This window comes from Brevibacillus brevis NBRC 100599 (assembly GCF_000010165.1).
GTDB classification, from domain to species: Bacteria; Bacillota; Bacilli; order Brevibacillales; family Brevibacillaceae; genus Brevibacillus; species Brevibacillus brevis_D.
On sequence record NC_012491.1, the window covers coordinates 5,017,494 to 5,074,510 of the forward strand.

Sequence of the window (57,017 nt, forward strand, 5' to 3'; positions counted from 1 at the left end):
TTGTCTTTGTTGTTGTGCTTGGACATGTGGTTCCCTCCCTTACTCGATGAGTGGCTGCCCATGTAGTATGTCCCCACTAGTGAAATGAAAAAACACCTTGACCTGCTATGCAGGCCAAAGTGCTTGTTTGTTGTTTTTATGCTATTAAAAGAATCGAATTATTTCACGACTAATTTTGCTACCATTTTGCCATGATCCGGTCCACAGATCACGTTGCAAAAGATGGTGTACTCACCAGCGGCATCGATTTTCATCGTTTTGCTGCCATCTTTTTGAAGGTCTACATCCAGCCCTTGGATACCAATACCGTGAAAGCCTTCTGTCGACTTGAAGTTGAGCGTGAACTCTTCGCCAGCTTTTACTTCATAGGTTTCTTGATTGAATTTCCAGTTACTAGCTTCGATATTCACTTGTGTGCCAGTAGTCGCTGCAGCATCCGTGCTAGCAGCTTGCTCCTTGTCTCCGCCGCATGCTGTCATCAACATTGCAGACAATGCAACTGAAGAAATCAATAGACCCCACTTCTTGTTCACTTTTGACCCCTTCTTTCTTCTTTTTCTACACTTCCATCTTACTCGATGAGACCAATCCAAAATCTGACATCCTGTGAACGAACCGTGACGAATTGGGGAACGATTGTTGAACTTGAGCGTTCATGATGGATTGATCATATATACTGTGATCTCCGGAAAACAATTGAGCCGGATTGGTAGCCTGGAAGTTCCGCGACTAATGCCAAATACGCCAACGAATGGATCCTCTTTTTGCCCGATATGAAAATGCTTGTAAGCACCGACAGTACGATTGAACATGCGGACTTGTCCCCCGTGGGTATGTCCGGTCAAGAGAAGGTCAGCTTTCAAACCCTCGTTGTGAATCAACGAGATAATGTTCGGAGAGTGAGCTAAAAAGATCGTCAAGTTCGCCTGCCGGATCTCTTTTTCCGTATGCCGTTCATTGCCGTAAATCGAGTTATCGAAGCCGTATATCCAAATGAAACTGCCGTCTTTTTCTATCACGGCACTCTCGTTTTCCAATACCGTCATCACCTGCTGCCACGCTTCTTTTTGGGAACGGGAAACAGCAGCGGAATAGACCCTTTTCTGAAATCTTCCTGCCTCTCTCTCGTAATTGCCAGGAACAAAGAAGATTCCATCCTTGCTCTTTACTTTTGCTAGCTGATTTAACACACGCGCCAACTGCCCACTGTGCTGTGTCAAATCTCCCGTCACCATCACCAAATCCGGCTCGTGGACATTCACCAGTTTGTGCAGCTCTCCATTCCAAAACCGTATTCGTCCATGAGGATCAGAAAGATGAACCAATGTAAGTGGAGGGACAGAAGGGATCGTCAGCTTCACTGTCGATGTTTTGACATAAGTCGTATGGTAGGCGAGAAAGATTATTCCCACCAGAATACACAAAATAATCGTTGTCATCATTTTCGGAACAATCCTCTCTTTTCTCCGTCTTATGGTTTAGAGGAGTGGATCAGTGATGATTTTTAGGAACGTTCAAGGTAATCTTATCGTTTTCTCGTTCGTGCTTCTTTTCACCTTTTTCATCCAGCCTTTTCCTGCGTCGGCCTGTAGTTGTGCCAGACCTCCTGACCCTTTAACAGCAAAGGATCAATCTGCTGCAGTATTTACAGGCAAGGTGCTCCAGGTAAATGAGCGAATAGACTGGCTTCGCTGGCTTCCCTTTTGGGATAAACCAGAGCGAGGGGGCTTTGATGTTATTTTCGAGGTGCAGTCCACGTGGAAAGGGGTAGATCAGACACAAGTTCAGATCGTCACCAGCGGTCTTGGAGGTTCATGCGGCATTCCTTTTCAACCGGGTCAAGAATATCTTGTCTATGCCTCTTATTGGGAGCTAAATGAGCTGGAAACCAATATCTGTACACGAACAACCATCAAGTCCGATGCCGGAGGGGATCTGCAAGCGCTAGGTCCTGGTGCCATACCGATCCGTTCTACCAATCTAGTATGGACTGATTATGTCTTTACAGGGATCGTGGTCATCATCGCTGTGGGAATCTTGTTCTATCTCTTTTGGTTCCAAACAAAACGGAGACGATAGATTCCCTCGTCTCCGCCTTCTATTTTCATGGCTATCTACTTCAAATTTTCGGTAATCATCAGTAAATCTTTTTTCGTCAAAGCAGGATTCATGGCACCCACTTCAATAAGTCTGTTTTTGTCTTCTTGATAAATCTTTACAAGTTTTTGTTCTGTTCCATCCAATAGCTTCTGGGCCACATACATTCCCTCATATTTTTGGACTTTCACTTTTTCTACAATTGCATCCTCTCCTGCTTCTTCTTCGATCCATTTCACCCCTTCAAAGTTCGTGATGGCGATGTACACGTCCCCGTCTGTCTCTGTGCCTTCACTCCCTTTGTACAACGTAAAGACTCTATTTATTGTCGGCTTAGGAGATACTTTTCGCATGACGATTTGTTTCTTGTCCTTCTCAGCCTCCTTGTGCATTTCAGCGAATAATTCTGGTTGGCTATAATCAAATGGATACTCAACATGTCCTTTTAAGAATTTGTAGCCACCCGCTATCTCTGCCGGTACCTCGTAAAAGCTGCCCACTTCTTTCTGCAACGGTGGTGTGATCAGATGTTCAACAGGAATATATGTGAAGGAAACACGTTTTTTCGGATTGTCCGGTCCAGGTATATAAATCGCTGCACCTTCTCCTGGCTTAAGCGAGTTTCGTGCGTCTTCAAAGGTTTTTATCGTTTCTTCGCTACTTTTTTCTTGTGGTGCAGTAGTCTGCTGCACTTTCACTACTGCTTCCCCTTTTTCATTCTTCAATTCGTACACCTTTATAGCTGCATAAGCGGATGTTCCACCAAACACAAGAATAGCCGCGACAAGTAATCCTAATCTTTTTTTCATCTGTTTTCCCTCCGATATATTTTTTCGTTCCTTGATTTTTTGAAGGACTTGATCCTTGACATCGAAATCATCGGCGGCTGCTAGTAACTGCTGTTTCCAATCATCGGGTTGCTGAGATCGAGTCATGTCTATCACCGCCTTCACTCACGAGCATGTAAGATTTACATTTTTTCAATGCCCGCTCATACTGTTTTCGCAGCGTAGCTGGCTTTATATCAAACAACAAGGCCAGCTCGTCGTAGCTGCGTTCTTCCACCACACGCAAGATTAGGAGATTCCGCTCCTTTACAGATAGCTTTGATATCGCTACATGAAGAGGGTTGTTCAGGTACTCTGTATCTTCAATCTTCTTTTCACCCTCATGGCGACTGACCGTCTGAATCCCCGCACGCAAAAAAGTGACCACGCGATTCAGCTTCGCCCTGTTTAACAGGTTCAGGCAATGATGATACGCGATCTTGTACATCCATGCCGAGAAAGAAACGTTGTGACGATAGCTGTCCAGCTGCTCGAATGCCTTCAAGAAAACCTCCTGGACAGCATCCTCCGCTTCCTGTCGGTGTCCCAGCATGTGATAGCAATACACGAACAACTGCTTTTGCATCGCATCGATGATCAAACCAAATTGCTCGATATCCCCAGCTCTGACCTCCTTTAACACTTGCTCCATTTCGTTATGATCCAAGCCCTCTCACCTCCGATTCGCAGGTATAACAAACAAGGCTGTCATTTTGTGACAGGTTGCCGCAAAAAAATCCATACCGAAGTATGGATTCCTTGTGTTATTTCCACTGAACCTTGTAAAGCTCATTGTTTGTTTTGGCATAGAGGATGTATTGTGCGGGTACGTTTATCTCTACAATCACATCGCTCTTCAAGTCCATGATTTTCTCTGTTTTATCTGAAGCGAGCTGCGTCCGGTATAGAGCTTTGTCGCTGTCCAGATAGAAAATGTTGTCACCTACGACATCAACGATCTTTCCCTTAATTTGCTTGCCATCTTGCAGGTACTTACCCTCTTTGGAAATCAGCACACGCTGAGAGCTGCTATCCACGTAGGCAATCGCGTCCGTATAAACTTCAAAGCTGCCGCCCTTGCTTCCATCTATTTTTGTGTCATCTTTGGTAAGCTTCGTTTTTTCTGACCCATTCAGCTTCATTTTATAAAGTCCTTGATCAAGGCTGTCATGGAAGTAATACCAGCCATTCGAAACCGTTGCATAGTCTACATTTTCAAGGACTTCCTCTTTTTTGTCCGAATTGATTTTCGCTTTATACAGCATCGCTCGGTTGTCGTCAGTATAAGATGTAAAGTACATATCGCTTTCATCCATGACAAAGGACGTAATCTTGTCTCCTGCAAATTTCACAGCTTCAGGTGTACTGCTACCTTCACTTCCAATTATTCCTAACTATAAATTCAAGTCCATATTTTGTAAATTTCTTTTATTTCGCACAACAAAATACCCCTTCAACTCGTGCGCAATCATTCACACAAGTCGATGGGGTCCCGTCTTATTTGTCCTTATTTCTCTTAGTCGTCACATTTCTCCGCTTTTCCTTTTTTACCCAATTATACTATTGCAAGGGCTGGATCGACCGCTCTAATGGCGTTGCAACCAAGCATTTACAACATTATTTAGCTTGGTTCCGTTATATAGATAGTAAAGAATATGAGAATACAGCGTCGAATAAGAAGAATATGTTCGTCGTCTCTTGCCTGTTTAATGAAATAAGACAAATACTAAACTTCAAACAACAGCTTTTTCTTGACTGAACGGGCAGAATCTTGCAGAAAATCTGTTATAATTTTACTGTAAGTTGAAGATCAAAAACATGAAGATCGGTTCATACAACATAAATTCAGGGGGTAATAATGGTTTCGATAATTCAAATGAAACTCGAAGATTCTTACAGAATACATGATATTGACCGTTCAGAAACAATAGATCTGATTTACAAATGCAAGAACGGAGTTCTTGAAGAAATTACAGCAGGACATGAATGCCCAAATTGGAAAGAAGATGATTATTATGAAATAATTTCGCGGTACGAATATGAACTCAAAAACGGTGGGACAGCTTTTGGAGCGTACAACGGGGATAAATTGGTTGGGTTCGGAGTCTTAGCTCATAAGTTTAGGGGTAAAGAGAATAACCAACTTCAGATTGACCTAATGTATGTTACACGGGAATACCGAAGACAAGGAATTGGTAGCCAAATTTTGGACGCATTAAGTAAAGTGGCAATTCAAAAAGGGGCGAAATACCTATATATATCTTCAACTGAAACTAACTCTGCGGTAAAGTTTTATTCAAGTTATGGTTCTACAATTACATCAGAAATAGATGAGGAGTTATTTGAAAAAGAACCTTATGACATTCATATGATAAAGAAGCTTTAGCACGGCAAAAGCAGGATTTTATTGTAGTGAGATATCAAATCGCTCACCAAACGGGAAATTAACCGCCTAGGCTGTGAAGGCGGTTTTACTTTGTCCAAAAATCAACATTAAGGTATGACATAGCGGGCCTTCGGAGGGGTCGCGCGCCGGAGGCATGCAGCGGATGTAATCGCCTCAAATCGGAAGTTATCGGAAGCACATCGTAATTATCGAATAACCACTTCGTGAACTGCTTCCAATGATTGCTGTAGCCCGTCAAAGTACGCTCTCGTAATCCCTCCGCACATTTAGCGGAAACTACTAGATCAAAAGCTTAGTTAAATGTCAGTCGCGGATACTCACTGTCCGCCTGCCGTCTCCCGATTGGTGTACGTTTTGCGCGTTTCTTCAACACAGAAAAAGCCTCCTCAACGGTATTTTTACACAATCCACCGTTAAAAAGGCAGTTATCTACAACCCTAAAACGTAAATTTCGGGGTTGTTATTGTACATTCGAGCGTTTGATAATCCGCAGATATTCGGGTGCAATCCTCAACCCACGGCAGGCTTCCGAAAAATTCCGGTTAGGCTACCGACTAGGCTCCGGTCAGATCACCGGAACTAAAAAACGTTGATAAGACGCCAATTAGTCGTCACATTTCTCCGCTTTTCCTTCAGCCAACGCTGTTTTGAACGAAGATCCACAACCACAAGAAGCGACTGCATTCGGATTCTCGATGGAGAAGCCTCCACCCATCATCGATTCCTTAAAATCGATTTGTGTACCTTTAATGTATGGGTAGCTGTCCTTATCGACAACAATTTTCACACCGTTTTGCTCGAAGGTCTCGTCGCCTTCTTTCATCTCTTCGTCCCAGCCCATCCCGTAGGTAAAGCCGCTGCAACCACCTGTTCTGACACCTACCCGCAAAAACACATCGGGCTTGCCTTCTGCTGCCAGCATTTCTTTTACTTTCAGACTGGCGCTCTCTGTCAATGTAATCATGCTTCTTTCCCTCCTTCACAGGCTCATCATTCCTGCACTTGTTACAACCAGTATATTCAGTTTACTAAGAAACGCTTCTTCCCACAAGCTTCCCCTGCACTTTACGAGCTCATTCTCTCTTTCCAAATAAAAAAGAAGGGTTTCCCCTTCCTATGCAAAATGTGCATTGTTTTCCATTAAATAAAATCTATACGATTTCTTCCGGTTCTCTGCCTTAGACAGACTATGATCGATCTGGTTCAGTTCGTTGTGTAGTTGATCAATTTGTATACTGTATTCTAGGACATCTGGATGATCTAACCCAAACTCTAACCCCATATTTACCATACGCTGTCGAAGGAGTTCGATTTTCTCGAGCAAAACGTCCCGCATTTGAAGCTCCTCCTAATAATAGATCAGGCTTTCTTACTATATTTTACAAGAACAGCTAGAATTTCGCAAACGAAAAATTCCTACTTTCCCCATTTAATGCCGATATTTGTTAGTTTTTTACAATATTTCACACAAAGAAATAACGGCTTTTCATGACCAATCGAGTGGGAAAATGGGGCGAGAAGGAGCCAAGTGTAGAGTTGGAGAACTTATGATATTGTTCGTACTTACCAAGAGGTTTATAATATAGGTGCTCTTGTTGCCCGAGATTCACTTTATTCCTAAGAGCTTTCCACTCCCATGGAACGAATATCGATTGGGTAGGACTGGATTAAAGCTCTTTCATCTAAGAACCATTGACTTTGAAAGGAAGTGTTTGGAATGGCGCTTGAAACGATTGCCATACAAGACAAAGCTCTCGCCGGAATCGCTGAAAAAGTTATGCATGGCGAAAGACTTACCTTGGAAGACGGTGTCACCCTTTTTAATTCCAACGATCTTTTGACGATTGGACAATTGGCTAACGTTGTTAACTATCGCAAGAATCAGGATAACGTTTACTTTTTGCAAAATCTGTACATCAACCCAACCAACGTATGTGAAGCTCATTGCAAATTCTGTGGCTTCCGCCGCGATGAAGGGGATGAAGGTGCCTACACGATGAGCATGGAAGAGTTGCTTCATTATGTAGAAACGCGCTTCCATCCGGGTATCCGTGAATTTCATATCGTTGGCGGACATAACCAGCACAAGCCATTTGAATACTACCTCGACACCCTTCGTACCTTGAGAAAAGCGTACCCGGATGTGACGATTAAATCGTATACAGGTGCAGAGATTGAGTTCTTCTCCCGCATTTCCGGTCTCTCCATCCGCGAGGTTTTGCAAGAGCTGATGAAGGCTGGTCTTCAAAGCCTTACTGGTGGTGGCGCTGAAATTTTGACTGAGCGCTATCGGATGAAAATGAGCCCGGAAAAAGCAAGTACAGACATGTACCTGCAAGTACACCGCACGGCTCATGAGTTGGGCTTGAAAACACATACCACCATGCTGTACGGCTCCATCGAGACATTAGAAGAGCGCGTGATCCACATGCTTCGCCTGCGCGAGCTGCAAGATGACACAAACGGCTTCATGGTATTTATCCCATTGGCTGTTCAACCGATCAAAGCAACAGCAGGCATCAAACGCCGCAACTCTGCCATTGATGATTTGAAAACAATGGCAATCAGCCGTCTGATGCTCGATAACTTCCAGCATATCAAAGCATACTTCATCAACATCGGTACCCAACTCACACAGCTTTCTCTGCAAATGGGAATTTCCGATGCTCACGGAACCTTGATCGAGGAACGCATCAGCCACTCAGCCGGTGCACTTACCCAGCAAGCCCTGACAGTAGATGAGTTGGTTTGGTTGATCAAAGGCGCTGGAAAACGCGCTCTGGAACGCGATACCTTCTACAACGTGATCAAAGAACATTAATCCAAAAAAAAGCTGATGCTCCAGATCACTTGGGCATCAGCTTTACTATTTTGATACGTGCGCGGTTGATCATGCTCCCCAATGAACATCCTAAGAGAACAATCTACAGAGGAAAATCTGCATCCAGCAGCTCTTCTTCCTCCCGTAATTTATTCTTGATTTTCACCAGTAATTCATCGGCTGTTGGAGCTTGTACCAAGCTGCCATTTACGAGCGCGAATGGCTCCATGTAGCATTCACCGCAATACCCGAGACAGCCGTACTCGAGTACGTCCACATCCAGATCCGGATCATTTTCCAATGCATCCACGACGGATTGCGTATAAGAGGAAACATTGCTCGCGCAAAATTCTACTAGTGGTTTCATCTATTGTCACCTACCGATTATTTCGACATCATCACGTACTTTATTGTACCGCGACTTTGATAAAAATCCAGCGGAGAAAACGGGAAAAAGATTCTGCTTGCATTTTTAGTGAAAGAGACTAAAAATAGAGTGGGTGCTGTAAAAAACGGACAGAAGAAAGGACTAGACCTTCTATGAAACGACTTGTGATCCTTGGAGGAGGATACGGGGGTCTTCGTATTATTGAGCGAGTCCTGTCCCCTGATTTACCAGATGACGTGTTTATAACCCTCGTAGACCGTATGCCGTTTCATGGCTTGAAAACAGAGTATTACGCTCTGGCGGCAGGTACTACACCGGAATCTCACCTGCGTGTTACTTTTCCAAACGATCCGCGTCTGACCGTCAAATACGGTGAAATTGCTGGCGTGGAAATGGACGAGCAGGTCGTCAATTTTGCTGACGGGGACACCCTCTCCTACGATTGGCTTGTAATCGGATTGGGTTGTGAGGATCGTTACCATGATATCCCTGGTGCTGATCAATTTACGTGTTCGATTCAAACCATGGGAGCTACTCGCAACACATACATGGCAATCAATAATGTGAACCCATACGGTACGGTTAGCGTTGTGGGCGGTGGTCTTTCCGGGGTGGAAATGGCTGCTGAGCTGCGCGAGAGCCGTCCCGACCTGAATGTGCGCATCATCGACCGCGGTCAAAGCATTTTGAGCCCATTCCCGAAAAAGCTTCAGGAATATGCATCTCAATGGTTCATTGAGCACGATGTACAGCTTGTTTCCATGGCGAATGTCACTGGCATCGAGCAAGGGATCGTGTACAACCACAATCAGCCTGTTGAAAGTGATGTTATCGTATGGACAGCAGGTATTCAAGCGAACAAAATCGTGCGCTCTCTGCCGATCGAAACAGACAACATCGGACGCGCCAAACTCAATCAGTACCATCAAATCCCATCCCATACGAACGTGTATGTAGTAGGTGACTGTGCAAGCACAATCATCGCGCCGAGCGCGCAAACAGCTGAGATCCAAGGCGAACAAATTGCCTTGATGTTGAAAAAAGACATCAAAGGTGAGGAGTATCCAGCTTCATTGCCTGCTCTCAAGCATAAGGGCTTCCTCGGTTCCCTCGGCAAAAAGGAAGGCTTTGCCAGCATGGGAAAAATGTCTCTGGTTGGTCAGATGGCTCGTGTCATCAAGAGCGGTCAGCTATGGATGTACAAAAAGCATATGGGATAGCAAACAAGCCTGTTGACCGGATGGTCTAACAGGTTTTCTTTTTGTATAATCAAAGGATTAGGAGGGTGATTTTTCCAGATGAATGATTATATTCAAACAATGCGCCGTTTGATCGGGCAAGAACGGCTGATAACTGTAGGCTGTGGAGCGATCATCGAGGACGAGCTTGGACGTATTTTGCTGCAAAGGCGCAAAGACCAGAACAACTGGTGTCTACCTGGAGGTCTGATGGAAATCGGGGAAACCTTTATAGAGACACTATTTCGTGAAGTAGAAGAAGAAACCAATCTGATCATTGAGGCGCCAGAGCTGTTTGGAATATACTCCGGCCCTTCGGGTTGCAGAGAATACCCGAACGGCGACAAGGTGTTCAGTGTGCAAATCATCTTTCGAGTAACCTCGTTTCATGGAGAACTCAAACAAGAGGGCCCTGAGAGCTCTGAGCATACGTTCTTTACACGGGACAACCTCCCGCAAACACTTAATCCCGGTCAGGCAGCGTTTATATTGGATTGGGCGGAAGGACTTATGGGACCCATCGTCAAATAATTCAAAAAACGGACCAATGATAATCTCCGAGCGAAACCCACATAATATCGTAGACCGGAATAACCAGCTTGGAGGTTTTTTAGTGGAACCCAACACATATGAGGATATGAAAGATACGCTGGCCGACAATTACATGCCGATGACTTCCTTTCGAAGTGGCGTCGAAGAGACAGTCAGACCAGATGTAGAATGCTACACCATTCAAATTGTGAACATCGCGCTGGTCGGAGATGCAAAATCATGGGTTCTGGTAGATGCGGGTATGCCACAATCGGCGAAACAAATCATCGGGATTGCCCAGGAGCGCTTTGGTGAGGGTGCCAAGCCGAGGGCCATCCTGCTCACTCACGGTCATTTCGATCATGTCGGGGCAGTCATCGAGCTCGTAAAAGCGTGGAGGGTGCCCGTCTATGCCCATTCGCTTGAAATCCCCTATTTGACAGGCCAAACATACTATCCGGAGCCAGATGGAACGGTTGAGGGCGGGCTGCTTGCGATGATATCCCCGTTGTTTCCAAATGAACCAATCGATTTGGGCAGCCATGTTCATCCTTTGCCCGAAGACGGGAGTGTTCCCGAAATGCCTGGATGGCGCTGGATACATACACCTGGACATTCCCCCGGGCACATTTCCTTCTTTCGTGATGAAGACAGAACTCTCCTCGCAGGGGATGCTTTTGTTACGGTAAAACAGGACTCATTGTATCAAGTCTTGACTCAGCAAAAGCAACTGACCGGTCCTCCTGTTTATTTGACAACTGATTGGCAGGCAGCTCGACAATCCGTCGAAAAGCTTGCCAATCTTGCCCCTGCGTATGCAATCACTGGTCACGGTCAACCTATGTATGGCGAGGAATTGGCCGATGGATTGGTCCAATTGGTTGCGGAGTTTGATCGGGTAGCTGTCCCCAAGTATGGGCGATATGTGGACAAGGAGATGTAGACTGGCAAAAAAGCTGACGTCGGGATGGTTGGACGTCAGCTTTTTATGGTTGGTTAGAAGATACCTTTTCCTATTCAACCAACCCGGGCTGGAATCGCTGGGCCAATAATCGCGTTGCTTTCGCAGGATCAATCTCTAACACAAGCAGCTCCTCGACCCCTGAAGCCGCCACACACAGCCGTTCCCCGGTCGGTGAGATCAAAGCCGTCGTCACCTGTTGATTCGGAATCGCGTAGTTCACGCTGGCGAAGTAGATATTGTTTTCCAAGCTTCGGCAAACCATCGCCCCGTTGTAAAAATCGGGATTGCTGACCTCCCCTGTAAACATCGGATGGAAAACAATGCTCGCTCCACGGCGTGCCGCCCACCGTACCGTCTCTGGATATCGCCATCCTTCATGGCAAATGACAATGCCAAACGCCACATCCTCTATCGTAAACATTTGCCGCCCTTCGCCCGGAATATAGTCAAACTGATCCTCATCTGGGTCGATCTGATTTTTTATTTGCAACCCAAGATCTTCTCCCTGTTTCCCCACCACAAAGGCGACTAGACGATAGCCGCGCTCATCCTTCCATTCCATCGGTAAAATGACGGCGAGCTGGCGTTCCTTCGCCAGAGCACGAATCTCTTCCAAAGCTCTCCGTTGTACCTCATGATCGTATGCTTCCACTTCATAGCCAACACCGCGCAGCCCCGGAATCATCGATTCAGGAAAGCAAATCAGATCGCAATTGTTTTGCGCAGCATTTATCATCTGCTCCTTAATGATTGCAAGCCCCTCCGCCGCTGATTGGGGGAACCTCGTCTGAGCCAGGCCTATTTTCATGGAAAATCCCTCTTTCTATAGAAAATTTCTTTTTAACCTCGTGAAAAATTCACATCTATCAGCCTGTTCAGGCAGAGCCGACACCTGTGCATCCCCTAGCTCGAGGATGGTCCATGAGCCATTTTCCAGCTTGGCGATATCCATAGTAAAAAAGCGACTCTTGATTTTTTTCGCTACCTCTAAAAATGGCTGGAGGTCTGGCGGCGTATCATCATATTGTCCTTCCTCCCAGTAATTTGCCATGTACATGGGTTCGCCATCCAAAAAGAAAACGCGATATTCCTGGGATAATGGCATGTTGCTCTGCGAGTGATGGGTCAAAAACTGAAGCTTTACAAATTCTCGAAAGACGACTCCCTCATTCAGCTCATCCTGTTGCAGCTCCAAAAATCGGCTGGTCACTTGCTGTACCTTTTCTTTATCGGAAGCATCGGGAATATAGCACGCCTCATTCCAATCGTGTTTTCGAGATTTCACATAATCTTTGATCATGATCGGAGCCTGTCCAAATCTATTTAATATCCGATACACGTTTTCAAATGACGCGTCTATCTCTTCTTTGTGCAGCCAGACTGACAGCGGGGTAAAATCTTTGATGACCTCATAAGATTCAGGCAGGTAATGACAATGCACGTACTTCTCGGGTGTATTGATTAACTCTATATTTTTGGCTAGCAGGGCGTCGTATAATTTTTGGTACAGGAACGGTTTTAGCATCCATCCCCTGTAGATAGCCAATACTTTTTCAGGAGAGGGTTGGATTTGTTTCACAGCTGCTAACGGGTTGTCCTGGTATATCAGTTGTTCCAAGCTGATCAGATGAATATCCAAGCCGAGTTGTTTTGCGCACGTATACTCATATTCGTAGGTTTCATCGACTTTGTTTTCTTGAAATGGCTGACTGCAAAATAAGACTTTCATCTGCACGATCCTCCTCTCAAAAATTGGCAATACCATCCCATTATACAAGATAATTGTTTGAACGTAAAAAACCGTCAAGACTAATCCTGACGGTTCCCCTATTTTGCTGGCTTATCGCTTTTGGACACGTAACACAGGTACTTTTTTCGGTTCAAAGGTGTCTGCCAGTATCTTCTCTTGAATGACATTCAGCTTGAGCAAACTCGAAATTTTCCCGGTATCGGCCTTCGACATGAGGCGCCAAAGCGAAGGGTCTGGCAAGGCGTTGTAAAGGCGATCATCGTTGTATTCTCGCCGCTCCTGATAAGATATCTGCAGCTTGTATTCGCCTTCCTCTACGCTGCCGGCTTCACTGTAAGCTTCAATTAGTTTACTCCGCAGCTCGTTCAATTCTTCCTCTAGCTGCTTTTGAATTTCCTTTAACTCATAGTAGCGAGCAATCGGTTGGTCCATCCGCTCTTCCTCCTTTGGTTACCCCTGTACCCAAAATCCATATGAGAAAAAGTCGGTTGCTAGAACCATTCGCTGGCAACGAAAAACAGCCTCCTTTTTCATTTTCGTCATAGAAAAGGAGGCTGCGGATCAAGCTCTGCTATTCTTACTTTTCAATCATTGTGTTGATCGCTTCACCCTGGTGTTTTTTCAAGAAAGTAGAGTACTCTACTTCCCATGGATTCCATTTGCCTTCCCCTTGGTAGCCCCAAACGGAGTTGATGCGGGAAACAGTATCTGTGTTGTTCATACCTACAAGTCGTTGCTCCCCTACGAGCTCAAATGTACCGTTCGCATCCATATCGACTGGCGTCAAAGAACCGAATGGATACGAGAATACAGAAACAGCATCTTCTGTTGGCTGTACTTTTCCTGCCTTGTCATACAGCTTGGCAGCTAGGTATACATCTTGGTTGGCACTCACATCAAGCGTCAGCGGCTTATCCAGGTGGGAGCCTTTGCCCTCTACTTTGAAGCCATCTACGAATTTCCCCTCGAAACGGATTCCTTCGTTTTCCTTTTCACCAAAAATCACGGCTGGCTTATTGTTTTCAAAGGTAGCGATAACGTGGCTGTAAACACCGCCGCTTCCGCCAGTCGCTGTTTTCACGAAGGCATCCGCAACATGGTCACCAGTGAAGTCAACGAGGGTCAGCTCGCCCTCATAGCCGCCCAGCTCTTTGATATCCGTTTGGCTATAAGCGCCGGATTTTCCGTCTTTTACTACGATGTTCATATTGGAGGAATAGATGTCATCCTCTTTTTCTTTTTCGCCAATCAGATATACGACGTCATCCTTCTTATCGCCGTTCACGTCAGCCGTTTTTTGATCGATCACATAGGTGTTTTTCGCGAGCTTCAATTCAGCTGCGGCAGAGAACAGCTTTCCTTTTTCAGAATCTGCGTGAGCAACTTGTGTATTCATTGCAGAAAATCCAGCTACGCCTACAACTCCTGCAAGCAGCAAATATGTAACAGGCTTCATCCATTTTTTATTCATCGTTATGGCCTCCACTAAATGGTAAGTTATTGGTTACATTTACTACTATAGGACGAAGCCTACTCTAGTTCGTTACAGAATGTTTACGATTGATATACAAATAGTTAACAGCACGTTACTTGACGTTATCCAGCACACTTTTGATTATGGCTGGCGAGTCTTGACGGATGGTCAGATTGTAATGCTCTCTGACCGCATGATAGACGGCATCTACGTTTTTGCTGCTTTTATTCTTGCGATAGGCAGCTACTTGCTTGGCAAACTTCGGATGGTGGATGAGATCACGGCTCCAGTCCCATACGCGAGGCTTCATCGCATCCTTGCGTGCTTGATCGAGAATCTGAGGGAATCGCGGGATCATCCAATCACGGATGCTTCTCGCTGCATTTTTGTATTCGGCTGTTCCATGAAGTGCGTAGTTTCGATAACTTAAATACGGATCTCCATTCAACTGGATGAACTGTGCCGCGTAGTCGGACAGCATGCTTTCATTCAGCTCCACTTGGTAATACTCCCATCCCGAGTCCGTCTTTTTCCCCGGCATAATAAGCGTGATAAAATAAAACAGGTCACCATACGTACTAGAATCCACGTATGGTTCCGGACCAGGGCTCATACTAAGTATTGTCTGCGGATCAAGGTTCATAGTAAGTAGTGTCTGCGGATCAATATACTTTTCTTTGTTTACTACAAAACCAGGCACCCCTACCTCAACAGCCCAGCGAACGGAAACATTCTCTGAATCCTTCAGGTCAATTCCACCATGATAGGGTCGTGTCTTCCCAAACATGCGATAAAGTACCGTAGCGACGAATTCCTTTGTCGCTATTCCATCGTCAATCTCGTTTGGCATAACGTATCCAGCCTGAACGAGTGGCTGCAAACGAGCGTTCATTTCGATTTGCGCACGGGCTTTGCGCAATTTTACCCTCTCATCCGAAAAGTCCCCTACATTGTCGATCTTTCGGTCCAGGTCTTCCATATTGACGTCTGTGGGATATGCTGGAGGGAGTATTCCGATAAAGTGATAGACATTCCATAGAAAGCCTTTTTTAGAGGTTTGAAATTCATCGATATTAACGTGCATGTCATTTATATAGTCAGTAGAAGAATAAGGACGTAGTCCAAAAGGTATCGGTTGTGGGTTCGCAATCGATATTTCCTGTCTTTTCGAAAACAAGTACTTTTCCGGATTCGGCGGCAGCTCGTATGTAATCATGTAATCAGATTCTGCTTCTGCGATATTTTGAGTGGTAGTAGGGGCCAGTATCCCCGTAAAACACAGCGTACAAATTAGCACACCACCCAGTATTGTTTTTCCATCCATACCAAAAACACCCTTCGCTATCAATATTGTTAGTTAGACGTAAAAATAAGCTGTTCGGTTTCGCACAGATTGAAAAAAGCGACCAGGCTCATGCATCTGGTCGCTTTAAAAAGTGATTGTTGTTCCCTCTATGCGTTTATTCGGCTTCTGCTGTCGAAGCAATCGGCTGCACGCCCATGCTCTCCAGCTTTTCATAGATATCCTTTAATTTCGGATTTCCCTCACCGACAATTTCCCCGGAAATTACGACAAGCGGATACCATAAATCTTCCTCGATAATGCGATTCGCCCAGCTTTTGTCATCGTCTGTCTGCGGCTGTTGAAAGTCGCTATAAACGATGCGGATGCTGTCACTCCCATACTTGCGAGAGAGTGCCGCCTCCAGCCACTCGGCTGTTTCCTTTGCAGATGGCAAATTGACGCAGCTTGCGCACAATTGCTCTGTCCCAAAAACCTTGATATCGACAGTCACTATATCCGCCCTCCCCCGGGTCAGCTAGCTTAGGACAATGCTTGGTCGAGGTCCTCGATCAAGTCCTGAACATCTTCAATACCAACAGAGATGCGCACCAGGCCATCTGTAATACCCAGCTCAGCACGGCGCTCTGCCGGGATAGAAGCATGTGTCATGCGTGCAGGTACGCTGATCAAGCTCTCCACTGCACCCAGCGATTCTGCCAGCGTGTAGTATTTTACCTTTGCCAACACTTCGTCAGCACGCTCTGCGCTACCTACGTCGAAGGAAATCATGCCACCGAAGCCACGCGCTTGCTTTTGAATCAGCTCATGACCGGAATGGCTGGACAGACCAGGATAAATGACGCGTTTGATGTCGCTGCGCTCAGACAGCCATTTTGCGAGCGTACGAGCATTGTGTTCATGCTCTTCCATCCGAATTCCCAGCGTCTTCATACCGCGCAGCAAGAGCCAAGAATCTTGTGGTCCAAGCACACCGCCAATTGCATTTTGCACAAAATGGAGGTCTTCGCCCACTTGCGCATCTTTTGCTACAACCAGACCAGCTACTACGTCGCTGTGTCCGCCCAAATATTTTGTTGCGCTATGGAACACGATGTCAGCACCGAGATCCAGCGGATTTTGCCAGTATGGCGTCATGAACGTGTTGTCTACTACGAGCAGCACGCCTTTTGCTTTCGCGATTCCTGCCAACGCGCTGATGTCGCTTACTTTCAGTAGCGGGTTTGTCGGTGTTTCCATAATGATTGCTTTGGTTTCCGGGCGAATTGCCGCCTCTACTGCTGCCAGATCACTCGTATCTACGTAGGTTGCTTCCAGACCCATACGGGAGAATACACGTGTAACGACGCGGTAAGTACCACCGTATACATCGTCCCCTACTACGAGATGATCGCCTTTGTTGAACATCGAGAGGATGGTAGACAGTGCCGCCATCCCAGAACCAAATGCAAAGCCGCGTGCGCCGCCTTCGATTTCTGCGATGTATGTTTCCAATGCGTGACGGGTCGGATTCCCCGTACGGGAATATTCGAAGCCTTTGTGAACGCCAATGGCTTCCTGTTTATACGTACTTACCTGGTAAATTGGAACGGATACGGCTCCTGTATGTGGATCTCCATCGATTCCGCCGTGGATCAGACGAGTTTTGATGCGCATCTTAAATTCCCCCCTGGTAAATTTTCTTGCTTAGATAACGTTCGCTGCCATCGGCAAACAGTGTGACGATATTTGTCCCTGGAGCTGCTTCTCTTGCTTCGCGCAGTGCCGCTGCCATAGCTGCACCTGAAGAACTACCTACGAGCAAGCCTTCCTTGGCAGCCAGCTGCTTGACCAGATCGAAGGCTTCCACATCGAGAATCGTGTGAATGGCATTGAAGTAGCTCGTATCCATGAATGGAGGCAAAAACTCCATGCCGATCCCTTCTGTTTTATGCGGGCCGGATTCTCCCCCATTCAAGATGGAACCTTCTGGCTCGACAATAACCGTTTTTACGTTTGGATTTTGTTCCTTCAAGTAGCGAGCTGCACCCATAAAAGTACCGCCAGAACCAGCACCTGCCACAAATACGTTTACTTGTCCGTCCATTTGACTCCAAATTTCTGGACCTGTTGTTTTGTAGTGTGCGTCTGGATTCGCCGGGTTAGCAAATTGCTGTGGAACAAAAGCACCTGGAATGGATTCTGCGAGTTCTTTTGCCTTTGCGATTGCACCCTTAATCCCTAGCTCTGTCGGTGTATTGACGACTTCTGCTCCAAGGGCACGCATCAGCTCTTGCTTTTCCTCGGAAAACTTCGCTGGTACGCAGAAGATGACTTTATAACCTGTTCCTACAGCGGCCAGCGCTACACCAATTCCTGTATTACCTGCTGTCGGTTCAATAATGGTACCACCTGGGGCCAATTGGCCGTTTTCCTCAGCGGCACGAATCAACTCTATGCCGAGTCTGTCTTTTACGCTGCCTCCTGGGTTAAAATACTCCAGCTTGGCGAACAAGCGGACACCCTCTGGAAGCTCAAATTGAGTAATTTCGACGATCGGCGTATTACCAATCAGTTCCTTCACATTGCGAAATACGTTCACGAAGATCTGACTCCTTATATTGAAGTACTTGCTTCTTTCTTTTTCATTATAACATGCAAAGATTACAAAAAGTCCATGCTACTAAACTTCGGTATGCCAGCTGAACTTTAAAGTGTCAACAGTGCATGTAAGCCATGGATTTCTCACCATGGTATGATTATAATAAAGGAGAGGTTGGAAAGGAGTGAATGTAACATGGATATCATGGATCAAGTACAAGAAGTTCTCGATAAACTGCGTCCTTACCTGCAACGTGACGGCGGAGACGTACAACTCGTTGATGTAGAAGATGGCATCGTGAAGCTGCGCCTGATGGGTGCTTGCGGTAGCTGCCCTTCCTCTACCATCACCCTGAAAGCAGGAATCGAGCGTGCACTGGTGGAAGAAATCCCAGGCATCAAAGAAGTTCAACAAGTATTCTAATCCAGTCACATCGACATGAAAGCAGCTACAGCAAATGCGTAGCTGCTTTTTTCATTTCCCCTTATTCATCCCTTTTTCCAAAAAGGCAATCATGCGCTTCCCGTACTCCTCAGGAACTAACGCATAGCTGCGGACGTGACCCGCTCGCGGTACGATCCAAATCTCGGAATCTTCGTCTTGGGTCAGCTCGAAAAGTCGTTCGCTGTTAACCAGTGGGATCGTCGTATCGCCTGTCCCGTGTATAAAAAGAATCGGCTTATTCGCTTGCTGGACTGCCTGATACGGATTGACGTCTCGCGGGTTGGCTCCTAGTAAAACAGGACACAAGGTAAGGATGAGCCAGTTGAATGGAAATCGGGGCAGGCCCGTCCACTGCGGCAAGTTCTCAGCCAAGTACTCACGCAAGGAATAGAACGGTGAATCTGCTACAATCGCTGTGACGCGTTCATCCACTCCGCCAACCATCAAAGAGGTTGCCGCCCCCATGGAAAATCCGACGAGACCAAGTCTGTGCTCCGGCTTCTTCGCTGCTGCAAAATCGATGGCCCCAAGGAGGTCTTGCTGTTCTCGAAGACCAATCGTAGTCAGTGCTTTGCTGGACTCCCCTGCATTGCGAAAATCGAACATCAATACATCAAACCCAGCCTGAACCAATCTTGCAGCCAGAGACAACGCTGGCAGATGTGGCTCTAATCTGTTTTGACTATACCCGTGAGCAAAGATCAGCGTACTTCCATTCGAAGCCTGCCCATTTTTTTGTGCCGACACGTACCATCCAGCCAACGAAATCTTTGTTTCTCTGCTCGAAAAAACAACGGGCTCCACCTGTTCGATTCCAAAATCTCGGGGTTCCATGTGAATCGGTTTTCTTACAGGATGCGTCAAGCGCCAGGTTACGTGAAACGAAACGGCTACTGCTGCAATTAAGAGCAGCACGAGGAGTCCTGTAATCAAAACAAAGAACGTGTTCATACGGCAGTCAGTGGTCCCCTTCCACTTAGCACCGCTACGATATTGGCAGCAGCCAGCCTCGCCATCTCCGCCCTTGTTTGTACAGTTGCACTACCGATATGTGGCAATGCGACTACATTCGGCAGTTGCAAGAGCGGGTTATCCATCGGGACTGGCTCGACCGCAAAAACGTCCAGTCCGGCTGCCCAAATTTTTTTATCTACCAACGCCTGATACAGTGCGGACTCATCGACTGTCCCACCACGAGAAACATTGATGAAAACAGCGGTTTCTTTCATGAGCGAAAACTGTTTTTCCCCCATTAACATGCGTGTGTCCTCTGTCAACGGTGTAAGCAGAACGACGTAATCGGACGCTTGCAGAAGCTCCGCCAAATCAGCATACTGTGCTCCTGTCTCTTGCTCAGCCTGCGGTTTGCGCTTCCGGTTGTGATACAGGATTCGCATGCCAAATCCTTTGGCGCGTCTCGCCACAGCTTCCCCAATTCGCCCCATCCCGATAATCCCTATAGTCGAACCATATACATTTTGCCCAGCCATGAGGGTCGGACTCCACGCTGTCCATTCTCCCTGTAATAAAAATCGGTTGGCTTCCGTCAATCGGCGGCCTGTCGCCATCAATAAAGCGAAAGCCAAATCGGCAGTAGACTCTGTCAGGACATCTGGCGTGTTGGTTACGATGACCTCGTGTCGTCTGCACGCTTCCAAATCGATATTGTCGTAACCGACCGCCATGTTCGCCACGATACGGAGTCGTTTTGTACTCGTCAAAAATTCTTCGTCCACTCGTTCTGTCAGCATAGTCAAGACGGCATCTACATGTTTAATCTTTTCCAGCAATAATTCACGCGGGATCGGCGCATTTTTTGTCCATTGCTCGACCTCGGCTACTTTTTCAAGCATCGCGATCACTTCAGGATTGAGTTTCCTCGTAACGAAAACTTGTTGCTTGATCATCTTTTTTCCTCCACAACCAATCAATTTGTGGAATGGATACGTCATAACGCTCAGCAATGAATAGCGGGTACTTTCGAAGTCCGTCTTCCATTTTGGTTAGCTCGTCTTCCAACTGCGTTTGCCATGCTTGAATGTTGACTTCTTGGCGCTCCTCTACCGGCAACTCCATATAAGTCTCCACGAGCTTCAAAAACCTGCCTGGGTAGAGCATGAGCGCATAAATCACGGCATATTCAGCTGGCAGCAGAGCAGAGACGCTGTTGTAGCCGTCGAGAAAGCTGGACACAGCCTCTTCATTCCAGCTATTTCGCTTTGTCTCGGCTTTGATCCACTGCCCCACATCTCGCGTACGCATATCAAGAACCCAGTTCCATTCGCCTGCCATTAGACGTACATCCTTCTCTTTCCATAGCATATACCCTTGATCAAAATTTTGGTAGGCTACTTTCCCGAGACTAGCAGTTTCCTTCACGACTTTATCGTAACCAGCATCCAACAAATATTGAACGGACAATTCCCCGAGCTGAGTAATATACGTGAAGCAGGTCAATAAATATTCATCCATTGGCGCGAGCTCTACATTTTCCTCATCCATTGCATCCCGGTACTCATTAAAATTCCGCAGCTTTTTTTGCCACGTGCTGGGCCAGTTGCCAAGAGAGCTGTAGGGGATAAACATCTTGTCAGATGAAAAATCACTCGTGGCCAGATGGAACTGTGCGAGCGACTGCCCACCGGCATAATAGGGATTTTCAGGAACCGCCTCTCGCACGCCTCTGTATAAATAGTAAAGCTGCTCATCATCAACGATGTGAGCCTGCCCGCTTGTTGTGTTCACCAGCTTTAACAAGCGAATGTTTTGCTGTTGACTCAAATGCTGTTTTACTTTCTCAATAAATTTGCTTTTGTATTTATATCCGGCTGGCGCCTCGAACATGTAGTAAAGGCCTCGATCGGTTTCCAGTACCTTGCTTGCCCCCGTCGTACGATATCCCTGGAGTTCAAAACCGTACTTCTCCTGAAGAAGCTCTTTTTCTTCCATACAGTTGTTCACCCTCCTTGCATACTGCTCTTCTGGCATTGTATGTCGGTAGATTGGGATAGGTGCCTATCTGTATGCAGATACTAGATGCATTCATGCCGAAAAGGAGGAGCGACAAGCATGAGTGAGCATCCACTAAATAGTGAGAGTTGTCTAGATTTCGTTCTTGAGCTGTTGGAAAAACGAGGAGTCAGCATGAACGACATTGCTGAAATTGTCATGTTCCTACAGTCAAAATATATCCCGGACATCACCTTGGAAATGTGTCTCGACAGTGTGTCGTCCGTCTTGAAAAAACGCGAGGTCCAAAACGCGTTGCTGACCGGGATTCAGCTCGATATCCTCGCTGAACAAAAGCAGCTGCTTCCCCCGCTCCAGGCGATTATTGAAACAGACGAGCCGCTATACGGCATAGACGAGGTACTCGCCCTCGCCATCGTCAACCTGTACGGAAGCATCGGATTCACCAACTTCGGTTATGTAGACAAGCTGAAGCACGGCAAACTCGCCGATCTCAACGACAAGCGTAATGGTGTCCATACTTTTTTGGACGATCTTGTTGGTGCGGTCGCAGCCGCCGCCTCCAGCCGCATTGCCCACCGCCAGAAGCAGCAGGAAGAATGCCCTGAATCATAGTGAGATTCGCTGCTGCCATTCCGGCAAATCCTCCGCAATATGGGTAGGAGCAGCATGATGCTGTTCTGCTTCTTCGCGCGTGGAATAGCCTGTCAAAACAAGCAAGCTGTCCAAGCCGCTGTTGGCACCTGCCTCAATGTCCGTATATAGATTGTCCCCGACGATCAGCGTGTCAGCCGCAGCAGTACCAAGCTGATCCAGTGCGTACTGGACGATAATGGACTCTGGTTTGCCAATCACGATTGGTTTGGTCGCGGAGGCAACGGAGACGGCTGCCACCAGTGAACCATTGCCAGGGAACAGACCGGCATCTGTCGGCAGGGCAGCATCTGCATTTGTAGCGAGAAAAGTTGCTCCTGCACGGATAGCGCGTGCGGCGATCGCCAGCTTTTCATACGTAAAAGCACGATCAATCCCGACGATGACATAAGCCGGATCTTCTTCGGTGATTACATAGCCTGCATCCGTCAGCTGATCATGCAAGCCCGCCTCTCCAATCACGTAAACGCGTGTTCCCGCTGGTGCATGCTCTTGTAAATAGGTAGCGGTCGCCATGCTCGTGGTATACACGTCCCGAGCCTGTGCTTCTATGCCCATTGCTACCAGCCGTTCTGCGACGTGCTGTGCAGAGGCTGAAGAATTGTTTGTCAGGAACAAATACGGAATTTGATGAGTTTTCAAGTGGGTGATGAATGGTGCTGCGCCCGGAATCGCTTCTTTTCCCCGATAAATCGTCCCATCCAGATCAAGCAAATAGCCTTTATATGGTTTCACGTTGTTCCATCTCCCATCTGTTGTCGTAACCCGATTGAACAGGCTCTCCCCTCTTAGTGTAATCCTTCCTCCTTCCTATCGCAAAAAACAGGAAACGGCATCCACCGCTTCCTGCTTTTTGTTTAGGACCCGATCGGCCCTCTTATTCACAATGTCGTTATTTCTTGAATTTGACCATGATTGGCGTGCCGGCTTCCAGGTTCATTTCCCCTTTATGACGGACATACACGTTCTGGTATCCTGGAAATGTCGGTGGATCTTCGGGATCATAATCCTTCCAGTTTTTTTGCTTGCCAACTGCGTACTCCATGTATTCCGTCGCGTTCACAAGCACATTATTCTCATCATCCGCCTGTACATCCGGCGGCAACTGCTCGATTTTTCCATAACGGATGCTGAGTTGCTTAATTACTTTGTCGTGTTGGTAGTCATACGCTTGGATGACGACATCATTACCGTACACCTGCAAGCGCAGTCCTTGCTTGAAAGCTCCTCCATCCGGCGTGACTTTTTCGCCCCCGTCTGGACCTGCTGACATCCATCCCGTTTCAATGCCTGCCGTGTTTACGACGGTAAAGCCGCGTTTGTCTCCGCCTTTGACTTTCTTTTTGCCTGCCCAATCCGGCAGGTTCAGGTCCCAATGGGTGTGGCTCGAAAAGAAAACAACTTGCGGATAGTCTTTCAAGATGTCGAGGAGCTTGTCCACATCCAGGTAGTCGTTCGTGTATGGACTTTGTCTGGAGCCCGAGATACTGTCCGGAAGCACATGGTGGGAGAATACAAAAATGGGCTTATTCTTGTCCTTCTTGCTATAACGCTTCAGATTATCTTTCAGCCAATCCAGTTGCTCGTCGCTCATGTAAACTTCATCCCACAATTTAGGATCGTGGTATTTCATGTATTTTTCTGTGCCGAGGAAAAGGAAGGGATATCCATCAATTTCCTTTTGGTGATAGACTTTGTCTTCTCCACTGAATTGGTAAAAGTTATCGAACAGTTCTTCTTCCGTTGTGCCGTTTGGCCATGAACTTTGTGCAAGCGTTTGGGGATTCTTCCACTTCGGCACATAAAACTCATGATTGCCGATACTGGACCACACGTTTTCGGGATGAGGATTTTTATCGAGCACATCTTGCACGGCTTGATATTCAAAATCGTAACCGCGAGGAGTAATATCACCGTTAATGATCAGCGCTTTGGATTTTGGATTTTCCTCATTGATGTCTTGCAAAACGTGACTAAAATCTCGAAGGTCTCCCTGGATATCACTGATCACGTCAAATGTCATCGTCATCTTTTTCTCAGGAATTTTGTCTTTTGCATGAGCAAAATCAACGACTGGCAGGATTCCACCCAACAAGATGGCAGAAGCAGCTATACTTGATACCATTTTTTTCATTACGGATCTCTCCTCATCTGTTTTCGTCACGACGCCCATCCGTTCTACCAATACTTTCCTGATATCATTCCACCTTTCCGTTGCTTTTCTGTGTGTTTAGTTGCCCTTTTACACCATAAATAGTAAATGTCCAACATAAAGAAAACGTTAAACCAACATTAAGATTGCGAGAATGGAGAAAAAAAGGTACTTAATACCTGCCTGATTATAGAAAAAAGGCACAGGACGTTAACCGAATCCTGTGCCTGCATCGTTCTTACGTTCTTATATAGAAAAGCCGGTTGTAAACAAAAGAAAAAATCCACCCGATTCGAGTGGACTGTCGTTATAGCTATTTTATTTCGCTTCCTTGATGTGAAACACGCATTTGTCTCCGCCTTTTGCCATGCACGTGGTTTGCTCCACATTGGCATTCAAAACCCGACGGAACAAGGAAAGCTCACAGCTACACGCTTGGTTGAATTCACGGGCTACTTGTGAGATTGGGCAATTGAACTCCTGAATCCGGTAGCCGTCTCCGTTTTCGTCCTTTTCCCATTCCACCATATAGCCTTTATCGTTTTGCAGCTCGGCCAACTTGGCTACACGATTTTCCAGGTCGCCTTGCATGTAGGAGCGATAAGTCTCCTCCAAGCGATTCTCGCGGCGTCTAAATAGCATTTCTATTTTGGACAAACCGTCGATTTCCTTTATGTCTTGTAAAAAATCTAATGTCAAATGAGAATAATTGCGCGGGAACAGTTCGTCTGCTTCCTGCGACAATGAATAAACATTCGTTGGGCGTCCCATCGCTTGGCGAACAAGCGTAGACTTGATCAAATTATCTCTCTCCAGGGTGTTCAAATGACGACGTACCGCCATTTCAGTAATCCCCAGCTCGACGGCCATGTCGCTGACAGGGAGTGAACCTTTGACCTTGAGCATGTGCAGGATTTGATCACGAGTGGACGTTCCTTCGTTTGTCATACGTATCACCGTCCTTTCTACCTATTGTAGTGGATGAAGACGTTTTAGTAAACAAACGAAAGTCTTTTGTATAAAATATCCGCTACATTAAAAAAGTTCTTTTTTCAAGAAGGCTCTTACCTGTGGCTCAAACTGACGAATAGCACTGGTCGCTTCTTCTACCAGACTGTACATCTCATTGATCGGCACACTTGTATAATCATTGACCAGATGCTTGCGGAAATCAGTTACACGTGTCAGGATCAAAGCCTGTTCATCCGTGATGACTTGCTCATCCCGCAAAATTTCCACGATGTCGCTGTAGCTTCCTGGATCTCGCATAATGAATCCGTCGATCAGCGCATTTCCCACATCCACTATTCCTTCGATAGACAAGTGCAGGGCTCGCTCCATCGCAGCAACAGCTACTTTATCTGCCAAAACCTCTTTGGCTCCTCGTTCACTGAGCTTGTCCAACAGATCCAGCATACGAGACATATGTTCCAATACTTGGTCGATTCGTTTTGTATTCACGTCGTACATATATTTCTCCTTACTTTCGCTTTTTTGATTTGCGTTTTGAGTAGTAAACAGTAAACACAAATGTTAGCACCAGGACGAGAAGCACCAATTCCCCTTCCTGCAAATAGGAATTGCTCACCGGTTTCACCTCTTTTCATCCCTCAGTATACCAAATTTGTACGACCTGTCACGAATCGCGTTCGTCTTTTGATCACGTAGTTGTACCGGGGGATTATTCGACATCGAAAGTGGCGTTCACCTTTCAAAGTCCGGTGCTCATGTAGATCCCCTACACTCCGCTCCTCCTTTTCAGGTTCTCGCCACTTTCTCGGTGCTGAAAAGACGAATCAGTGATAACTTTATGTTACAATGATGGGGTGAATTTTTGTCGGCAAGCATAAGGGGAGGAACACACTGTGGAACGCGAATTGGCACTGGAAATTGTGCGGGTAACGGAAATGGCTGCACTCGCCTCTTCTCACTGGATGGGACGCGGGAAAAAGAATGAAGCAGATGAAGCAGCGACCAGCGCCATGCGCGCCATGTTTGACACGATCAACATGAGGGGTACCGTCGTTATTGGCGAAGGTGAACTGGATGAGGCCCCCATGCTCTATATCGGTGAAAAGCTCGGTAACCTGGAAGCAGACGGGCCTGAGGTAGATGTGGCGGTTGATCCGCTAGAAGGAACGACGATTGTCGCGAAGGGTCACAACAATGCCATGTCTGTTATCGCCATCGGGGACCGTGGCACCCTGTTGCATGCACCAGACATGTACATGATGAAAATGGCCGTCGGCAAACGTGCTGCCGGACAAATCAACCTTTACGATCCCGTGGATAAAATGATAGAGGTTGTAGCAAAAGCAAACAACAAGCGCGTACAAGATGTGACGGTCATTATTCAGGAACGTGACCGCCATCAGGCGATAATTGACGCCATTCGTGAAAAAGGTGCGCGCGTGAAGCTTTTTGGAGATGGCGATGTGGGTGCAGCGATTGCTGCCTGTCTGCCGCATACAGGGATTGACCTGTTCTTGGGGATCGGTGGTGCGCCAGAGGGCGTAATCAGTGCCGCAGCGATCAAGTGCCTGGGTGGCGACATGCAAGCCCAGCTCAAGCCACAAAACGACAGTGAACGCGAGCGTTGCATCAAAATGGGGCTCGATAATCCGGAGCAGCTCTTGACGCTAAACGATCTGGTCAAAGGGGACGACGCCATTTTTGCGGCAACAGGCGTTTCTGATGGAGAGCTGTTGCAAGGTGTACGCTACCTCGGCGATGATATGGTGGAAACTCATTCGATCGTCATGCGTGCCAAAACCAAAACCATTCGCTTTGTCCGTGCTGTACACAATACCGAACACAAACCAAATCTTTTATGGAAGTAGAGGGACACTTACATGGCAAATGATTTGTTCTACTTGTACGACGAAGCCGAGGATACTCGTACGCGCTTTGTTAGCTTCACGGGCGAAGCTACGCGTTTTGACCTCGCGATTACAACGACCAACCGTTTTTATGGGAAGGCAATTGTCATCAACATTCAAAATGGACGCTCCGCTATTATTGGACATGATGATCTGGAAGAAGAAGGCTATCTGGAATTCGCGTTCAACTTGAATGAGAGTGAAGCCGAAGAATTGAAAGCATTTTTGGAAGCAGCCATTTAATTCACCAAAGGAAGAGCCATTGCGGGCTCTTCCTTTTTTATTGATTACCTCCGCCCATTTCCTGCTGGACAATGCTCCTTACAGGCGTATGCCTCGTATACTGCTACTGCACAGATGCACAGACAGATAACGAGAGGAGTGCGAATCGCATCATGCAATCTTATCCATACGACCAAAGCTCTTATGACCAAAGTTCTTATGACCAAAACCAATACGATCAAGTCCAATATGATCAAAACGAATACGATCAAAACCAATTTGCTCCTGCACAATATGACCAGCCACCTTATTACTCATCAGGCCAAGATTTCCAATACATCCCAGAAGATCAGGCTCACCCAGTCTTTTTCCGTAGAAGACGCGGTCCTGAGGTCGTTGTCGTCCCACAGCCATATCCTTGGTGGGGATGCAATACTTGCTGGCCTGGTTATTGGCCTACATGGGGCTGGCCTGGTTGGGGTCCCGGTGGTTTTGGTGGACCCGGTGGCTTCGGTGGACCTGGTGGTTTCGGTGGACCCGGCGGTTTCGGTGGACCCGGTGGTTTCGGTGGACCCGGTGGTTTCGGTGGACCCGGTGGTTTCGGTGGACCCGGTGGTTTTTGAACCCCTAATGGTTTTGGCTAAGGTTATTCGATCGCAAAACGAAAAGAACCCTGACATCCAGGGCTCTTTTTTATGCTTCGGTTATTCTGATTCATTTTTAGGACTCACGCTTTGGTGTATTTGGTCCTGTTGGGACTTTATCGCGTTCGCGATTGGGTTTGAATTGATTGGGACGGCGCTCTCGTGAGTTGGAATCCTTGCCATTTTTATCAGGGCGATCCTTTTGGAACTTTGGCTTCTCCCCACGTTCGTTTCTCCCTGCCCCATTGCGATCGGCGCCAGCATTGTTCTGGCGATCCTGTTTATTTTGACGCGGGTGATAACGTCTACGTTCTTTTCGTTCTACATAAGGCGAAGAGCCACCCTCTTCACGAGGAATGTCCTGACGAATATCAATGATGGCATCAAAACCAGCTTCGTCTTGCCCGCTTTGGTCATCACTGTTGCCAACGTTTGCTTTTACCTTGCGCAAAACGAAGTACGGACAACCAAAATTGCAGAACTCATGCAGGTACTCATCCAAAGCGGCGATCCGCTGCTCGAACGGTACTTTGCGATTAGCGTCAATATAAAACCCACGAAGACGAAGCTGACCATAGCCCCAGTCCCCTACAATATAATCGTACTTGTCGAGGATGTCGCTATAGCGCTCCTTGAACGCCTCAAGGTTCCAGCCGTCTCGATTTACTTCCATGACTTCATAAGTACCGGCTTGCGTGCGAATCAAACTCGCTTCCTCCTTACGCATGTATACTACGTCCATCTTATCATATTTCACGCAGCATGAGCTAAATTTCCCACGATAACTGACCTGTGCCTTTGGACATTCTATCGTGTAGGGGGTGTTACCATTGAAAAAGACATGGTTGTATCCTGCAATTGCAGGTATTGTGCTGTTGGCTTCTGGTTGTGCAAATAATGCTGCGCCTAATTACACGCATCCGAACAAGACGATGTCGAACCAGTCTGCTCCGCACGTCCGAAATTTTGATGGAATGCACGTCCGTAACTACGATGGCATGCGCTCGACGAACATTGACGGGTATCATCATACCCGTAATTACACTGGTGCTGGCACCACTAGTCTCGACGGGCTCCACGTCCGCAACTACGACGGCACTCGTGATGGACTTCATGTTCGCAATGGCATGGGACTGACCAACAATGCTGGGAATAACTATGGTGCATATCCAAATGGTACTTACCCACATGTAAACAACTACAACGCCTACACGAGTGGAATGAGACCGTACAATGCCTTTACGGATCATAAAGCTGGTATGGGTACATCGGGTGTTTACAATGCGCCAACTGGTACAAACCATTCCATTTACCAGCAGCATGGTACAAACCGCGGTGGAGCAGGTGTCATGCAAACTGGAATGCCACACATGGGCTATGTGCAGACTGATCGTCAGCATATGAAAACTGCCAGTGTAACAAACGTCTATGTAGACCGTGAAGCATTGGCAAAAGCTGTAGGGAATGTCACTGCTAGCTGCCCTGGCGTACAGCGTTCTACCGTCTTGGTAACGGACAAAGAAGTTTTTGTAGGCTTGCATACACAAGGAGCAGATGCGCGCACAGCGAAAAAACAGGCAAGAATGAACGCCGAATCGGTTTCACCACGCTATTACAAAGTGTATGTCACCGATAATCCGAATGACATTCAAGAAATCGCTCGTGTAGCAAGTCGCTCCAGCAATGTGAGTACAGCGCGTACAGAAGATGCGAGAAGCATTGACACGCTCGTCAAGCGTATGGGTGGAACATCCCATAACGTGAAGACAACAACCAGCCGCTAAACGCCTCTCCCCCAAGTAGTGAAAAACCCCCTCAACGCTCTTATGGGCGGTTGAGGGGGTTACTTATTATTGCGCTTTCGGCATGGATTCTTTTGCAATCGTTTCTTTCGCGGCACTCGCCTGCTCGTGGGCGTGATACGAACTGCGCACCAATGGCCCTGATTCCACGTGGCTAAAACCACGGTTCATTCCTTCATCCTTCAAGCGAGCAAATTCATCTGGATGGTAAAACTTTTCTACCTTCAAATGCTTCTTGGTCGGTTGCAAATATTGACCAATCGTCATGATGTTGACGTCGACAGAACGCAGGTCATCCATCGTTTCGATGATTTCCTCCATCGTCTCGCCTACACCAATCATCAGACTGGACTTCGTCGGAATGCTCGGCTGGAATTCCTTCGCCTTTTTCAACAGTTCCAGCGTCCGATCGTATTTGGCTCTTGCCCGTACGCGATCTGACATCCGGCGAACCGCCTCAATGTTGTGGTTGAGGACGTCAGGCTTTGCGTCCATGACCACTTTTAACGCATCCCAGTTCCCCATAAAATCGGGAATCAATACTTCTACGGAAGCAAACGGCAGTCGACGACGAATCGCACGAATCGTATCGGCAAAAATCTGTGCGCCTCCATCTGCCAAATCATCACGAGCAACGGAAGTAACAACGACATGCTTCAAACGCATTTGTTCAGCTGCTTCTGCTACACGTTCCGGTTCAGCTGTATCCAGCTCCGTCGGTAATCCCGTTTTTACTGCACAAAACCGACAGGCACGGGTACATATATCACCCAAAATCATGAAAGTTGCTGTACCGCTTGCCCAGCATTCATGAATGTTGGGGCATTTTGCTTCTTCACAAACGGTATGTAACGTCTTCGTGCGCATGGTTTGCTTAAGCTCTTTAAAGCTGGCTAGTTCTGATCCTGAAACAAGGTTGATCTTGAGCCACTCCGGCTTGCGTTGCGTCATAGGGCTCACTCCTCATGTGACATCATGGTACAAGACAATAACAATTTCCATTATAGAGGTTGGATTTCGGAGGGGCAACCTCTTTCCTGCCCCGGAAACAATTACCCGATTCGGTGAACGGCATGGCGCTCCTCTTGGCGAAGCAATGGCGCAAGCATGCGCAGCTCTCGCTCATGACAGGTGAAGAGAAACACTTGATGTTCTTGTGCCAGCATGGTGACATAGTCAAGCGTTCGACGAAGGCGTTCTTCATCATAATGGACAAAATGATCATCGAAAAAGAGAGGCAATGGCTCCGCCTGCTTGGCATGATGCATCAAGGCTAAACGCTGGGCAAGGTAAAGCTGATCGATAGTCCCAGTGGAGCATTGGTCCTGCTCGAGTACCATTTGTTTAGTCGGCGCAAGCAAACGAACGGCAAATCCGTCACGGGGATCGAGTCTAACATCTCGATACGCTCCCCCTGTAATATGCTCGATGATCTCCGAAGCCTGCTGATTGACAGCGGGTGTGCTATCTCGTCGCCATTCCCCTACTGCCTCCTGCAGCATTTCCCGAGCCAGCTGAAGGGCATCTCGCTTATTTTGCAGCTGACGAAGTGCTACCTGGGCTTCCTCAAGCTCATCCGTTGCGCGAGATAATGACAGGCTCTCGTGAACCACCATCTCCCCACTTCCTCTTGCCATTTGTTCCCGCAGCTCCTGCAGTCTCTCCTCAATCCCTGCCATCTCGATGCGTAATTTGCCTTGCTCGGTTTCAAGCGCGTTTTTTTCCTGATCCAGCAAGTTGCGAAGTGCCTCACCCCAGCTAGCAGACAAATCAGCTTCCTGCTTCGTTTTCGCCATTTCCGATAGAAGCTGCTCAGATTGTTGCTTGTTTGTGCTTTTCAGTAGCCCTTCCCGTCTTTCCAAAAATGTATCCCAATTACTCGCCCCCCATCTCTGAACGAGTGTGGTGACCTCAGCATCGATGGAAGCGATCTCTTCTTGTACCTTTTGACTATCCTGTACCGCATCTTGATCTGCTGTCTGTTTGACTCCGCCCGTACTCCCGCCTACTCGCAGCAAGAAAACCCCAAAGCCAAACAGCAACAAAGCGACGGTCGCAGAAATCCCACCCAGAATGGGATGTCCACTTACAAAGCCGATTAACCCGAGAACAGACAATATCCCTGCGCCGCCCCACATTAGGGCAGCTCCCCGTCTCCTTTTTGCCTGATTGTCTTGTCGGGTGCTGCGTGATGCTGATCTTCGCGGACTTGAAGAAAGGGCGGATACAGCCAATGTCGCCAAACGAATATGTAGTGCTTCTCGTTGTTTGAGCAATTGTGCGCCTTTTTCATAATCGTGCTGCAAGGGGATAAGCTGGTCATCCATCTGTTGTACGGCTACCGTCGGCATGTTTACCTGAGTGAGACCTCGTCTTGCCTCTTGATGAATGGCCAATTCACCCTCTGAATGAGCTGTTTGCTCCCACCACTCCCAGTCTTGTTGACTGACAGGAGCATGGCTTCGTTGCCAGCGTTCCTGCAACACTTTTGCTTGTCCAATCGAACGCTCCAGATGCTGCTGCAATCGGCTTCGCCGCAGTTCTAATTGCTGACATTCTTCTTTCGCTTCCGCTATTTGCAGTGTCAGTTGGCTGATTGTTCGCCAAGCTACCTTTGCGTTTTCTTTCTCCTGCTCTTTTTGCGCCACCTTCGTAGCGGCTTTTCCCAAAAGTGTATTTTCGGCCCGTTCTTTTTTACCGATGAGGGCAACCTCTCGATCCAGCTCCGCCAAAATTTGTTGGACAGCCGGATTGGCTTCTTCCGCAGTCGTAAAAGTCGGAATCAAATGCTCAGCCGCTTGAAGCGGTTCCCTTCTGATCCACGTCAAATCCGTAAATAGACTGCGTGTAAGGCCCGTATGCTTTTCGATAAAATTCCGTTCCTTGCGCCTGTCTTCCAAATAAAGCTCAGTCAGCTCCGTCCATTCGGGGTCCAAAAAGAGGCGTGCCTCCTCCCGTTCCTTCGTCAATTGACGGTGCAGACGATAGGTTTTGCCCGCTAATTTGTACGTAATAATCGTTTCATATGAGCCACTCTGCCACGGACGGTACTTTTCATATTCAGGCAAGTATCGCGCCGTTTTGACGTAATCGCGTTTCATTCCATACAAGGCAGCGAAAATGCCTTGTAAGATGGTTGATTTTCCTGACTCATTGGGAGCATAAAACAGATTGATGCCCGGAGCAAAACGAAAGGAAGCATCCTGCCATTTTCCGAAGCTCCCCAGCACTAACTCCTCTATTTTCATCGAATGGTCCCTCCGATCCGCGCCAGAGCCTCTTGTTTGGCTAGCCTGACGATTTCTCGCTCGTCCTCATTTTGCGCACGGGACTCTGCCTCTGCCAGTTTGGAAAGCCATCTCCCCCAAACGCCACCATCTGCGATCAGCTTGTCCTCATCCACATCAGGCCAAGTCTGGTCTGTCAGCTGCAACAAAAAAAATCGGGAAAATCGCTGTTGAAGGACGGACAAGGGAGGTTGAAAATGGGCTGCTCGCTCCCCTATCAGCGTGATGTACATCATATCGGAGTCGTTTTCCTCCATGAGTTGCTGCTCCATTCGATCAATGAGCTGCTCAGTTGTTTCGACTCCATTCGCTTTGATTTCCAGCTTTTGAATTTTGCGTGACTGGACAGGAATCGCCGTCAGCTGCAACCTACCATCATGATCCAGCTCTCCATACAAAACATGTCGTTCTCCCGCTTCTTTGCTCGTCAATCCTTCTGGAGAGCCTGGGTAAGCTGCGAACGGTTGTTTTTTGACAGGATGCATGAATGATTCCGGCTTGTGAATGTGTCCCATCGCAACATAATCCATTCCCGTCTGTACAAGCTGCTGCAAGGTGACAGGCGCATACGGATGATGCTCTCCTTCTCCTGAATTGGAAAGCACACTGGCATGCAGAACCATCAGATGATGGGTATACCCTTCCAATTTTCCTGGAAATGTATCGAGTGGCGACTCGTACACATGTGGCTGCCCGAAGCCCCAGCCGTAAATCACGCACGACTTTTCGGGAAATTCATACACCCCCCACTCGGGTGTAAACCAGTAGACGTTCCCCGACCATTCTAATGTTTGATAAAACGAATCCGCTCGCCACGGATCGTGATTGCCAGGTGCGATCACGACAGGGATTGGTGCGATGCTGGCAAAAAGATCACGTAAAAACAAGGCAGTGGATCGTCTTCCCCCGTGGTATTCCAGCAAATCTCCAGCAATGAGCCAGAAGTCTGCTTCCTTTTCCGGAACGAGGTCACGGATTCTTTTCATCGTTTGACGAAAATCATCCTGACGCAGCTCGTAGCGCTCCCCCAACATTTGAAGCGGCGCATCCAGATGGACATCCGCTGTATGAATAAATGACAGCACGATTATTTCCACTCCTCACATGAAACAGACGAACATATTTTCCCTTTATGATACAGAGGAAAAGGCTGGATGAAAAGCATTGTCAGAACGAAAAAAACTTCCGCCAGCAATGACGGAAGTTTGGGGAACTGGTTGTTTACTTGAGCAAATGGAGGAATTCACGCATGAAGCCTGGCAAGTCTGGCCAAGCATGTCCGGAAACAAGATTACCATCGACATGGAGCGTTTCCGTTTGGTAGATCGCTCCACACGCTTCTACATCGGGTCTGCAAGCCTGGTACGCTGTGATTTCACGACCGGCTAAGTGCTCACGAACAATCGTCAATACTTGAGAGCCATGGCAGATAGCTGCGACTGGCTTGTTCGTCTCGAAGAAGTGCGCGACAATCGGCTTCAAGTGTTCATTGAGCCTGATATGCTCTGGTGCTCGTCCTCCCGGAATAATCAAAGCGTCAAACGCCTCAGGATTAATGTCCGAAAAGGCAACATGGGCGGGAAGCTGATAAGCTGGCTTTTCTGTGTATGTCTCACTGTGTGCTTCGAAATCATGGCAAACGGTGTGCAGGGTTTTCACGCTGGGCGCTGCAATGACCGTTTCATACCCTTCTTCCAAGCAGCGGTAATACGGATAGAAAACCTCCAGTGCCTCTACAGCGTCGCCTGTTACAATCAACACTTTTTTGCTCATCACACAGCCTCCTCATGACGATTTTTAAGGAATACACTCCTCCAGATTTCAATTCTTTGACGATAGGGTGTGCTCCTGCCTCTTTTACCGCAAATTTACAAAACTTTCCTCAATAACAACCAAAAGCCCTTCCAAAAGTATCTTGGATAATTCACTCCAACTGGCAGAAACTACAACAAAAGACTACGAGGCAGGAGGGAGACGGCATGCGAGTTTTCCGCCTAATCATTCAGATCAGCTTGTGCGTGGTTGCAGCTATTTCTCCACTAGAATCCGCCGCCGGAATCGCTCCGTCCGCCAAAGAGCAAGACCCGGTTCTTCAAGAGCGCCTGCAAGTTTTTTTGCGCTTGGAATCGATGTACGGCATTCCGTGGAATTATTTAGCAGCAATTGATCAATACGAGCGTACCATGAAAATACGCCGAAAGAAGCAGGAGCAGGAAAACGTTTCGCGGCTAACAGCTGTGGACATCCCAAGTGATCGTTGGGCAGGAGCGTTCAATCCTGACGCGGAGGATACGAATCCGGTATCTATCCAATTTTTTCAAGGGATTGGGATGGATGGAGATGGCGATGGTGTCGCAGATCGTCACAACGATCTCGATGCACTCACTACTTTCATACATTACCTATCCCAGTACGGCTTCTCCCACGAAGATTGGCAAATCGGTCTCTGGTCGTACTATCAGCGGGATCGTTCCGTGAAGACGATCAGGCAGTTCGCGCAGGTGTATGCAAAGTATCAACACCTGGACCTAGATGAGCGGCATTTTCCTATCCCCGCGAGGTACGATTACAGCTACCGCAGTACATGGGGGGCGCCACGCGGCTGGGGTGGTCGTCGCATCCACGAGGGGACAGATATTTTTGCGAGTCACGGTACCCCTGTCCTCAGCACAGCGTACGGAGTCATCGAAGTAATCGGCTGGAACAGATTTGGCGGATGGCGAATCGGCATGCGTGACATGGGCAATGTGTACCATTACTTTGCACATCTGTCCTCGTTTAAAAAGGGGTTGAAGCCAGGTGACATCGTGGAGCCAGGAGAAGTCCTCGGATATATCGGCAGCTCTGGTTATGGGAAGCCCGGCACTTCTGGCAAATTCCCTCCCCATCTGCATTACGGTATGTACCGGGAGACAGGTGGCGCAGATTGGTCATTTGATCCTTATCCGTATTTACGACGATGGGAACGGCAAAAGAAGCGGCAATGAAGCCGCTTCTTTTTTATGGGCAGCTATTTTCATTGACAGACATCATCCGTAAAAATACAATAAAAACAGAAAAACTGGACAGTTGTCCAAAAAACGAGGTGAGAAAGTGACTACCCAGAAAAAAGCCGAAGTAAAACGGGCATTTTTGATTGAGCAAGCGACTGCTTGTTTGGCTGAAAAAGGGTATGCTGCTGTTTCCCTGCGCGACATTGCCAAGGAATCTGGTGTCTCACTTGGCATTCTGCATTATTACTTTTCAAGCAAAGAAGAGCTTTTGCTCGCTGTAATCTCTAGCTACAAAGGACGTTTTATGGAGGAGCTGGAACGCGAAGTACTCGCAGCTCCATCTGGAAAATGGTCAGCAGCTTTAGGCCGTGTTTTGTGCCGTAGTCTACAAGAAGATCGAAAGCTGCATCGGCTCTGGTATGACTTGCAGGTACAGGCCATGTACGTTCCAGTGTTTGGTGAACAGGTAAAAGTCATTCGATCCCGTCTGCATCAGCTCATCTCTCGTATGCTCGTACGATTGCAGCTCGAAGAACAAACCTCATTGACCATCGACGAAGACTCCGCAATCTCACTCATTTACTCTGCAATCGACGGATTCCTTTTTCAATTTTTACTCGATGAGTTACAGAGTCCGGAAGAAGCGATTGCCTGCTTTGAACAGACCTTTGCCCATTTGATGCATACACTCTTCTCAACTGAATTCTAATCTCCTGAATCGAGGTGATTCATGATGGCAGTCATGTCTATGCTAAATCCCGCCACTGGTGAGCAGCTTGGCTCTTTACAGGAAGCGACTCCAGCACAAGTAGAAGACGCGGTGGCACGTGCGCGCCTTGCCTTTCCAGCTTGGTCTACTACATCGTTGGCCGAGCGTCTGGACTATTTGACTCGGTTGCGGCACTATTTAGTCGATCATGGCGAAGAAATCGCCCGAAAAATTAGTGAGGCTACCGGAAAGGTTACGCTGGAAGCGTACATGACCGAAATTTTCGTCACCGTCGACACGATCCGTTTTTATGAAAAACATGCTTATCAGATGCTGGCCGATCAGCCGGTACCAACCTCTATCGTGCTGTGGCCGAAGAAATCGTATATCCACTACAAGCCAATGGGTGTCGTCGCTGTCATCTCTCCGTGGAATTATCCGTTTCAGCTTGCCATCATTCCTGTATTATCAGCCCTCGTAGCAGGCAATACCGTTATTTTAAAACCTTCCGAGGTGACTGCTTCTACCGGACTGCTCATTGAAGAAGTGTTTTCCGCTGTTTCAATGCCAGATGGAGTCGTGACCGTCCTTCATGGGGGACGCGAAGCTGGACAGGCGCTAGTGGCTGCTCGCCCAGATAAAATATTTTTTACAGGCTCTGTTGCGACAGGTAAAAAAATTATGGCGGCGGCGGCGGAACATTTGATCCCTGTTGAATTGGAGCTGGGTGGCAAAGACCCGATGATCGTGTTCGAAGACGCTCATCTGGAGCGGGCAGCAAATGGTGCGGTGTGGGGGGCTTTTACGAACTCGGGACAGGTGTGTATGTCTGTCGAACGGCTTTTTGTCCATGAAAAGGTATATCCTGATTTTCTCAAGCTGGTCACCGAAAAGACAAAAGCATTGCGCCAAAGCTATCCAGATCAGGCCGAGGTCGGTTCGATGACGTCTTCCCAACAAATCGGCATTGTCCGTGAGCATGTGAACGAAGCACTGGCCGCTGGCGCGACTGCGGTCACCGGAGGGCTTCCTTCCTCTGACAGCATGTATATCGCGCCGACCATTCTCACAAGCGTGACATCTGACATGAAAATCATGCGGGAAGAGACCTTTGGTCCAGTGTTGCCCATCATGACTTTTGCCACCGAAGAGGAGGCTGTTCGCCTGGCTAACAGCTCGCCGTACGGGCTGAATGCTTCCGTATGGTCTGGCGATAAAACAAAAGCGGATCGCGTAGCTCGTCAGCTCGATAGCGGCAATGTGTGCATCAACGACGTCATTATCAGCTACGCCAATCCCCATCTTCCTTTTGGCGGGGTCAAACAGAGTGGCATCGGCCGTTATCGCGGGCCTTCAGGATTGCAAGCCTTTACGCATAGCATTTCTGTCATCCATGATCCGGGCAAACGCAAGCGTGAGTTCAATTGGTATCCGTATACGAAAGATCAGGAGCTCACCTTTATTGGTTTGACGAACCTGTTGTACGGCAAGCTCCAAAATGTAAATCGCCGGACTTTGGGTGCGATCTGGCGTGAATTCAAGCGTCTGTTCTAACCACAGCGAAAATGCTGCTGCTCCTTATTTCAGTGTGCCAAAACCGACAATGTCCACATGAACTTTGATACTGAATTTCGCTTTTTTATAAAGGGCGAGACCCGTTTCGCGTGTCCATTTGCCAACATATTTTTGGCGAATGCTCTCCTGGATCTGCGCCGGGTCAACCCCTTGCTTTTGAAAACGTACCAGCATCTCCATGCTTTCCTTACTGATCCGTTTCTCAAGCTCTTGAACCATGGTCCGAAATTGCCCCCGCTTCTCCAAATCCTTGCTGCCTGAATAGCCCACCAGCATCCCTCTCACCCGAAGATCGATGTGGATGACAGGCTTTTTCATGTTGCCATTGCTTCTTACTTTCGTTTTTGCCCGTACAAAATCGAAGACGACCTTTTCCGTTTGTTTTTTACCTGTCTTCGCTTCGTGCTTGAACTCGAAGCTCATACGGGGCAAGCGCTTTCTACCCAGAAACCCCTGAACCAGCTTTCCCTCTCGCTGTGAGTATATTCCAATCATCTTGTCCACTCGAAAAAGGGCCACCTTGGTGATCTGAATCTCTCCGTCACTGCGGATAAGATAAGGAAGATTGGGGTCCATCGTGTTGCTGGTCATCATAAAAACAAAATCGTGAATGGTCGCAAAAGACGAAAAGGCCGTTTCCATTCGCGGATGGAGCAAGTTGTTCATATACGTGTTGATTTCCGGACTGTGGTTATAGGTTCCTTTGATGACATCTTTCGCTTTTCCTTTTACGATGGCAATGTGTACATTTTCTCCGACAATCGGATTGCGATAGAGATCAAGGATGACTTTTCCGATCCCTACTTTGCGTGCGTATTCTTCCCCGAACAAAATCACGCGCAACTGTGAGAGGGACATAGTCCTCTCCGCTTTTGTCGCGAGATTAAGCATCGCTTCACTCGTCATCGAGGCATATGTAGCGTATACCTGCGTGGATTCTTTATTTTTGGAGGGAACCGGTACGGATACGGTGATATCTATCTTTTTACGATCCACATAATCGAAGCCCATAACCCCAATCATGGCCATGTCTTCCAGTGTCGGCCGTTCAAGTTCGCCCCCACAACCGCAAAGGCTGAGCAAGAGGATAACCGTCGCAATGAACCTGCTCGCCCTCTTCATGATACCCGCTCTCCTCTACCGAACCTCAAGGAATGAATCAATAACAAAAAAATCGGCCATAAGATCAGTCCATAGGCCATATAAACAGAAACCTTGTCATAAATGTAGCGTTGTTTTTCTACAGATAATGGCCCCACAATGAATAGAAACGAAATGATTGTCGGTAAAAGCAGATGCCACAGCTTCATCTTGCCTGCCATTTCTTCCAGACCGGTACGGGCAACCCACAAGTATCCCGTACTCGTGCTGAGAATGAGGAAGACCCAGAGACCAATCCCGAGATTTTCGATCCGCTCCAAAAAAGACAGCTCTACAGCCTTAAACAAATTCAATACGGGATAAATGAGATTGTCCATTTGCCATTCGGAAAAATAAGATACGCTTGTGATCAGAATCAGGACGTATAACAAAACCACGCTCCATACCCCAATCAGCACATGCTTGTGTGCCTTGTTCTTCTCTTGGATATATGGATAGAAAAACAGGACCAATTCATACCCCAGCATGCTCGCGGAAGAATTGTGTATGGTTTCGGCTATACTGCGCCAATCGGTATTAATAAGAGGAAAAATATGTGTGATTCCTCCCTTTTGAAATCCGTACTGCAAAAGAAAAACCATCCAGCCCGTAAAAAAGAAGGTTAGCAGACAAAAACGCGCGATCAATTTGATGCCGCCATTTGTAATGTAGACCATGACCAAAGTCAATCCGATCAAAGGTAATGTGACTGTCTGATTGTTCAGCATGGAGGTTTGCACCAGCCTAACATATCCTTCATTGGCGGTAGATACACTCAGAATGGCGTAGAGGATAATCAGCACATTGAAACAGCGTCCCAGCCATTTTCCCAACAGCTTTTCGTGAATCCGAAAAAGATTATCCTCTGGATAGCGACGACACAAGGCCATCATTGGAATTAACGTTAAGCTGACAATGCTTCCCAACAAAATCGGAGACCACCACAGATTGTAGCCTAGTTTGCTAGCAGAATGAGCCAATCCAAGTAAATTAACACCCACCATCGTATTCATAATCAATCCGATTACCAGGATCGGATTCAGGCTGGCAATTCTCCCTCTATCCATCCCCCCTAGTCCTCCCCAACTGGCCGGACATGCTTTTGCTTTGCCCGGGACATGCGGTTGCGATTGACGATAAACCTCAATGGTGCACGTACGAGACCATTCATCAAATCCGTCCATTGACGCGGAACTCCCGGGGCCATGTACGGCGTACCGAGTGAAGTCAAATTGAGTAAATGCGCGAATAAAAACGCCAGTGTCAGCATCTGGCCGTACATGCCCAATACACCTGCCATCAGGATGAAACCATAGCGAACGAGCCGAATCGCATTACTCATCAAAAAATTGGGTGGCACAAAAGAAAGCAATGCCGATACAGAAACAAGGACGATCAGGATATTACTGGCTAACCCTGCTTGTACAGAGGCTGTCCCGATCACGATACCGCCAACGATACCGATTGTCTGACCGATTTTAGTCGGCATGCGTATCCCCGCTTCCCGCAAGATCTCGATGACGAGCTCAATAATGAGCACCTCGATCACGGGTGGAAAAGGCACCCGACTGCGCGATTCAGACAAAATCGTCAGCAAAGCGGGAGGAAGCATTTCCGGATGGTACGTCAAGACAGAGACGTAGCTGGAGGTGAGCATAATGGTGATAAACAATCCGAAAAAACGAATCATCCGTAGCAAGCTCGCCGTAGACCATCGATTGTAAAAGTCTTCGGGGCTGCTAAACATCTCCAGAAAGGACGTCGGACAGATCGCGGCATCCGGGCTGCCATTCAGCATGATTACGATCCTGCCGTCCAGCAAAGCTGCTGTTGCATTGTCAGGCCGACCCGTCAAGCCAAACTGCGGGAACGGAGAGTACGGCTTGTCCTCCAGCATTTGCTTTAGGACAGGCATCCCGACAAATCTATGGTAAATGACATTGTCGATCCTTTTTTTCACGCGCTCCACATTTTCCGCGTTCGCGATGTTCTCCAAATAAATCACGGCTACCTTGTTGTGCGCCTCGGTGCCGATCGTGTAGCTCGATACTTTCAGATGAGGTGTAGCGAGTCTTCTCCGAAGCAAGGACAAATTGATCTCCAGCATTTCAACAAAGGAGTCTTGCGGTCCAAGGACGGTCGCCTCCGTCTCGGATTTCGTAATGGAACGATGCGCGACCTGAAATGTATTCACATGAAGAATGAGATCCCTTTCCAGAAAAAACAAGATGGTATGACCGCGTAGCAAGTTACTCATCAACGTCTCCATATCGTTAAGAAGACATTCCTGTGAGAAAGGGAGCGCCTCCATCGGATCTCTACCATCGGAACGCTGCAACGGAAGAAAGACATTCTCATAAATCTGGGACACATCCACCAGCGTATCGAGAAAAAAAACGTGTACCTCCTCGTCATTCATCTTCAATGACAAGCTGCTGAGGTCATCCACGTTTTGCATACGTTGTTTTACCATATCCGGTGTAATTTGTTCGCTTCGCCGCGCATGAACCGAACTGCTGCGCTGCTTTGCTTGTATGGCCTCTACTTGCGCTCTCCACCAATCAGTCGGCTTCATGCTAGATCCCCCTTTTTTTCAGGAAAATCTTTCTTACTTTGACCTATCTGTGGTTACTTTATCCAAAAAAAATAGAAAACGGGAGCCGAAGCCCCCGTTGAACTATCTCGCTACTCATATGAAATGATTAGGCGAACTGCTTAGATAAGTTAGCCATTTCGATCGCTGCCGTTGCTGCTTCCCAGCCTTTATTGCCTGCTTTGGTTCCTGCTCGCTCGATGGCTTGCTCGATATTGTCTGTCGTCAAAACACCAAAAATAACGGGTATCCCAGTCGATAGTGATAGAGACGCAACTCCTTTTGCGGTCTCATTGCAGACATAATCGAAGTGTGGAGTGGAGCCACGAATGACAGCTCCCAATGTAACAACCGCATCATAGCGACCGGATTCCGCCATTTTTTTGGCGATCAACGGAATTTCAAACGCTCCCGGTACCCATGCCACGTCTACCTGCTCATCCTCTACGCCGTGACGCTTCAGGGCATCGAGAGCCCCTCCGACCAGCTTGCTTACGATTAATTCGTTAAAGCGTCCTGCCACAATCCCTACACGCAAGCCTGTTCCAACCAAATGTCCTTCGAATGTTCTCATTGTTTATTCCCTCTCCTTATCCGTTCAGATGAAGCAGGTGACCCAGCTTCTCTTGTTTTGTTGATAGGTACTGTTTGTTGTGCAGATGCTCCGGCGTTTGAAGCGGCACCCGTTCTTCCACTGCTAATCCGTAACCGGTAAGCCCGCGGATTTTTCGTGGGTTGTTGGTCAAAAGCCGCATGCGTTGCACGCCTAAATCCCGCAAAATTTGCGCACCGATACCGTAATCCCGCAGATCAGCGGCGAATCCTAGCTTTTCATTGGCCTCAACCGTATCCAAGCCTTCCTCCTGCAGCTTGTAGGCACGCAGCTTATTAATCAAGCCAATGCCTCTGCCCTCCTGGCGCATGTACAATAAAATGCCGCGTCCATTCGCTTCGATCTGTTCCAATGCTGCGTGCAGCTGTGGGCCGCAATCGCAGCGATAAGAGCCGAAAATATCGCCTGTCAAGCACTCCGAATGCACGCGGACGAGAATGGGCTCATCCGGTCCGATCTCTCCCTTGATGAGAGCTACATGCTCTTTGCCATCCAGCTCATTCGTGTAAGCGGCAATCCGAAAATCACCGTAGGCGGTCGGAAGCTGCACTTCAATTTCCTTTTTCACCATGGATTCCGTCCGCATCCGATACGCGATCAAGTCTGCAATGGTAATCAGCTTGAGATCAAAGCGGCGTGCGATCTCTACCAATTGCGGCAGACGTGCCATAGAGCCATCTTCATTCATAATTTCGCAGATCACTCCCGCTGGAATGCCCCCCGCCAAGCGAGCCAAATCAACTGCCGCCTCCGTATGTCCCGCTCTGCGCAATACACCGCCAGCCTTCGCGATTAACGGAAAAATATGTCCCGGTCTGCGGAAATCGTCTGCGTCCTTCTGCTCGTCAAGCATCGCCAGGACCGTCTGAGAGCGCTCATGAGCAGATATCCCTGTATTTGTACTCCCTTCATCGATAGACACGGTAAAAGCCGTTCCTTGCTTGTCTGTATTGGCATTCACCATCGGAGCCAGCTGCAAGCGAGTCGCGTGCTCTTCTGTCACCGGTACGCAAACGAGTCCCCTGCCATGTGTGACCATGAAGTTGATCATTTCAGGCGTAGCCGCTTCGGCCATGCAGACAAAATCTCCTTCATTTTCCCGATCCTCATCGTCTACCACGATGACCGCCTTGCCCTGACGCAAATCTTCCAATGCTTCTTCTATGCTGTGAAACATGCTTTCTCCCTCCTATTCACGCGAAGCCGTTTTCCTGTAAAAAGGCTAGACTGAGCCCGCCAGATTTTTCTGTACTGCCATGGTTTTGATAACCTAACAAACGCTCCACATATTTGCCGATGACATCCGTTTCGAGATTTACCAAGTCCCCAGGGCGTCTGTCTGCAAGACTCGTATTCGCCAGCGTATGCGGAATGATCGAAACGGTAAAACCGCTATCGTTTACCTCCACCACAGTGAGACTGATGCCATCTATGCAAATCGATCCACGGGCAATAACGTACTTCAACAGCTGCGGTTTGGCCTCGATCCGAAATACGACAGCATTCGCATTCACCTCTCGTGAAGCAACCATTCCGGTCCCGTCTACATGTCCGGAGACGATATGCCCGCCGAATCGGTCCCCCAGCCGCATCGCTCTCTCCAAATTCACTCGCTGCCCACTGCGTAATTGGCGCAAGCTCGTCTTATTCATCGTCTCTGGCATCACATCGACGCTAAACTGGCGATTGGTATAAGAAGTAACGGTCAGGCAAATACCATTGACCGAGATGCTGTCACCGAGCTTCACCCCTTCGAGTACCTGCTGTGCGCGGATGACCAGTCGTCTCGCCTGCTCGTTCCCTTGAATCGCTTCCAACACGCCCACTTCTTCGACCAGTCCTGTGAACATGCTCTCTCCTCCTCACTCGCTACATCTGATCCTCCCATTGTGGGTACCCGCTGATCTGTACATCGCTTTTCCCGATCGGCGTGATCGTGACATTTGCCAGCTGTACCGCTTCTCCCATCGTCGAAAAGCCTTGACCTCCGAATGGCGAAGGTGCACTGCTTCCCCCGATCAGCTTTAGCGCGATATGGCTCACGACCTTTTGAATCGCTCTCGCCTGCAAAAAGGAGCCATTGACCTCCTGCCCACCTTCCACAAGCAGCGAGGTAATTCCCAGCTCTCCCAACGTATCCAGCACCTTTTCCACGCGAATTGGCCCTGCCGTTGTGATGACCTTTACTCCTCTTGCCGCAAGTAGCTCCTGCTTCTCCTTTGGAGCTGTATCTGTCGCAAAGATCCATGTCTTCGCATCTGCATTCTGGACGACATGGGCATCCAGCGGCGTCCGTAATTGACTGTCCAAAATCACGCGAACTGGCTGGCTTCCAAAACGCTGCTCTTCCTGGCGCGCCGTTAACAGTGGGTCATCCGCGAGAATCGTCCCTACTCCAACGAGGATCGCATCGTGCTGCCTGCGCAATTCATGCACCTCTGCCCGAGCCTCTGCACCAGTAATCCATCGACTGTGTCCAGTGAACGAAGCGATTTTTCCATCCAATGTACTGGCCGTCTTTACCGTCACAAATGGACGTCTTGTTTGGATGTAATGGAAAAAGACTTCATTGAGCGCCTTCGCTTCCTCTTCTCTCACGCCCACCGCTACTTCCACTCCTGCTGCCCGCAGCATCTCCATTCCTCTTCCCGCCACCAATGGATTCGGATCGAGCGTCGCTACAACGACACGACGTACAGCAGCTGCGATCAATGCCTCTGCACACGGCGGTGTCTTCCCATAGTGACTGCAAGGCTCCAAGGTCACGTACACGGTCGCACCTTGCGCTTTTTCCCCAGCCATCCGCAGTGCGTGCACCTCAGCATGGGGCTCTCCTGCTCGCAGATGCGCTCCCATTCCGACGATGGTTCCATCTTTCACAATCACAGCTCCGACCATGGGATTCGGACTGGTTTGACCTCGTGCCGATCGTGCCAATTCCAGCGCCAGATCCATGTACTTGCTGTCCTGTTCCATACCGCACTCCTTTCTGTTCCATCATTCCAGCCAAACAACACAAAAAGCCCTTGAAACCTCAAAGCGTTTCAGGGCATAGGGAAAGAAGCCTTACCTCATTCATTTTTCCAAAAAACAAATGAAGAAAGCACAAAATCTTCTTCCATCCGGACTGTACCGTCGGCTCTGGACTTTCACCAGATCAGTCGCTGCAAGTGTGGTCAGCGAGTCGCGGGCTCAGACGTACGTACGCCATTACCGCCGGTCAGGAATTTCACCTTGCCCTGAAGATTGTCGCTATGAAGTTTTATGAAAAATAAAAACGCCCATGAATATTATGCTCAGGGCGTTCAGAAAGAAGCCTTGCTTCTACCGTTTTTTGAAAAAAAAACAGCGAAACAGGCCGTTCCAAATACCTTCTCCCATCCGGACTGTACCGTCGGCCTTGGATTTGCACCAAGTCAGTCGCTATCAACTGCTTACGATAGCGAGTCGCGGGCTCAGACGTGCGTTCGTCATTACCGCCGGTCGGGAATTGCACCCTACCCTGAAGGCTGGTATTCAGTTAGGCAAAGTATAGCATATTTTTCGCGATAGTCTGTAATCATTTATGGGAGAAGTGCACTTTACCCTTGCTCGCACATTTCGAGGACCGTCAGTAGTTCTTTTAAATCCCTAATGTATGCCCTTGGCACAACACCATTTCGCTCCATGTCCTGCTCGTTCCCTTGATAGGCAATAAAAGCAACTTGTCCATCGCATGCCGCCTTACCATCGATCCACGAATCCCCGATCATCGTCCAAGCCGAAACAGGCCAATCTGGCTTGCGGCTGCGAATATAGTGAATGCCCGATGGAGATGGCTTCAAGGTCGTCATCTGCTCGCGGGCGACGATTTCGTCAAAGTAAGAGGCGATCCCCGTCTCGTTCAAAGCCTCCTCCGCAGCGGCATAAGCGTTGTTGGTCAGAATATACAGCTGATAGCGGTTCTTCAATTCTTCTAACACTTCTACCGCGTGCTGCTCCAGCACAGCGCCATGCATCCCTTCCTTCTCGATCGCGGTTACCGCATCCCACATCGCTTGCTCCAGCTCTCTCGTCATTTGCTCTGCTTTTCGCCCGGTCTCAATGAGCTGTGATGCGGTATGCTTTTCCCACTCAAGTGTTGGGGAAACGATCCCATTGTCCACCCATAGCTGAAAAATGGCCCGCTTCATCTCGGCAAAATTGATCCTGGATTGCAGCAAGGTATTGTCCATATCGAAAATAATGCCTTTGTGAAAGGTTTTACTCATTTTGCGCCTCCTTTTTTGAAATACGCCATGCTTGATCAAGAATGACCAAATAATTTGGTTACTGATCCTTCCATTTTATCAAAAAGAGGACTACCCCTCCGTCATTTTATAACTTTTGGGACAGTCCCCTTTCTGGGGTTCGGTATTGAGTTCCTATTGCTTCTTCTTGGCGCTGTCTACTTCATACGGCACATCCTTTGGAACGCCTCCAGCTGGCCAGTCTTGTGCCTTTTTGGCAAAGTCCGGACGCGGCTTGGACAAAATATAGGCAGCTAGGTCCGCTGCTTCTTGATCGGTTAACGAGCCTTGCTTAATACCGCCCATTTCCCCTAGAGGCATATTGCGCTGAATGTAGCCAGCAGCTTTGGAAATACGGGCCATACCTGCACCAATATTGAAGGAGTTATCCCCCCATAGGGCTGGTCCAGAGTTTGGTCCTGTACCTGAACCATCAGCTGCGTGGCATTGTAAACACGATTTTTGAAAGAGAGCTTCTCCATTTGCCACATTCGGTTGAGGTACGCTCTTCATATCATTTTTCTCTATCCACGGGCGCTCTTTAATGCCTACTGGTACGTCTGTTGAGATATACGACAGATAGGCTACCATCGCTCTCATTTCATCGCTGTTGTAAGGCAATGGCTTTCCGTTCATGCTTCGTTGAAAACAACCATTGATGCGATCTTCAATGGTAACCACTTTGCCAGACCTTGGAATGTACTGGGGGTAGACTGCGGTGACACCCGTTAGAGGGGAGGTCGCATCCATTCCGGCATTACCGTGACAGCTAGAGCAGGAGAGCTTATTCCCTGTGTATTCAGGGATCACTGTGCTCGTTTCATTCATTAACTTATGTCCATACTTAATCGATTCTCCCAATGGCCCTTCTGGCACCTTGTCCATACTAGGCGGGGTGTAGGAATCTAGATTGATTGCTCCCGATGCCCCACTCGCTGTTTTATCTTTGGCCTCACTCGCTGTTGAGGTGGGTTGGGCGGTCTGCTGTGTAGCGCAGCCAGCAAAGACCAGCATCGCCACTACAACCATGGACAGCTTCTTCCAGCCTGTCTTCTCTTTCTTGATCATAGGTCTCACTCCTCCATGTTGATCGTGTATTCACTAGGGGAAGAGTAGCAAGAGGCGTGCCAAGCCATAAAAGCTGGAAAACGAGCGACTTGGGGCTTCCAAAGAGCAAGAAAAAGAAAAGACCATGCCAAAATGTCATGGTCAGTCCGCGACAAAATGTCACGGTCGCAGCTCGTACTCTTCGATTTTTCGATACAGATTACGTACGCTGATCCCTAGCTTCTCAGCTGTCTTGGTCTTGTTCCATTGGGAAACATCCAGCACATGCTTGATATGTTCTCGCTCTACATTTTTCAGTAAAAATGCCTCTTCCTCGCCCGTTTCTGCTGATGTAGTGAGCTTTCGATCTGACGGGTTGCTCGGTACTGGCTGTTCATGCGGAAAGAGATCCTTGTCGTCAATCTCCTCTCCTTTTGCCAAAACGACAGCGCGTTCGATCATATGAGCCAACTCCCGAACATTCCCCGGGAATGAGTAGGCCAAAAGAGCTGCCTGCGCTTTCACAGAAAGCGGTTTGACTGGATACTTACGCTTGAGGCGATTCAAAAAGAAAGCAGACAGTGGCAAAATGTCCTCGCTTCTCTGCGTGAGAGGTGGAATCGTTATATCCATGACATGCAGCCGGAAATAAAGATCGGATCGAAACGTTCCTTCTTCCACTTTCTTTTCCAGATCGGCATTGGTAGCAGCGATGATCCGAACATCCACCTTGTGCAAAATCGGGCTCCCTATTCGGCGAAATTCACCGGTTTCCAGAAAACGGAGTAGCTTGACCTGCAAAGGAAAAGGCAAATCCCCTACTTCATCCAAAAAGAGCGTTCCTTGATGGGCAATCTCTACCAGTCCCTTTTTCTGAGCAGTTGCGCCTGTAAAGGCTCCCTTTTCATGCCCGAACAGTTCACTTTCCAGCATCGTTTCTGGTATTGCTCCCAAATTGATCGGTACGAATGCCTTTGATGCTCTCTCACTATACTCATATATGAGTCTCGCGATGACATCCTTCCCTGTCCCGCTTTCCCCTTTCAAGAGAACGAGAAAATCCGTACTGGCTACTCGCTTGGCAGTAGCTAGGACCTCTTTTAGCTTCGGGCTTTCCGCAACGATTTGAAACGTCGTTTTTCCATTTGTCGATAGAGCTTCTCTCAACTGTTGGTTTTCCTCGGTCAACTGCTGTTTTTCGACGGCCTTGGAAATCAAAACCTCCAATTCATTGAGGTTGTAAGGCTTTGTCAAATAATCATAAGCGCCGCGTTTCATTGCTTCGATCGCTGTTTCGATGGTTCCGTGTCCCGTCACAACAATGATTTGAATCGCAGGAGAGGTTTCCTTGCACCATTGCAGAAAGGAGAGACCGTCCATCCCGGGCATTTTCAAATCAAGCAGAATGACATGAATCGTTTCGCTGGTTACTAGCTTCTGTGCGCTGATTCCGTCAGATGCTTCCAGCGTGGTATATCCCTTTCTCTTCAATCGACTGGTTAATAGATGGCGGAAATCTGCTTCGTCATCAACAATGAGTATACGTGTGTCAGTGTGCATCTTTTGTTCATTCCCCCTTTGCCGACGGCAGGATGACCGTAACAGTCGTGCCTATGTTTGGCGTACTTTCGATCTCGATTTCTCCGCCTAAATTCATCACAATCCCGTAGCAGACCGATAACCCGAGACCAGTCCCTTTTCCAGGAGGCTTGGTTGTATAAAAGGGCTCCAAAACGTGTGGCAAATCTGCTGCGGGTATTCCGCATCCATCATCTCTGATCCACAGACGGAGTCTATCAACCGATGGAGAATCCGTTGCTATCTCAATAGTTCCTCGCTCCTCGGTCGCGTACAGCGCGTTGGTTAGCAGATTGAGCAAAATCTGCTGAAGCTGTCCAGGGGTAGCAAGAAGAAACGGTGCAGAGGCCGACAGAGACTGGTTCACCGTTACCTGTTTGACACGTATTTCATGGGACAGAAGAATGAGAATGTCTGATAGGACTTGATGAATATTTACTTTTTCTACGATAACGGGTGATTTCCCCGAAAAGTGGAGCAATCGGGTCGTGATTTCCTTGCAGCGGTTAATTTGTTTGTCCATCGTGTCCAAGTATTGGGTCAGCTCTCCTGTGTCCTGTAAATCTCGAATATCCTCTTCCACCAGACGGTCTCGCAAGTCTTGTCCATACAACGACAGAATGCCTAATGGATTATTGATTTCATGAGCGATGCCCGACGCCAAGAGTCCAATAGCAGCGAGCTTGTCTGCTTGTGCGATTGCGGCTTCCAGCTCTCGTTTCTCCGTGATGTCCTCGATAACCTCTAGAAAAGCAGACGACTCTTTCTCCGGATGCAGAGGGAAAACCTGATGGCGATAAGAGCGGACACGTCCATCCTGATCGACTCTAGACGAAATAAGGTCAGTCTGCTTTTCGTTTACCATTTGTCGCGTTCGGAGCATGCAACTATTGCATGAACTGAATTGCTGACCAATCGTCAGGTGGCAGTCTTTCCCCAGGGGATTCGCCGCATCCTGGAACCACGCCGACGCTGTTTGGTTAATCCAGCGAATGCGAAAAGATTCATCTACGAGAATCAGCCCCATCCCCATGCCACTGACGACGAGATCAAGCCGTTTCTTTTCATCCAGAAGCTGATTGGTCTTCGTCTCCAGACTCTGTGCCATTTCATTGCAGGACGCTGCTAGTCTGCCAATTTCATCTGAGGTCGTCACTGGTATTCGCACGGATAAGTCGCCACCTGCGATTTTTTGCACAGCGGATTCGATCATTTCCATTAATCGGCTAAATGAGACAGAAAACACAATGCTAATCCCCAACACGATAAGTGCGATGAATAAGGTCGTAAAGAGCAGAGACTGTTCCAATTTTGAAAAGGCAGCAAACGCCGTTTGGCTCGACTGCTCCAGCATAATGACCCAATGTGTGACAGCGGAGCGCATGGCATAGTTGACCATGACATCTCCATTGGAGGCTTGATACGTACGGATAACAGGCTTGTCTGTTCGATCTGGTAGTGTCCAGGAGGGAGGAACCGCTTGTTCATAATAGGTCAAGGAGCCATCAGAAGGCTTGCCCAGCATAAACGGATCTGCAAACCGATCGCTTTTCCCATCTGTGACAAACAAATAGGCCTCGTTTTCATATCGGGCTCGCAGCGTGACTTGTTCGAGCAACTGCTTTACATTGAGCTTGGCGTACATGCCGCCTTTTACACCGTTGGCAGATACATGAGGGATCGCGACCGTTACCAGCAGCTTCCCTTCCGCTGATCGGACGATGCTTCCGATGTATGACTTTCCCGCCTGGATGGTGGGAAGAAGTTGGTTGTCTTGCTCCCTGGTTGTGTCCAGTCTTTGGTGCTTCCAGCGATTCAGCAAAAACTGCGGCTCTCCATCCTGATGAAAAAGCGCGACCTCCTCCATGTAAGGGGAGGTTTTCAATAACGTATTCAACAAAAAATAAGCATCCTCATCGCTAGGGCGCTCATTGAGAAAACGCTGCTGAACCACCTGCATGGATTGGGAAGTATGTAAAAAAAGCATATCCAACTGCGCCAACGTATTTTCCACGTAGATCTGATTGGCTCTGTCCACCTCTTCTCGAACCTTTTCTTTACTGGTATGCAGATTGATAGAACCAAGAATCAGAAAAGGGATGATGGACATGCATAGTCCAAACAGGAGCATCTTTGTCTTCAGTCGATTGATGCGCGGTAGTCTGCTCCTCCTCATTTGTCCTTCACTCCATACCATTCCTGTGCCAGTGACCACTGTTGATCGGTTACGGTAATCGGAAGCTTGGACAGGGAAGTCGCATTGACAACGAATCGCACGTCATCCGGCCATTCGATAGACAGAGCGGTAGGCGGCACTCCATCCAACACCCGCGCCACCATATGAGCAGCCTGCATGCCTTGTGCATGAAAAGAAACGCCGTAAGCGGCATACAAACCAGCCTTCACCTGCTCGGGGTAAGAGCCCATGACAAACAATTGCTTCTCGATCAAAAGAGGCAAGCAATCGGTAATCGCGTCTTCCAGAACATAGCTAGGTAAAGGAAGCATGGCGTCGTATTCTCCTGGAGAGAGCCTACTGAGCAATAGCTCTAAATCTCTTGGGGAAGCAACCTGCTCCACCTGCAAGTGAACACCGAGCAAGGAAGCAGCTGACCTTGCTTCTACGATGGCTTGCTCTGTCGTAGGAGCATGAGAATCGGCAATGATCAGGATGCGCTTGGCGTCAGGCAACAAACGCGTTGTCAGCTCCAACCTTTTCCCAATCACATTCATTTGGCCATTGCTGATTCCACACGTAACCGTCCCCGCTGTCTCAACAAGTGGTAGCTCGACCAATGAGGCGACACCAATAAAAACGATAGGAACCGTCGTTGTCTCCTGTTGAATCAAAAAAGTCTCGTGCGCCCCTGTCGTGACGACGACATCAGGCTTTTTAGATATCAAATCTTGGACAAGGGAGCGCTCCTCTTCAAGAGTTTGAGCCGTATTCAAATAAACAGGCGCATACTGAACACGTACTCCTTCACCGAGACCTAACGATTGTAATCCCGCCTTTAATCCCGCTACTTTATCTTTTCGATCCTCATTGGCAATCACAATTCCTATCGTGTACAGATCGACGTCCTGTTTGTGCTGACTACTGGACCAATCGAGCAGAGTTCCTGCCACTAATATGAGGAGAAAGAGGATTTTCCTTTGTTTCTTCATAGGTATCACATCCATCTCTCATCATAGCGGCAAATGATTGCAGAAAATGTGAATAATTAACAAACCTTGGTCTAGAATACGGAGTGCTCCGAATCATATATTTTTTATAGGTAATGGTACATCCCAGTGAAAGAGAGGAATGAAAGAAAATGAGTTTGAAAGTTAAAAAAGTCATGCTAGGTCAAGTGGCACAGCATCCATATAACGTCTATATACAGTTCGTTAACGAAGAGAAAGCCGACATCGTAACTATCACATTGTTAGAATGGTCAACAATTGGGACTACCTGAGAAAATGCAAAATCACCCCATTTCTGACTGTCTCAGGACGTGTCTCTGGGGCAACAGAAAGAGTATCCTCCCCCTTACCAGACCATGCCATGCCATCTCTGTTTTTCCCTGTCAAGGACGCTCTATGAAAAAGACGAGTATTCATGCAGGATATGCACCAGGAAAAAGTACGAAAAATAAGGTAGTTGATCATGTTAAAAGCAACTTAAGAGATACAGGTGGAGCTGTAACCTCAGTTGCCAAAAATTCTATTGGAAATGTATTGTTTGGAAAACAATAACATATAGAACTAACAACTAAGAGACGAGCAATGCTCATCTCTTAGTTGTTTCTTAAAAGATTAATCTTATAATTACGTGACCGATAATCCAAATAGCAACTACTAAAAGTTGTTGTTTCAAAGATAGCTTAATTTTTTGATAAAGTCGGAAATATAAGAATATAAATATATAGGCTCCAATTATATCGAATAAGATCAAAGTAGCTTCACCTAGTAATACAACCAATAAATCATTCATATTTTATTAAACACTCCATTCAAATCTTGAACTTTCACTACGTAGATAAGAAAACTTTCTTAGTTTGAAAGTTTCTTTTTTGTAGCTGTACTCCGCTCCAATAGTTTCACACCAAGTTCTTCCTCAAGACTTTGAATTTGTTGAGTCAAAGGAGGTTGCGTCATATTCCATTTACTCGCAGCGCGATTGAAATGCAGTTCTTCTGCTACTGCAATAAAGTAGCGTAGTTTTTTCAAGTCCATAGACGCGATTTTCCTTTCTAATAAGTGATCTCGTCAATTCATAGATCCAACCATTTTTACTCGCTAATCGTATTCGTGTCAAACCCTCTCTTTTTCATGTTCCTTCACGACAAAAAGCGACAGCAGTGCACTGTCGCTTTTTCTATTCAGTCATTATGGTGAGCTTGTCGGCGGCACTTAGCGTTCGATGCCATTTCCAGCGATGATCAATCAGTTAATGAGCGCAAATATATTCCCTCCGTAGAACAAATCCTTTGGAGTAGCTCAGTATATTTATCATCACCCGAATATAAAGGTAACGAAAAATCAAAATTTGACCATACACAAATCTTCATATCTTCAAAAATAAAAACGCTAGGGACTTTCTCACGAAGCCCTAATTCAAGGAATAATTCAAAATCATGCAGATTATTTATTTTCATACTCATACTATCAGATGCTTTCAATTCCGAATGAATCTCTTTAACCCTTATTTTTTTATTCTCACTATCTAGAGCAACTGCCGCTATTTCCACGTTTACATTAGGTAATGTTGTTTCAATCCAAACCGAATTGTACGCCCAAAGTTTACGGAATACCTGTTTAAATTTCTCTTCTTCTCTTAGATAGGAATGAATTAAGGTAGGTTTATCATGCGTCATATCAAAAAAGATATTTACCTGTTCAAAAACAGTTTGATTTTTTATTTGCAAGGGAAATCTATCCAGAGTAAAACTTTTTTGTGGGAACCGTTCCGCCACAAGATGGCTATGATCTAAGAGAGCCGTATCACACTCTATATCTTTTTCCATATCCTCTGATGGAGACCATTTCTTTCCCCATATGCCCTCAACTATCTTAGTGATATTCATCAACTTTCCTCCTCAAGCTTATTCTCGAAGGATTTTACCTGTATCATCCAATGTAGCCTTTCGATTACCTTTACTATCTCTAAGTTTCCATGCACTTCCACCATGAGGCTTATTGCCCCGATCTTTTTGAATACTCCAACCGGTTTTTTCATTTTCTCTGGTTTTTCCATCTATTCTCTTATCAAACTGACCTAAATCAACACCATCACCTTTATCATTTAAAAGCCTTTTAGGAATATCATAGTAGTATATTATTCCTTTTGCATAAAGATAGTTAAAAGCTTCTACAATTTCATCAGCCATCGCAGTAAATGAATCTTGAAATGCTTCTATTATTTCGTCAAACTTTGGCTCTATTTCATCCCAATAGTATCCGACAACTGCTCCAGCACCAACAGCAATTAGTACTCCAATAATATCTCCAATAGGTAATGGCCCATCAGCTGCGGCTGCTGCTATACCCCCACCAACTGCCATAAACGAATAGTAGACTGGTCTAGGTAATTTTAATCTATCAAGTTTAGTAGATAGGATATCCAATGGATCGGCTTTTAGCGCTGTTTTATTAGGCATCTTCTCCATTTTATTATTGACTTTCTCAACCTTTCCTATCACTTCCTGATGATAATCTAATAAACTGGAATCACCAGTCTCACTTTGTTTTACCATAAAATCCACAAATTTTTGTTGAGCTTCAGGAGTAAGACTATTAAACACTTTTTTAGCAAGCTCTGCCTCAGATAGTCCTTCTGCAGCTTCCATACTTTTATCTAATTCATATAAAGATTCTATCACATCATTTCTTTTTGCTGAGTTACTTGCATCATGCATCGCCATAGTTGGTGTCAATACATTGAATAGTAAAGCAGTGGTTAAAGAGGATGCTACTAAGATATGCTTTTTCTTTTGCATAAAATTTCTCCTTTTAGTACTCCGGCAAAAGGGTGTAACATGCATTAACTTGTTCGATTCTATATGCCAGGTACATTTAATAATTTCCCAAATAAAGGTAACATATTTTATTTGTTATAATTTGTCATTTTCTGCGCGATAAAAAAGTTTATATATTCTGATTTCAACAAATTCAAGTGTTGTCCTAGATTAGTGTTTACAATCCATACTGAGTGCACAAAAAAGCGACAGCAACGCGCTGCCGCTTTTTCCTATTCAGCGATTACGGAGTGCTGTTCGGTGTATCACCAGGGATCCGCGGTACATCCGGCTTGCCTTCCGAGTTGTTATACAAATACGTCGGCACATCGCCAATGATCAAGGAATGGGTGATCGGGATTTTCGTCGTAACCGTCTGCTCCTCAGTCGCAAAAGGGATGACGATGCGCAAATCGACCTCCACGAAAATATAAACCGTCGCCAGCACCATGTTGATGCCTGCTTCCTTCAGCTCTGTCTCCAGCTTGGTCTTGACCGAACCAATGGGCACGAAAGTCACTGGCAAATTCGGCCCCATCGATGCCAAAAAGGAGTTTCCTGTAGCCAAACCAAGCGGGATCGTGCGGTCTACTTTTTCTTGCTCGAACTCTTGGAGCTTATTCTGGACTCTCGCTGTTGTTTCGCCCACGATTCTTGCATATTCCTTGAAGTTGAACTGATACGCCTGAATCTGCCCCTTGTTGTTCTTCTCGATTTTGACAATCTGATTGAAGTCGACCCCTTGCTGCGAAATCCGCTTGGTTACGGCATCTGTTATCGCCTCTTTCGCCAATTGCTCGGCTTTTTTCGTCGCCAGGATTATGAGAGTGGGCTCCAATCGATTTTGCAAAAACACAAGGGTCTGTATCGTCAAAACAAAAAAGATAACCAACGCGATCAAAAACGCTCTCGTACGTGAAAGCGGGTTTCTCCAACGCCGACGGGGTCGAAATACGGCCAATCCCGACACCTCCCAACTGGTACATCCTATGGTTAGAAGGTCGAAAAAAGACTACGTGTACAAAGAGTCCAAATTTCTATTTTTTGGAAAAATTAAGATACAAGCC

60 protein-coding genes, 2 pseudogenes and 2 riboswitches (1 of these 64 only partly in view) are annotated in these 57,017 nt (G+C 47.3%); of the genes and pseudogenes, 17 read left to right on the top strand and 45 right to left on the bottom strand.

Going from position 1 to position 57,017, the window contains the following annotated elements:
• Positions 1-158 precede the first annotated feature (158 nt).
• Positions 159-533 carry a cupredoxin domain-containing protein gene (locus BBR47_RS23820; RefSeq protein ID WP_015892999.1) on the bottom strand — a complete coding sequence of 125 codons (375 nt, stop codon included), beginning with the start codon at positions 531-533 and terminating at the stop codon, positions 159-161.
• A 120-nt stretch (positions 534-653) separates the two neighbouring features.
• Entirely contained in the window at positions 654-1,442 is a 789-nt protein-coding gene (locus BBR47_RS23825) for a metallophosphoesterase (RefSeq protein WP_015893000.1), read from the bottom strand.
• A 55-nt stretch (positions 1,443-1,497) separates the two neighbouring features.
• Between BBR47_RS23825 and BBR47_RS23830 the strand changes: the two genes are divergently transcribed.
• A complete protein-coding gene (locus BBR47_RS23830) occupies positions 1,498-2,079 on the top strand; it encodes a hypothetical protein (RefSeq protein ID WP_231850518.1) in 582 nt (193 codons plus the stop codon).
• 35 nt (positions 2,080-2,114) lie between these two features.
• On the opposite strand, the gene BBR47_RS23835 is transcribed toward BBR47_RS23830, so the two are convergent.
• From BBR47_RS23835 to BBR47_RS23845, 3 genes are all read right to left on the bottom strand, one after another.
• Positions 2,115-3,032, bottom strand: a complete 918-nt coding sequence (locus BBR47_RS23835; RefSeq protein ID WP_015893002.1) for a hypothetical protein — start codon at positions 3,030-3,032, stop codon at positions 2,115-2,117.
• On the bottom strand, positions 3,007-3,591 hold the full coding sequence (locus BBR47_RS23840; protein ID WP_041749612.1) for an RNA polymerase sigma factor: 585 nt from the start codon (positions 3,589-3,591) through the stop codon (positions 3,007-3,009). Before BBR47_RS23840 ends, BBR47_RS23835 begins: the two co-directional genes overlap by 26 nt.
• A 97-nt stretch (positions 3,592-3,688) precedes the next feature.
• Positions 3,689-4,276 carry a DUF5050 domain-containing protein gene (locus tag BBR47_RS23845; protein WP_155801108.1) on the bottom strand — a complete coding sequence of 196 codons (588 nt, stop codon included), beginning with the start codon at positions 4,274-4,276 and terminating at the stop codon, positions 3,689-3,691.
• 215 nt (positions 4,277-4,491) lie between these two features.
• Between BBR47_RS23845 and BBR47_RS31680 the strand changes: the two are divergent.
• A pseudogene (locus BBR47_RS31680) lies at positions 4,492-4,642 on the top strand (IS1595 family transposase); the annotation flags it as partial.
• 140 nt (positions 4,643-4,782) lie between these two features.
• Positions 4,783-5,310, top strand: a complete 528-nt coding sequence (locus tag BBR47_RS23850; RefSeq protein WP_015893005.1) for a GNAT family N-acetyltransferase — start codon at positions 4,783-4,785, stop codon at positions 5,308-5,310.
• Positions 5,311-5,935: 625 nt separating this feature from the next.
• Here the strand turns inward: BBR47_RS23850 and erpA are convergent.
• Both erpA and BBR47_RS23860 read right to left on the bottom strand, forming a co-directional pair.
• Positions 5,936-6,295 carry an iron-sulfur cluster insertion protein ErpA gene (erpA, locus tag BBR47_RS23855; protein ID WP_015893007.1) on the bottom strand — a complete coding sequence of 120 codons (360 nt, stop codon included), beginning with the start codon at positions 6,293-6,295 and terminating at the stop codon, positions 5,936-5,938.
• Between the two features lie 150 nt (positions 6,296-6,445).
• Positions 6,446-6,667: an aspartyl-phosphate phosphatase Spo0E family protein gene (locus tag BBR47_RS23860; RefSeq protein ID WP_041749614.1), complete on the bottom strand. Its 222-nt coding sequence runs from the start codon at positions 6,665-6,667 to the stop codon at positions 6,446-6,448.
• 381 nt (positions 6,668-7,048) lie between these two features.
• On the opposite strand from BBR47_RS23860, the gene mqnE reads away from it, so the two are divergent.
• Complete coding sequence (gene mqnE / locus BBR47_RS23865) at positions 7,049-8,152, top strand: aminofutalosine synthase MqnE (protein ID WP_015893009.1); 1,104 nt, start codon at positions 7,049-7,051, stop codon at positions 8,150-8,152.
• Positions 8,153-8,255: 103 nt separating this feature from the next.
• Here the strand turns inward: mqnE and BBR47_RS23870 are convergent, their stop codons facing one another.
• Entirely contained in the window at positions 8,256-8,519 is a 264-nt protein-coding gene (locus BBR47_RS23870) for a DUF1450 domain-containing protein (protein ID WP_015893011.1), read from the bottom strand.
• Between the two features lie 173 nt (positions 8,520-8,692).
• Between BBR47_RS23870 and BBR47_RS23875 the strand changes: the two genes are divergently transcribed.
• From BBR47_RS23875 to BBR47_RS23885, 3 genes are all read left to right on the top strand, one after another.
• On the top strand, positions 8,693-9,760 hold the full coding sequence (locus BBR47_RS23875; RefSeq protein ID WP_015893012.1) for an NAD(P)/FAD-dependent oxidoreductase: 1,068 nt from the start codon (positions 8,693-8,695) through the stop codon (positions 9,758-9,760).
• 78 nt (positions 9,761-9,838) lie between these two features.
• Positions 9,839-10,309 carry an NUDIX hydrolase gene (locus BBR47_RS23880; RefSeq protein ID WP_015893013.1) on the top strand — a complete coding sequence of 157 codons (471 nt, stop codon included), beginning with the start codon at positions 9,839-9,841 and terminating at the stop codon, positions 10,307-10,309.
• A gap of 82 nt (positions 10,310-10,391) precedes the next feature.
• The gene (locus tag BBR47_RS23885) at positions 10,392-11,252 is read left to right on the top strand and encodes an MBL fold metallo-hydrolase (RefSeq protein ID WP_015893014.1); all 861 of its coding nucleotides are present in this window, start codon (positions 10,392-10,394) and stop codon (positions 11,250-11,252) included.
• Positions 11,253-11,322: 70 nt separating this feature from the next.
• Here the strand turns inward: BBR47_RS23885 and BBR47_RS23890 are convergent, their stop codons facing one another.
• The 8 genes from BBR47_RS23890 to BBR47_RS23925 form a co-directional block, all read right to left on the bottom strand.
• Positions 11,323-12,081 (bottom strand): carbon-nitrogen hydrolase family protein, encoded by a 759-nt coding sequence (locus BBR47_RS23890; protein WP_041749615.1) that lies wholly within the window; start codon positions 12,079-12,081, stop codon positions 11,323-11,325.
• Positions 12,082-12,096: 15 nt separating this feature from the next.
• Positions 12,097-13,002 (bottom strand): ATP-grasp domain-containing protein, encoded by a 906-nt coding sequence (locus BBR47_RS23895; protein WP_015893016.1) that lies wholly within the window; start codon positions 13,000-13,002, stop codon positions 12,097-12,099.
• 111 nt (positions 13,003-13,113) lie between these two features.
• A complete protein-coding gene (locus tag BBR47_RS23900; RefSeq protein ID WP_015893017.1) occupies positions 13,114-13,455 on the bottom strand; it encodes a hypothetical protein in 342 nt (113 codons plus the stop codon).
• A gap of 145 nt (positions 13,456-13,600) precedes the next feature.
• The gene (locus tag BBR47_RS23905; protein ID WP_015893019.1) at positions 13,601-14,494 is read right to left on the bottom strand and encodes a hypothetical protein; all 894 of its coding nucleotides are present in this window, start codon (positions 14,492-14,494) and stop codon (positions 13,601-13,603) included.
• Positions 14,495-14,609: 115 nt separating this feature from the next.
• Positions 14,610-15,821: a hypothetical protein gene (locus BBR47_RS23910; RefSeq protein ID WP_015893020.1), complete on the bottom strand. Its 1,212-nt coding sequence runs from the start codon at positions 15,819-15,821 to the stop codon at positions 14,610-14,612.
• Between the two features lie 136 nt (positions 15,822-15,957).
• A complete protein-coding gene (locus BBR47_RS23915; RefSeq protein ID WP_015893021.1) occupies positions 15,958-16,293 on the bottom strand; it encodes a YuzD family protein in 336 nt (111 codons plus the stop codon).
• 29 nt (positions 16,294-16,322) lie between these two features.
• Positions 16,323-17,456 carry a bifunctional cystathionine gamma-lyase/homocysteine desulfhydrase gene (locus BBR47_RS23920; protein WP_015893022.1) on the bottom strand — a complete coding sequence of 378 codons (1,134 nt, stop codon included), beginning with the start codon at positions 17,454-17,456 and terminating at the stop codon, positions 16,323-16,325.
• 1 nt (position 17,457) lies between these two features.
• The gene (locus tag BBR47_RS23925; RefSeq protein WP_015893023.1) at positions 17,458-18,381 is read right to left on the bottom strand and encodes a PLP-dependent cysteine synthase family protein; all 924 of its coding nucleotides are present in this window, start codon (positions 18,379-18,381) and stop codon (positions 17,458-17,460) included.
• A 195-nt stretch (positions 18,382-18,576) separates the two neighbouring features.
• Here BBR47_RS23925 and BBR47_RS23930 point away from each other — a divergent pair, with 195 nt between their 5' ends.
• Entirely contained in the window at positions 18,577-18,804 is a 228-nt protein-coding gene (locus BBR47_RS23930; RefSeq protein WP_007715787.1) for a NifU family protein, read from the top strand.
• 51 nt (positions 18,805-18,855) lie between these two features.
• Here BBR47_RS23930 and BBR47_RS23935 read toward each other — a convergent pair whose 3' ends face one another.
• The 3 genes from BBR47_RS23935 to BBR47_RS23945 are packed head-to-tail and all read right to left on the bottom strand — an operon-like array spanning position 18,856 to position 21,774.
• Positions 18,856-19,776, bottom strand: coding sequence for an alpha/beta hydrolase (locus BBR47_RS23935; protein WP_015893025.1), 921 nt, complete (start codon positions 19,774-19,776; stop codon positions 18,856-18,858).
• Positions 19,773-20,732: a 2-hydroxyacid dehydrogenase gene (locus BBR47_RS23940; RefSeq protein WP_015893026.1), complete on the bottom strand. Its 960-nt coding sequence runs from the start codon at positions 20,730-20,732 to the stop codon at positions 19,773-19,775. Before BBR47_RS23940 ends, BBR47_RS23935 begins: the two co-directional genes overlap by 4 nt.
• Positions 20,689-21,774 carry a hypothetical protein gene (locus BBR47_RS23945; RefSeq protein WP_015893027.1) on the bottom strand — a complete coding sequence of 362 codons (1,086 nt, stop codon included), beginning with the start codon at positions 21,772-21,774 and terminating at the stop codon, positions 20,689-20,691. The genes BBR47_RS23940 and BBR47_RS23945 overlap by 44 nt, the downstream gene beginning before the upstream one ends.
• Before the next feature lie 120 nt (positions 21,775-21,894).
• On the opposite strand from BBR47_RS23945, the gene BBR47_RS23950 reads away from it, so the two are divergent.
• Positions 21,895-22,410 (top strand): phosphatidylglycerophosphatase A family protein, encoded by a 516-nt coding sequence (locus BBR47_RS23950; protein WP_015893028.1) that lies wholly within the window; start codon positions 21,895-21,897, stop codon positions 22,408-22,410.
• On the opposite strand, the gene BBR47_RS23955 is transcribed toward BBR47_RS23950, so the two are convergent.
• The 4 genes from BBR47_RS23955 to hepT all read right to left on the bottom strand — a co-directional run bounded on the left by BBR47_RS23955 (position 22,405) and on the right by hepT (position 26,071).
• On the bottom strand, positions 22,405-23,184 hold the full coding sequence (locus BBR47_RS23955) for a TIGR01457 family HAD-type hydrolase (protein ID WP_015893029.1): 780 nt from the start codon (positions 23,182-23,184) through the stop codon (positions 22,405-22,407). The genes BBR47_RS23950 and BBR47_RS23955 overlap by 6 nt on opposite strands.
• A 157-nt stretch (positions 23,185-23,341) precedes the next feature.
• Positions 23,342-24,583 carry a DUF4073 domain-containing protein gene (locus BBR47_RS23960; RefSeq protein ID WP_015893030.1) on the bottom strand — a complete coding sequence of 414 codons (1,242 nt, stop codon included), beginning with the start codon at positions 24,581-24,583 and terminating at the stop codon, positions 23,342-23,344.
• 336 nt (positions 24,584-24,919) lie between these two features.
• A complete protein-coding gene (locus BBR47_RS23965; protein ID WP_015893031.1) occupies positions 24,920-25,549 on the bottom strand; it encodes a helix-turn-helix transcriptional regulator in 630 nt (209 codons plus the stop codon).
• 87 nt (positions 25,550-25,636) lie between these two features.
• Positions 25,637-26,071 carry a type VII toxin-antitoxin system HepT family RNase toxin gene (gene hepT, locus BBR47_RS23970; protein ID WP_015893032.1) on the bottom strand — a complete coding sequence of 145 codons (435 nt, stop codon included), beginning with the start codon at positions 26,069-26,071 and terminating at the stop codon, positions 25,637-25,639.
• Positions 26,072-26,466: 395 nt separating this feature from the next.
• Between hepT and glpX the strand changes: the two genes are divergently transcribed.
• The 3 genes from glpX to BBR47_RS23990 all read left to right on the top strand — a co-directional run bounded on the left by glpX (position 26,467) and on the right by BBR47_RS23990 (position 28,325).
• Positions 26,467-27,441 (top strand): class II fructose-bisphosphatase, encoded by a 975-nt coding sequence (gene glpX, locus BBR47_RS23980; protein ID WP_015893033.1) that lies wholly within the window; start codon positions 26,467-26,469, stop codon positions 27,439-27,441.
• Between the two features lie 12 nt (positions 27,442-27,453).
• The gene (locus BBR47_RS23985) at positions 27,454-27,723 is read left to right on the top strand and encodes a DUF3055 domain-containing protein (protein ID WP_015893034.1); all 270 of its coding nucleotides are present in this window, start codon (positions 27,454-27,456) and stop codon (positions 27,721-27,723) included.
• A gap of 152 nt (positions 27,724-27,875) precedes the next feature.
• Positions 27,876-28,325, top strand: coding sequence for a hypothetical protein (locus tag BBR47_RS23990; protein WP_015893035.1), 450 nt, complete (start codon positions 27,876-27,878; stop codon positions 28,323-28,325).
• A gap of 97 nt (positions 28,326-28,422) precedes the next feature.
• Here BBR47_RS23990 and BBR47_RS23995 read toward each other — a convergent pair whose 3' ends face one another.
• Positions 28,423-29,088 carry a YutD family protein gene (locus BBR47_RS23995; RefSeq protein WP_015893036.1) on the bottom strand — a complete coding sequence of 222 codons (666 nt, stop codon included), beginning with the start codon at positions 29,086-29,088 and terminating at the stop codon, positions 28,423-28,425.
• Positions 29,089-29,167: 79 nt separating this feature from the next.
• On the opposite strand from BBR47_RS23995, the gene BBR47_RS24000 reads away from it, so the two are divergent.
• Complete coding sequence (locus BBR47_RS24000; protein ID WP_015893037.1) at positions 29,168-30,130, top strand: YhcN/YlaJ family sporulation lipoprotein; 963 nt, start codon at positions 29,168-29,170, stop codon at positions 30,128-30,130.
• A gap of 66 nt (positions 30,131-30,196) precedes the next feature.
• Here the strand turns inward: BBR47_RS24000 and lipA are convergent, their stop codons facing one another.
• The 4 genes from lipA to BBR47_RS24020 all read right to left on the bottom strand — a co-directional run bounded on the left by lipA (position 30,197) and on the right by BBR47_RS24020 (position 35,208).
• Complete coding sequence (lipA, locus tag BBR47_RS24005) at positions 30,197-31,099, bottom strand: lipoyl synthase (RefSeq protein ID WP_015893038.1); 903 nt, start codon at positions 31,097-31,099, stop codon at positions 30,197-30,199.
• 101 nt (positions 31,100-31,200) lie between these two features.
• Complete coding sequence (locus BBR47_RS24010) at positions 31,201-33,396, bottom strand: ATP-binding protein (protein WP_015893039.1); 2,196 nt, start codon at positions 33,394-33,396, stop codon at positions 31,201-31,203.
• The gene (locus BBR47_RS24015; protein WP_041749618.1) at positions 33,393-34,520 is read right to left on the bottom strand and encodes a metallophosphoesterase family protein; all 1,128 of its coding nucleotides are present in this window, start codon (positions 34,518-34,520) and stop codon (positions 33,393-33,395) included. The genes BBR47_RS24010 and BBR47_RS24015 overlap by 4 nt, the downstream gene beginning before the upstream one ends.
• Positions 34,521-34,656: 136 nt before the next feature.
• The gene (locus BBR47_RS24020; protein ID WP_015893041.1) at positions 34,657-35,208 is read right to left on the bottom strand and encodes a DJ-1/PfpI family protein; all 552 of its coding nucleotides are present in this window, start codon (positions 35,206-35,208) and stop codon (positions 34,657-34,659) included.
• Positions 35,209-35,414: 206 nt separating this feature from the next.
• On the opposite strand from BBR47_RS24020, the gene BBR47_RS24025 reads away from it, so the two are divergent.
• The 3 genes from BBR47_RS24025 to BBR47_RS24035 all read left to right on the top strand — a co-directional run bounded on the left by BBR47_RS24025 (position 35,415) and on the right by BBR47_RS24035 (position 38,691).
• On the top strand, positions 35,415-36,422 hold the full coding sequence (locus tag BBR47_RS24025) for a M23 family metallopeptidase (protein ID WP_015893042.1): 1,008 nt from the start codon (positions 35,415-35,417) through the stop codon (positions 36,420-36,422).
• A 106-nt stretch (positions 36,423-36,528) separates the two neighbouring features.
• A complete protein-coding gene (locus BBR47_RS24030) occupies positions 36,529-37,137 on the top strand; it encodes a TetR/AcrR family transcriptional regulator (RefSeq protein ID WP_015893043.1) in 609 nt (202 codons plus the stop codon).
• A 21-nt stretch (positions 37,138-37,158) separates the two neighbouring features.
• Positions 37,159-38,691 (top strand): aldehyde dehydrogenase family protein, encoded by a 1,533-nt coding sequence (locus tag BBR47_RS24035; protein WP_015893044.1) that lies wholly within the window; start codon positions 37,159-37,161, stop codon positions 38,689-38,691.
• A 24-nt stretch (positions 38,692-38,715) separates the two neighbouring features.
• Here BBR47_RS24035 and BBR47_RS24040 read toward each other — a convergent pair whose 3' ends face one another.
• From BBR47_RS24040 to BBR47_RS24095, 12 genes are all read right to left on the bottom strand, one after another.
• Positions 38,716-39,834 (bottom strand): Ger(x)C family spore germination protein, encoded by a 1,119-nt coding sequence (locus tag BBR47_RS24040; protein ID WP_015893045.1) that lies wholly within the window; start codon positions 39,832-39,834, stop codon positions 38,716-38,718.
• Positions 39,831-40,919 carry a GerAB/ArcD/ProY family transporter gene (locus BBR47_RS24045; RefSeq protein ID WP_015893046.1) on the bottom strand — a complete coding sequence of 363 codons (1,089 nt, stop codon included), beginning with the start codon at positions 40,917-40,919 and terminating at the stop codon, positions 39,831-39,833. Before BBR47_RS24045 ends, BBR47_RS24040 begins: the two co-directional genes overlap by 4 nt.
• 5 nt (positions 40,920-40,924) lie before the next feature.
• On the bottom strand, positions 40,925-42,427 hold the full coding sequence (locus BBR47_RS24050; RefSeq protein ID WP_015893047.1) for a spore germination protein: 1,503 nt from the start codon (positions 42,425-42,427) through the stop codon (positions 40,925-40,927).
• 127 nt (positions 42,428-42,554) lie between these two features.
• Complete coding sequence (gene ribE, locus BBR47_RS24055) at positions 42,555-43,019, bottom strand: 6,7-dimethyl-8-ribityllumazine synthase (protein WP_015893048.1); 465 nt, start codon at positions 43,017-43,019, stop codon at positions 42,555-42,557.
• Positions 43,020-43,035: 16 nt separating this feature from the next.
• Positions 43,036-44,235 (bottom strand): bifunctional 3,4-dihydroxy-2-butanone-4-phosphate synthase/GTP cyclohydrolase II, encoded by a 1,200-nt coding sequence (locus BBR47_RS24060; RefSeq protein ID WP_015893049.1) that lies wholly within the window; start codon positions 44,233-44,235, stop codon positions 43,036-43,038.
• A 16-nt stretch (positions 44,236-44,251) separates the two neighbouring features.
• The gene (locus BBR47_RS24065) at positions 44,252-44,908 is read right to left on the bottom strand and encodes a riboflavin synthase (RefSeq protein WP_015893050.1); all 657 of its coding nucleotides are present in this window, start codon (positions 44,906-44,908) and stop codon (positions 44,252-44,254) included.
• Between the two features lie 19 nt (positions 44,909-44,927).
• Entirely contained in the window at positions 44,928-46,034 is a 1,107-nt protein-coding gene (gene ribD / locus BBR47_RS24070) for a bifunctional diaminohydroxyphosphoribosylaminopyrimidine deaminase/5-amino-6-(5-phosphoribosylamino)uracil reductase RibD (RefSeq protein WP_015893051.1), read from the bottom strand.
• A 130-nt stretch (positions 46,035-46,164) separates the two neighbouring features.
• Positions 46,165-46,309, bottom strand: a riboswitch (FMN riboswitch).
• Between the two features lie 114 nt (positions 46,310-46,423).
• Positions 46,424-46,572: riboswitch (FMN riboswitch) on the bottom strand.
• Positions 46,573-46,639: 67 nt separating this feature from the next.
• Entirely contained in the window at positions 46,640-47,308 is a 669-nt protein-coding gene (locus tag BBR47_RS24075) for an HAD family hydrolase (protein WP_041749619.1), read from the bottom strand.
• A gap of 153 nt (positions 47,309-47,461) precedes the next feature.
• On the bottom strand, positions 47,462-48,394 hold the full coding sequence (locus tag BBR47_RS24080; RefSeq protein ID WP_015893053.1) for a c-type cytochrome: 933 nt from the start codon (positions 48,392-48,394) through the stop codon (positions 47,462-47,464).
• Between the two features lie 159 nt (positions 48,395-48,553).
• Positions 48,554-49,933, bottom strand: coding sequence for a sigma-54-dependent transcriptional regulator (locus tag BBR47_RS24085; protein WP_015893054.1), 1,380 nt, complete (start codon positions 49,931-49,933; stop codon positions 48,554-48,556).
• Positions 49,934-49,940: 7 nt separating this feature from the next.
• Positions 49,941-52,127, bottom strand: coding sequence for a sensor histidine kinase (locus tag BBR47_RS24090; RefSeq protein WP_041749620.1), 2,187 nt, complete (start codon positions 52,125-52,127; stop codon positions 49,941-49,943).
• Complete coding sequence (locus tag BBR47_RS24095) at positions 52,124-53,119, bottom strand: ABC transporter substrate-binding protein (RefSeq protein WP_041749621.1); 996 nt, start codon at positions 53,117-53,119, stop codon at positions 52,124-52,126. The genes BBR47_RS24090 and BBR47_RS24095 overlap by 4 nt, the downstream gene beginning before the upstream one ends.
• A 414-nt stretch (positions 53,120-53,533) precedes the next feature.
• Here BBR47_RS24095 and BBR47_RS30995 point away from each other — a divergent pair, with 414 nt between their 5' ends.
• Positions 53,534-53,689 carry a hypothetical protein gene (locus BBR47_RS30995; protein ID WP_155801109.1) on the top strand — a complete coding sequence of 52 codons (156 nt, stop codon included), beginning with the start codon at positions 53,534-53,536 and terminating at the stop codon, positions 53,687-53,689.
• A 327-nt stretch (positions 53,690-54,016) separates the two neighbouring features.
• On the opposite strand, the pseudogene BBR47_RS24105 reads toward BBR47_RS30995, so the two are convergent.
• The 5 genes and pseudogenes from BBR47_RS24105 to BBR47_RS24125 form a co-directional block, all read right to left on the bottom strand.
• A pseudogene (locus BBR47_RS24105) lies at positions 54,017-54,169 on the bottom strand (LysR family transcriptional regulator); the annotation flags it as partial.
• A 206-nt stretch (positions 54,170-54,375) separates the two neighbouring features.
• Positions 54,376-55,020, bottom strand: a complete 645-nt coding sequence (locus BBR47_RS24110) for a hypothetical protein (RefSeq protein ID WP_015893058.1) — start codon at positions 55,018-55,020, stop codon at positions 54,376-54,378.
• 18 nt (positions 55,021-55,038) lie between these two features.
• Entirely contained in the window at positions 55,039-55,932 is an 894-nt protein-coding gene (locus tag BBR47_RS31685) for a hypothetical protein (protein ID WP_015893059.1), read from the bottom strand.
• Between the two features lie 262 nt (positions 55,933-56,194).
• Positions 56,195-56,920 (bottom strand): sporulation protein YunB, encoded by a 726-nt coding sequence (gene yunB / locus BBR47_RS24120; RefSeq protein WP_015893060.1) that lies wholly within the window; start codon positions 56,918-56,920, stop codon positions 56,195-56,197.
• A gap of 67 nt (positions 56,921-56,987) precedes the next feature.
• Positions 56,988-57,017 carry the end of an MFS transporter gene (locus BBR47_RS24125; protein ID WP_041749926.1) on the bottom strand. It continues 1,122 nt past the right edge of the window, so only the last 30 of its 1,152 coding nucleotides appear in the window; the start codon falls outside the window, past its right edge; it ends in the stop codon at positions 56,988-56,990.

Coding starts and splice junctions, on each gene's coding strand:
- BBR47_RS23825 (WP_015893000.1), bottom strand. CDS start 1,442: ATGATGACAACGATTATTTTGTGTATTCTGGTGGGAATAATCTTTCTC.
- BBR47_RS23830 (WP_231850518.1), top strand. CDS start 1,498: ATGATTTTTAGGAACGTTCAAGGTAATCTTATCGTTTTCTCGTTCGTG.
- BBR47_RS23835 (WP_015893002.1), bottom strand. CDS start 3,032: ATGACTCGATCTCAGCAACCCGATGATTGGAAACAGCAGTTACTAGCA.
- BBR47_RS23850 (WP_015893005.1), top strand. CDS start 4,783: ATGGTTTCGATAATTCAAATGAAACTCGAAGATTCTTACAGAATACAT.
- erpA (WP_015893007.1), bottom strand. CDS start 6,295: ATGATTACATTGACAGAGAGCGCCAGTCTGAAAGTAAAAGAAATGCTG.
- BBR47_RS23860 (WP_041749614.1), bottom strand. CDS start 6,667: ATGCGGGACGTTTTGCTCGAGAAAATCGAACTCCTTCGACAGCGTATG.
- mqnE (WP_015893009.1), top strand. CDS start 7,049: ATGGCGCTTGAAACGATTGCCATACAAGACAAAGCTCTCGCCGGAATC.
- BBR47_RS23870 (WP_015893011.1), bottom strand. CDS start 8,519: ATGAAACCACTAGTAGAATTTTGCGCGAGCAATGTTTCCTCTTATACG.
- BBR47_RS23875 (WP_015893012.1), top strand. CDS start 8,693: ATGAAACGACTTGTGATCCTTGGAGGAGGATACGGGGGTCTTCGTATT.
- BBR47_RS23880 (WP_015893013.1), top strand. CDS start 9,839: ATGAATGATTATATTCAAACAATGCGCCGTTTGATCGGGCAAGAACGG.
- BBR47_RS23890 (WP_041749615.1), bottom strand. CDS start 12,081: ATGAAAATAGGCCTGGCTCAGACGAGGTTCCCCCAATCAGCGGCGGAG.
- BBR47_RS23895 (WP_015893016.1), bottom strand. CDS start 13,002: ATGAAAGTCTTATTTTGCAGTCAGCCATTTCAAGAAAACAAAGTCGAT.
- BBR47_RS23900 (WP_015893017.1), bottom strand. CDS start 13,455: ATGGACCAACCGATTGCTCGCTACTATGAGTTAAAGGAAATTCAAAAG.
- BBR47_RS23905 (WP_015893019.1), bottom strand. CDS start 14,494: ATGAATAAAAAATGGATGAAGCCTGTTACATATTTGCTGCTTGCAGGA.
- BBR47_RS23910 (WP_015893020.1), bottom strand. CDS start 15,821: ATGGATGGAAAAACAATACTGGGTGGTGTGCTAATTTGTACGCTGTGT.
- BBR47_RS23920 (WP_015893022.1), bottom strand. CDS start 17,456: ATGCGCATCAAAACTCGTCTGATCCACGGCGGAATCGATGGAGATCCA.
- BBR47_RS23930 (WP_007715787.1), top strand. CDS start 18,577: ATGGATATCATGGATCAAGTACAAGAAGTTCTCGATAAACTGCGTCCT.
- BBR47_RS23935 (WP_015893025.1), bottom strand. CDS start 19,776: ATGAACACGTTCTTTGTTTTGATTACAGGACTCCTCGTGCTGCTCTTA.
- BBR47_RS23940 (WP_015893026.1), bottom strand. CDS start 20,732: ATGATCAAGCAACAAGTTTTCGTTACGAGGAAACTCAATCCTGAAGTG.
- BBR47_RS23945 (WP_015893027.1), bottom strand. CDS start 21,774: ATGGAAGAAAAAGAGCTTCTTCAGGAGAAGTACGGTTTTGAACTCCAG.
- BBR47_RS23950 (WP_015893028.1), top strand. CDS start 21,895: ATGAGTGAGCATCCACTAAATAGTGAGAGTTGTCTAGATTTCGTTCTT.
- BBR47_RS23960 (WP_015893030.1), bottom strand. CDS start 24,583: ATGAAAAAAATGGTATCAAGTATAGCTGCTTCTGCCATCTTGTTGGGT.
- BBR47_RS23965 (WP_015893031.1), bottom strand. CDS start 25,549: ATGACAAACGAAGGAACGTCCACTCGTGATCAAATCCTGCACATGCTC.
- hepT (WP_015893032.1), bottom strand. CDS start 26,071: ATGTACGACGTGAATACAAAACGAATCGACCAAGTATTGGAACATATG.
- BBR47_RS23985 (WP_015893034.1), top strand. CDS start 27,454: ATGGCAAATGATTTGTTCTACTTGTACGACGAAGCCGAGGATACTCGT.
- BBR47_RS23990 (WP_015893035.1), top strand. CDS start 27,876: ATGCAATCTTATCCATACGACCAAAGCTCTTATGACCAAAGTTCTTAT.
- BBR47_RS23995 (WP_015893036.1), bottom strand. CDS start 29,088: ATGGACGTAGTATACATGCGTAAGGAGGAAGCGAGTTTGATTCGCACG.
- lipA (WP_015893038.1), bottom strand. CDS start 31,099: ATGACGCAACGCAAGCCGGAGTGGCTCAAGATCAACCTTGTTTCAGGA.
- BBR47_RS24010 (WP_015893039.1), bottom strand. CDS start 33,396: ATGAAAATAGAGGAGTTAGTGCTGGGGAGCTTCGGAAAATGGCAGGAT.
- BBR47_RS24020 (WP_015893041.1), bottom strand. CDS start 35,208: ATGAGCAAAAAAGTGTTGATTGTAACAGGCGACGCTGTAGAGGCACTG.
- BBR47_RS24025 (WP_015893042.1), top strand. CDS start 35,415: ATGCGAGTTTTCCGCCTAATCATTCAGATCAGCTTGTGCGTGGTTGCA.
- BBR47_RS24035 (WP_015893044.1), top strand. CDS start 37,159: ATGATGGCAGTCATGTCTATGCTAAATCCCGCCACTGGTGAGCAGCTT.
- BBR47_RS24040 (WP_015893045.1), bottom strand. CDS start 39,834: ATGAAGAGGGCGAGCAGGTTCATTGCGACGGTTATCCTCTTGCTCAGC.
- BBR47_RS24045 (WP_015893046.1), bottom strand. CDS start 40,919: ATGGATAGAGGGAGAATTGCCAGCCTGAATCCGATCCTGGTAATCGGA.
- BBR47_RS24050 (WP_015893047.1), bottom strand. CDS start 42,427: ATGAAGCCGACTGATTGGTGGAGAGCGCAAGTAGAGGCCATACAAGCA.
- ribE (WP_015893048.1), bottom strand. CDS start 43,019: ATGAGAACATTCGAAGGACATTTGGTTGGAACAGGCTTGCGTGTAGGG.
- BBR47_RS24060 (WP_015893049.1), bottom strand. CDS start 44,235: ATGTTTCACAGCATAGAAGAAGCATTGGAAGATTTGCGTCAGGGCAAG.
- BBR47_RS24065 (WP_015893050.1), bottom strand. CDS start 44,908: ATGTTCACAGGACTGGTCGAAGAAGTGGGCGTGTTGGAAGCGATTCAA.
- ribD (WP_015893051.1), bottom strand. CDS start 46,034: ATGGAACAGGACAGCAAGTACATGGATCTGGCGCTGGAATTGGCACGA.
- BBR47_RS24075 (WP_041749619.1), bottom strand. CDS start 47,308: ATGAGTAAAACCTTTCACAAAGGCATTATTTTCGATATGGACAATACC.
- BBR47_RS24080 (WP_015893053.1), bottom strand. CDS start 48,394: ATGATCAAGAAAGAGAAGACAGGCTGGAAGAAGCTGTCCATGGTTGTA.
- BBR47_RS24085 (WP_015893054.1), bottom strand. CDS start 49,933: ATGCACACTGACACACGTATACTCATTGTTGATGACGAAGCAGATTTC.
- BBR47_RS24090 (WP_041749620.1), bottom strand. CDS start 52,127: ATGAGGAGGAGCAGACTACCGCGCATCAATCGACTGAAGACAAAGATG.
- BBR47_RS24095 (WP_041749621.1), bottom strand. CDS start 53,119: ATGAAGAAACAAAGGAAAATCCTCTTTCTCCTCATATTAGTGGCAGGA.
- BBR47_RS30995 (WP_155801109.1), top strand. CDS start 53,534: ATGAAAAAGACGAGTATTCATGCAGGATATGCACCAGGAAAAAGTACG.
- BBR47_RS24110 (WP_015893058.1), bottom strand. CDS start 55,020: ATGAATATCACTAAGATAGTTGAGGGCATATGGGGAAAGAAATGGTCT.
- BBR47_RS31685 (WP_015893059.1), bottom strand. CDS start 55,932: ATGCAAAAGAAAAAGCATATCTTAGTAGCATCCTCTTTAACCACTGCT.